This window comes from uncultured Pseudoflavonifractor sp. (genome assembly GCF_944387275.1).
In the GTDB taxonomy this organism is placed as follows: Bacteria; Bacillota; Clostridia; order Oscillospirales; family Oscillospiraceae; genus Pseudoflavonifractor; species Pseudoflavonifractor intestinihominis.
Window position 1 is genome coordinate 55,491 of sequence record NZ_CALXEG010000001.1, and the last position, 57,191, is coordinate 112,681.

General features: G+C 63.6%; 52 protein-coding genes and 1 other RNA gene (2 of these 53 cut by a window edge). 26 read left to right on the top strand and 27 right to left on the bottom strand.

The genetic code is table 11. The features are described 5' to 3' along the window. Together Q0K23_RS00290 and ssrA are read left to right on the top strand one after the other, a co-directional pair. On the top strand, positions 1-191 hold the final stretch of the coding sequence (locus tag Q0K23_RS00290) for a peptidylprolyl isomerase (RefSeq protein ID WP_294516474.1). Its footprint begins 334 nt before the window's first position; only the last 191 of its 525 coding nucleotides appear in the window; its start codon lies beyond the left edge, outside the window; it ends in the stop codon at positions 189-191. A 261-nt stretch (positions 192-452) separates the two neighbouring features. Then, positions 453-798, top strand: a transfer-messenger RNA (tmRNA) gene (gene ssrA / locus Q0K23_RS00295). Between the two features lie 178 nt (positions 799-976). Here ssrA and Q0K23_RS00300 read toward each other — a convergent pair. Beyond that, on the bottom strand, positions 977-1,483 hold the full coding sequence (locus Q0K23_RS00300; RefSeq protein ID WP_294516476.1) for a phage holin family protein: 507 nt from the start codon (positions 1,481-1,483) through the stop codon (positions 977-979). A gap of 7 nt (positions 1,484-1,490) precedes the next feature. Further along, on the bottom strand, positions 1,491-2,300 hold the full coding sequence (locus tag Q0K23_RS00305; protein ID WP_294516479.1) for a hypothetical protein: 810 nt from the start codon (positions 2,298-2,300) through the stop codon (positions 1,491-1,493). A 403-nt stretch (positions 2,301-2,703) separates the two neighbouring features. On the opposite strand from Q0K23_RS00305, the gene Q0K23_RS00310 reads away from it, so the two are divergent. Continuing rightward, on the top strand, positions 2,704-3,534 hold the full coding sequence (locus Q0K23_RS00310) for an AraC family transcriptional regulator (protein WP_294516481.1): 831 nt from the start codon (positions 2,704-2,706) through the stop codon (positions 3,532-3,534). An 81-nt stretch (positions 3,535-3,615) separates the two neighbouring features. Here Q0K23_RS00310 and Q0K23_RS00315 read toward each other — a convergent pair whose 3' ends face one another. From Q0K23_RS00315 to Q0K23_RS00330, 4 genes are all read right to left on the bottom strand, one after another. After that, on the bottom strand, positions 3,616-6,420 hold the full coding sequence (locus tag Q0K23_RS00315) for a glycoside hydrolase family 3 protein (protein ID WP_294516483.1): 2,805 nt from the start codon (positions 6,418-6,420) through the stop codon (positions 3,616-3,618). Positions 6,421-6,579: 159 nt separating this feature from the next. After that, a complete protein-coding gene (locus tag Q0K23_RS00320; RefSeq protein WP_294516485.1) occupies positions 6,580-7,896 on the bottom strand; it encodes an ATP-binding protein in 1,317 nt (438 codons plus the stop codon). Next, on the bottom strand, positions 7,893-8,603 hold the full coding sequence (locus Q0K23_RS00325) for a LytTR family DNA-binding domain-containing protein (RefSeq protein WP_294516487.1): 711 nt from the start codon (positions 8,601-8,603) through the stop codon (positions 7,893-7,895). Before Q0K23_RS00325 ends, Q0K23_RS00320 begins: the two co-directional genes overlap by 4 nt. 68 nt (positions 8,604-8,671) lie before the next feature. Then, positions 8,672-9,532 carry a LysR family transcriptional regulator gene (locus tag Q0K23_RS00330; RefSeq protein ID WP_294516489.1) on the bottom strand — a complete coding sequence of 287 codons (861 nt, stop codon included), beginning with the start codon at positions 9,530-9,532 and terminating at the stop codon, positions 8,672-8,674. 123 nt (positions 9,533-9,655) lie between these two features. Between Q0K23_RS00330 and Q0K23_RS00335 the strand changes: the two genes are divergently transcribed. Both Q0K23_RS00335 and Q0K23_RS00340 read left to right on the top strand, forming a co-directional pair. After that, on the top strand, positions 9,656-10,687 hold the full coding sequence (locus Q0K23_RS00335) for a YeiH family protein (protein WP_294516491.1): 1,032 nt from the start codon (positions 9,656-9,658) through the stop codon (positions 10,685-10,687). A 57-nt stretch (positions 10,688-10,744) separates the two neighbouring features. Beyond that, on the top strand, positions 10,745-11,641 hold the full coding sequence (locus tag Q0K23_RS00340) for an NAD(P)/FAD-dependent oxidoreductase (RefSeq protein WP_294516494.1): 897 nt from the start codon (positions 10,745-10,747) through the stop codon (positions 11,639-11,641). A gap of 96 nt (positions 11,642-11,737) precedes the next feature. On the opposite strand, the gene Q0K23_RS00345 is transcribed toward Q0K23_RS00340, so the two are convergent. Continuing rightward, positions 11,738-11,932, bottom strand: coding sequence for a hypothetical protein (locus Q0K23_RS00345; protein ID WP_294516496.1), 195 nt, complete (start codon positions 11,930-11,932; stop codon positions 11,738-11,740). Between the two features lie 428 nt (positions 11,933-12,360). Here Q0K23_RS00345 and Q0K23_RS00350 point away from each other — a divergent pair, with 428 nt between their 5' ends. The 12 genes from Q0K23_RS00350 (at position 12,361) to Q0K23_RS00405 (ending at position 24,351) form a co-directional block, all read left to right on the top strand. Next, entirely contained in the window at positions 12,361-13,521 is a 1,161-nt protein-coding gene (locus tag Q0K23_RS00350) for a MalY/PatB family protein (RefSeq protein WP_294516498.1), read from the top strand. Positions 13,522-13,550: 29 nt separating this feature from the next. Then, positions 13,551-15,185: an ABC transporter substrate-binding protein gene (locus tag Q0K23_RS00355; RefSeq protein WP_294516500.1), complete on the top strand. Its 1,635-nt coding sequence runs from the start codon at positions 13,551-13,553 to the stop codon at positions 15,183-15,185. A gap of 93 nt (positions 15,186-15,278) precedes the next feature. Continuing rightward, on the top strand, positions 15,279-16,247 hold the full coding sequence (locus Q0K23_RS00360; RefSeq protein ID WP_294516503.1) for an ABC transporter permease: 969 nt from the start codon (positions 15,279-15,281) through the stop codon (positions 16,245-16,247). After that, positions 16,247-17,170: an ABC transporter permease gene (locus Q0K23_RS00365; protein WP_294516505.1), complete on the top strand. Its 924-nt coding sequence runs from the start codon at positions 16,247-16,249 to the stop codon at positions 17,168-17,170. The genes Q0K23_RS00360 and Q0K23_RS00365 overlap by 1 nt, the downstream gene beginning before the upstream one ends. Before the next feature lie 8 nt (positions 17,171-17,178). Next, positions 17,179-18,315 carry a M20 family metallopeptidase gene (locus tag Q0K23_RS00370; RefSeq protein WP_294516507.1) on the top strand — a complete coding sequence of 379 codons (1,137 nt, stop codon included), beginning with the start codon at positions 17,179-17,181 and terminating at the stop codon, positions 18,313-18,315. Next, a complete protein-coding gene (locus Q0K23_RS00375; protein ID WP_367179026.1) occupies positions 18,312-19,340 on the top strand; it encodes an ABC transporter ATP-binding protein in 1,029 nt (342 codons plus the stop codon). The genes Q0K23_RS00370 and Q0K23_RS00375 overlap by 4 nt, the downstream gene beginning before the upstream one ends. Continuing rightward, positions 19,334-20,296 carry an ABC transporter ATP-binding protein gene (locus Q0K23_RS00380; RefSeq protein ID WP_294516512.1) on the top strand — a complete coding sequence of 321 codons (963 nt, stop codon included), beginning with the start codon at positions 19,334-19,336 and terminating at the stop codon, positions 20,294-20,296. The genes Q0K23_RS00375 and Q0K23_RS00380 overlap by 7 nt, the downstream gene beginning before the upstream one ends. Positions 20,297-20,323: 27 nt before the next feature. Continuing rightward, on the top strand, positions 20,324-21,490 hold the full coding sequence (locus Q0K23_RS00385; RefSeq protein WP_294516514.1) for a double-cubane-cluster-containing anaerobic reductase: 1,167 nt from the start codon (positions 20,324-20,326) through the stop codon (positions 21,488-21,490). Then, entirely contained in the window at positions 21,487-22,257 is a 771-nt protein-coding gene (locus Q0K23_RS00390) for an acyl-CoA dehydratase activase (RefSeq protein ID WP_294516516.1), read from the top strand. Before Q0K23_RS00385 ends, Q0K23_RS00390 begins: the two co-directional genes overlap by 4 nt. A 49-nt stretch (positions 22,258-22,306) precedes the next feature. Further along, positions 22,307-22,930 carry a sulfurtransferase-like selenium metabolism protein YedF gene (gene yedF, locus Q0K23_RS00395; RefSeq protein WP_294516518.1) on the top strand — a complete coding sequence of 208 codons (624 nt, stop codon included), beginning with the start codon at positions 22,307-22,309 and terminating at the stop codon, positions 22,928-22,930. Between the two features lie 8 nt (positions 22,931-22,938). Beyond that, positions 22,939-23,181, top strand: a complete 243-nt coding sequence (locus Q0K23_RS00400) for a DUF3343 domain-containing protein (protein ID WP_294516520.1) — start codon at positions 22,939-22,941, stop codon at positions 23,179-23,181. A gap of 30 nt (positions 23,182-23,211) precedes the next feature. Beyond that, positions 23,212-24,351, top strand: a complete 1,140-nt coding sequence (locus Q0K23_RS00405) for an aminotransferase class V-fold PLP-dependent enzyme (RefSeq protein WP_294516524.1) — start codon at positions 23,212-23,214, stop codon at positions 24,349-24,351. 58 nt (positions 24,352-24,409) lie between these two features. On the opposite strand, the gene Q0K23_RS00410 is transcribed toward Q0K23_RS00405, so the two are convergent. Beyond that, a complete protein-coding gene (locus Q0K23_RS00410; RefSeq protein WP_294516526.1) occupies positions 24,410-24,961 on the bottom strand; it encodes a PadR family transcriptional regulator in 552 nt (183 codons plus the stop codon). A gap of 201 nt (positions 24,962-25,162) precedes the next feature. Between Q0K23_RS00410 and Q0K23_RS00415 the strand changes: the two genes are divergently transcribed. After that, complete coding sequence (locus tag Q0K23_RS00415) at positions 25,163-25,825, top strand: YitT family protein (RefSeq protein ID WP_294516529.1); 663 nt, start codon at positions 25,163-25,165, stop codon at positions 25,823-25,825. A gap of 45 nt (positions 25,826-25,870) precedes the next feature. Here the strand turns inward: Q0K23_RS00415 and Q0K23_RS00420 are convergent, their stop codons facing one another. The 4 genes from Q0K23_RS00420 to Q0K23_RS00435 form a co-directional block, all read right to left on the bottom strand. Beyond that, positions 25,871-27,139 (bottom strand): MFS transporter, encoded by a 1,269-nt coding sequence (locus Q0K23_RS00420; RefSeq protein ID WP_294516531.1) that lies wholly within the window; start codon positions 27,137-27,139, stop codon positions 25,871-25,873. Continuing rightward, positions 27,129-27,989: a zinc dependent phospholipase C family protein gene (locus Q0K23_RS00425; protein ID WP_294516533.1), complete on the bottom strand. Its 861-nt coding sequence runs from the start codon at positions 27,987-27,989 to the stop codon at positions 27,129-27,131. Before Q0K23_RS00425 ends, Q0K23_RS00420 begins: the two co-directional genes overlap by 11 nt. A 156-nt stretch (positions 27,990-28,145) precedes the next feature. Then, positions 28,146-28,829: a response regulator transcription factor gene (locus Q0K23_RS00430; RefSeq protein WP_294516536.1), complete on the bottom strand. Its 684-nt coding sequence runs from the start codon at positions 28,827-28,829 to the stop codon at positions 28,146-28,148. A 32-nt stretch (positions 28,830-28,861) separates the two neighbouring features. Further along, positions 28,862-29,317, bottom strand: a complete 456-nt coding sequence (locus Q0K23_RS00435) for a ComEA family DNA-binding protein (RefSeq protein WP_294516538.1) — start codon at positions 29,315-29,317, stop codon at positions 28,862-28,864. Positions 29,318-29,487: 170 nt separating this feature from the next. Between Q0K23_RS00435 and Q0K23_RS00440 the strand changes: the two genes are divergently transcribed. From Q0K23_RS00440 to Q0K23_RS00465, 6 genes are all read left to right on the top strand, one after another. Beyond that, positions 29,488-30,852 (top strand): D-alanyl-D-alanine carboxypeptidase family protein, encoded by a 1,365-nt coding sequence (locus tag Q0K23_RS00440; protein ID WP_294516540.1) that lies wholly within the window; start codon positions 29,488-29,490, stop codon positions 30,850-30,852. Between the two features lie 153 nt (positions 30,853-31,005). Further along, positions 31,006-31,368: a BlaI/MecI/CopY family transcriptional regulator gene (locus tag Q0K23_RS00445; protein ID WP_294516542.1), complete on the top strand. Its 363-nt coding sequence runs from the start codon at positions 31,006-31,008 to the stop codon at positions 31,366-31,368. After that, positions 31,361-35,425, top strand: coding sequence for a M56 family metallopeptidase (locus Q0K23_RS00450; RefSeq protein WP_294516544.1), 4,065 nt, complete (start codon positions 31,361-31,363; stop codon positions 35,423-35,425). The genes Q0K23_RS00445 and Q0K23_RS00450 overlap by 8 nt, the downstream gene beginning before the upstream one ends. Before the next feature lie 106 nt (positions 35,426-35,531). Continuing rightward, positions 35,532-36,038: an RNA polymerase sigma factor gene (locus tag Q0K23_RS00455; RefSeq protein ID WP_294516546.1), complete on the top strand. Its 507-nt coding sequence runs from the start codon at positions 35,532-35,534 to the stop codon at positions 36,036-36,038. Between the two features lie 15 nt (positions 36,039-36,053). Beyond that, entirely contained in the window at positions 36,054-36,854 is an 801-nt protein-coding gene (locus Q0K23_RS00460) for a hypothetical protein (protein WP_294516548.1), read from the top strand. Between the two features lie 189 nt (positions 36,855-37,043). Beyond that, positions 37,044-37,913, top strand: coding sequence for a DegV family protein (locus Q0K23_RS00465; protein ID WP_294516551.1), 870 nt, complete (start codon positions 37,044-37,046; stop codon positions 37,911-37,913). 247 nt (positions 37,914-38,160) lie between these two features. Here the strand turns inward: Q0K23_RS00465 and Q0K23_RS00470 are convergent, their stop codons facing one another. From Q0K23_RS00470 to Q0K23_RS00500, 7 genes are all read right to left on the bottom strand, one after another. Next, a complete protein-coding gene (locus tag Q0K23_RS00470) occupies positions 38,161-39,174 on the bottom strand; it encodes a GNAT family N-acetyltransferase (protein WP_294516554.1) in 1,014 nt (337 codons plus the stop codon). A 120-nt stretch (positions 39,175-39,294) separates the two neighbouring features. Next, the gene (locus Q0K23_RS00475; RefSeq protein ID WP_349231216.1) at positions 39,295-41,106 is read right to left on the bottom strand and encodes an ABC transporter ATP-binding protein; all 1,812 of its coding nucleotides are present in this window, start codon (positions 41,104-41,106) and stop codon (positions 39,295-39,297) included. Positions 41,107-41,147: 41 nt separating this feature from the next. Beyond that, entirely contained in the window at positions 41,148-43,295 is a 2,148-nt protein-coding gene (locus tag Q0K23_RS00480; protein ID WP_294516560.1) for an ABC transporter ATP-binding protein, read from the bottom strand. Further along, positions 43,289-43,753 carry a MarR family winged helix-turn-helix transcriptional regulator gene (locus Q0K23_RS00485; protein ID WP_294516562.1) on the bottom strand — a complete coding sequence of 155 codons (465 nt, stop codon included), beginning with the start codon at positions 43,751-43,753 and terminating at the stop codon, positions 43,289-43,291. Before Q0K23_RS00485 ends, Q0K23_RS00480 begins: the two co-directional genes overlap by 7 nt. 235 nt (positions 43,754-43,988) lie before the next feature. Further along, positions 43,989-45,398 carry a cysteine--tRNA ligase gene (gene cysS / locus Q0K23_RS00490; protein WP_294516564.1) on the bottom strand — a complete coding sequence of 470 codons (1,410 nt, stop codon included), beginning with the start codon at positions 45,396-45,398 and terminating at the stop codon, positions 43,989-43,991. A gap of 27 nt (positions 45,399-45,425) precedes the next feature. Continuing rightward, a complete protein-coding gene (epsC, locus tag Q0K23_RS00495; RefSeq protein WP_294516566.1) occupies positions 45,426-46,076 on the bottom strand; it encodes a serine O-acetyltransferase EpsC in 651 nt (216 codons plus the stop codon). A 344-nt stretch (positions 46,077-46,420) separates the two neighbouring features. Beyond that, positions 46,421-47,797, bottom strand: coding sequence for an NCS2 family permease (locus Q0K23_RS00500; RefSeq protein ID WP_294516568.1), 1,377 nt, complete (start codon positions 47,795-47,797; stop codon positions 46,421-46,423). 284 nt (positions 47,798-48,081) lie between these two features. Here Q0K23_RS00500 and Q0K23_RS00505 point away from each other — a divergent pair, with 284 nt between their 5' ends. Together Q0K23_RS00505 and Q0K23_RS00510 are read left to right on the top strand one after the other, a co-directional pair. Continuing rightward, a complete protein-coding gene (locus Q0K23_RS00505; RefSeq protein ID WP_294516571.1) occupies positions 48,082-48,690 on the top strand; it encodes a helix-turn-helix domain-containing protein in 609 nt (202 codons plus the stop codon). A gap of 137 nt (positions 48,691-48,827) precedes the next feature. Beyond that, the gene (locus tag Q0K23_RS00510; RefSeq protein WP_294516573.1) at positions 48,828-49,058 is read left to right on the top strand and encodes a hypothetical protein; all 231 of its coding nucleotides are present in this window, start codon (positions 48,828-48,830) and stop codon (positions 49,056-49,058) included. 61 nt (positions 49,059-49,119) lie between these two features. Here Q0K23_RS00510 and pgsA read toward each other — a convergent pair whose 3' ends face one another. The 8 genes from pgsA to Q0K23_RS00550 form a co-directional block, all read right to left on the bottom strand. Then, complete coding sequence (gene pgsA / locus Q0K23_RS00515) at positions 49,120-49,647, bottom strand: CDP-diacylglycerol--glycerol-3-phosphate 3-phosphatidyltransferase (RefSeq protein ID WP_294516575.1); 528 nt, start codon at positions 49,645-49,647, stop codon at positions 49,120-49,122. A 3-nt stretch (positions 49,648-49,650) separates the two neighbouring features. Then, on the bottom strand, positions 49,651-51,000 hold the full coding sequence (rimO, locus tag Q0K23_RS00520; protein ID WP_294516578.1) for a 30S ribosomal protein S12 methylthiotransferase RimO: 1,350 nt from the start codon (positions 50,998-51,000) through the stop codon (positions 49,651-49,653). 91 nt (positions 51,001-51,091) lie between these two features. Continuing rightward, complete coding sequence (locus Q0K23_RS00525) at positions 51,092-51,739, bottom strand: regulatory protein RecX (protein ID WP_294516580.1); 648 nt, start codon at positions 51,737-51,739, stop codon at positions 51,092-51,094. Further along, complete coding sequence (recA, locus tag Q0K23_RS00530) at positions 51,726-52,838, bottom strand: recombinase RecA (RefSeq protein WP_294516582.1); 1,113 nt, start codon at positions 52,836-52,838, stop codon at positions 51,726-51,728. Before recA ends, Q0K23_RS00525 begins: the two co-directional genes overlap by 14 nt. A gap of 45 nt (positions 52,839-52,883) precedes the next feature. Further along, a complete protein-coding gene (gene prmC, locus Q0K23_RS00535) occupies positions 52,884-53,747 on the bottom strand; it encodes a peptide chain release factor N(5)-glutamine methyltransferase (protein ID WP_294516585.1) in 864 nt (287 codons plus the stop codon). Positions 53,748-54,143: 396 nt separating this feature from the next. Further along, positions 54,144-55,124: a DUF1385 domain-containing protein gene (locus Q0K23_RS00540; RefSeq protein ID WP_294516589.1), complete on the bottom strand. Its 981-nt coding sequence runs from the start codon at positions 55,122-55,124 to the stop codon at positions 54,144-54,146. Between the two features lie 74 nt (positions 55,125-55,198). Beyond that, on the bottom strand, positions 55,199-56,629 hold the full coding sequence (locus Q0K23_RS00545) for a cell wall metabolism sensor histidine kinase WalK (RefSeq protein ID WP_294516592.1): 1,431 nt from the start codon (positions 56,627-56,629) through the stop codon (positions 55,199-55,201). A gap of 29 nt (positions 56,630-56,658) precedes the next feature. After that, positions 56,659-57,191, bottom strand: the 3' portion of a protein-coding gene (locus Q0K23_RS00550) for a response regulator transcription factor (protein ID WP_294516594.1). 154 nt of this gene lie beyond the right edge of the window; only the last 533 of its 687 coding nucleotides appear in the window; its start codon lies beyond the right edge, outside the window; the stop codon is at positions 56,659-56,661.

A 57,191-nucleotide genomic window follows, 5' to 3' on the forward strand; every position in this document is an offset into this window, starting at 1 on the left:
TGGAGAAGGCTCCCCACCTGGATGGGGACTACGCCGCCTTCGGCAAGGTCATCGAGGGCATGGACGTGGCCGACGCCATTGTCTACGCCGACCGTAACGTGCGTACCGACCGTCCCCGCAAGGACCAGCGGATGAAGTCCGTGACCGTGGAGACCTTCGGTGTGGACTATCCCGCCCCTGAGAAGATCTGATTTCCCATTGTTTTCACTCCGGCGGGGCACCCGCCCCGCCGGATGAAGTATTCTCTCCCCCCACCGGCGGGTGAGAAGATGTGAAGAGCAATTGTCGTTGTTTTTAGCTTTCTCCCTTTCCCCATAAGAGGATGATCGTACCGTTTTCCCAATCCGGACAAAGCCCAGCGAAACGGGTTCGTCCGGAGCGGAGGAGCAGCACAATGAGCGGGCTTTGCCGTATACGGCGAAGCGAGTGATAGGAGCTTGCTCCGACGACGCGGGGGCGTACTGGTTTCGACGGGGACGTAGAGGCGGGAATAGCGGGCGGTGGCGCCTGACCACCTTAAAACGGGCAACTTATAAATTAAAGAACGACGACAACGTAGTTCTCGCCGCGGCTTAACGCGGCCGTCCAACCTGGAAGGACCACGGTCCGGGATTGGGCGTCGACGAGTGGTGCACGTGAGTGTGCAAAGCTTTGAGCGCACCATGAACAATGAAGCTACCAAGCCCCTGAGTGTGACGGCTCACGCCTGGGTAAGGGAATGTAAATAACCGTCTGCGCCCGGAGAAGTTCCCGTTGAAGCGTTTTCGGACAGGGGTTCGACTCCCCTCGCCTCCACCAAACCGCTATCCATTGAGCAACAATGGATAGCGGTTTTTTCATTGGTCCCCAATGGATTGCGGTTTTTGTGATTTGCATTCATTGTCTAAATAATAAAGATTGTATTATCGTTTTGAACGCCGAATTTACACACGGATTACACACGGAGCCACTGCCTATCTGGCAGTGGCTCCGTACTTTATTCGTTCTTATTCTCTGTCTGGACGGTGTCGCCATCTTCCGGCACCACTTTATTGCCGGCCTCATCCACCGCCGTCTTAACGGCGGCCAGGCCCTTGAGCAGGATGTCCGGCACGTCCACACCCAGGGCCACCATGTTCTCCACGATGCTGGTCAGCTCGTTGATGATATAGATAGCCAGCACGAACCAGCCGATGAGCTGGAGGAAGGACAGGTCCAGACCCAGCACGGTGCCCACGTCGATGAACACGCAGGCGACGCCGAAAGCCAGGGCAATGAGCACCCAGTAGGACACCTTCTTGAGAATTCCCTTGGCCCCCTTGGCGCTGGACATGGTGTCCGTGGCCCTGGCCTTGAGGACGCCGTAGACGTAGTCCACCACGTTGAGCACAAAAAAGAACGCGAACAGGGGCCAGTGTGCCCCGAAGGCGTAGGAGAGGCCCGTCAGGACGGCGCCCCAGATAAGATTAGCCTTGTCCGCAAAGGCGGCGAAGATGTTTTCCATATGTACCTCACTTTCCGGCCTTGATGGCCTCGTAAAAGCGCCTGAACATCACCGCCACCTCCTGGCGGGTGATGTTGGCCGTGGGGCGGGTGCCGTCCAGCAGGCCCATAGCCTTGGCCCAGGCCCAGGCCTCCGCCGCCCAGTCGGCGGGCTGCTCCGCTGCGGGCTGCTGGGGCCCCTCCGGCTCCGTCTGGCCGTCCCCGCCCAGGGCCGCCTTGACGGCGGCGCGGAACTGGTCCATGGTCTTGCCGTGTCTGGGGAACCAGTGCTCCACGTCGGCGTGGTTGGAGGCGATGCCCGCCCGGTAGCCCTCGGCGTGGCAGAGGATATCCACCACCCGCTTGGCCTCGTCCCGCTCGCCCAGCTTCATGCAGGTCATCCAGTACCAGTCCACCGTGGCGGCCAGGCACAGGGGGTCGTGCTTGGCGATGAGGTGGCGGGCCTTTGTGTGGCACATCTTGGCGTGCTCATAGAGCCCTTCCAGATATGCGGCCACGCCCTGGTAGTACCACGCCTCCCAGTCCATGGGGTTGAGGGCGGAGGCGGTGGCCAGCTCGGAGATGGCCATCGTATAGTCGGACTGCCCCATCAGCTTGCGGCCCCGCCAGGTCCGGAGGGAGGCGTGGAAAGGTGCGTAGATCAGGCCTGTGGAGAAGCAGTGGAGCGCCATCTCGTTCTCCCCCTTCCAGGTGTGCTGCAGCCCCTTCTGATACCACAGCTCCGGATTGCAGGGGTCTGTCTTCAGCTTTTCGTTTACCTCCGCCAGGAGCTTCTCATCCGGGTCCAGCGGCTCATACTTCATGTTCTTCTCTGCCATCTCAATCTTCTCCTTAATCATAAATCATTTGATATGGGACAAGCCCTTGTTGAATATGGCGGAATTATAGTCTACACATTCTGTTTTTGTCAAGTTTCGATCGTTTTTTTATTCTATTTTTATGTATAAAAACTGCATTTTTCAGTGAGTATCATCAAATATTATTCATTTTTAGGACAAAACTTGCATTCAAAACTGTCAACAATTAAAAAGTGTTGCTTTCAGGGCGGGTATAGAAAAATTTCTTTGGCCAATTTTTGCAAATTGGACTTTTTCAGTCCGGCGGCGTATACTTGACAAAAAGCGCCGCCTGTCCCATATGTGGAACCGAGGGCTTCGCCGCCTCCTGTTTCTGCAGTTTCTCGGCCATAACAGGCAAATCTGAGCTTTGAGGTGGGGGAGTATGTTGCCGAAGCTAAAGCATGCGAATGTAAAGAGCGAGTTTTACAACATCTGGCGGGTAGAAAACCTGAACTACATCACACATATCCATGAAGAGCTGGAGATGGTGTACCTCTCTCAGGGCCAGCTGGAGGTAACGCTCGAGGACGAAGCGTATCTCCTGCGGGCCGGGGATGTCTGCTTTGCCGGCAGCCTGCAGGTCCATCAGTACCACAGCCTGGGCTACAGCAAATGCCTCATGATCGGAGCCTCGCCAAGTGTGGTGAACCTGTGCCAGGATGCGCGGAAGGATTTTCAGCTGGAGTGCCCCATCATCCGGAAGGGACAGTACAGCCCGGAGCTGGGCGCTTTGTTTGAGCTGCTGATCGAGTCCACCGACCTGATTCAAAATCCCGGGACCTGCATGGGGCTGATCAACGCCATCTTTGAATATCTGTGGGGTACGTCCCGTCAAGTTCCCAGGCCGGAGGTCCTCGCCCCGGTCAAAATGGTGCTCATGTACCTGCACCAGAACTGCTTCAAGCCCATTACGCTGCTGACAGCGGCCGAGGCGCTGGAGATGTCACAGTATCAGCTGTCCCGTCTGTGCAACCAGCAGATCGGAATGGGCTTTAACGCCTACCTGAAATTTCTCCGCGTCACGGCTGCAAAGCGGCTGCTCGTCAGCACGGACTGGCCCATGCCTGATATCTCCTCCCAGTGTGGATTTGAGAGTATCCGCACCTTTAACCGGGCGTTTAAAGAGCTGACAAACGGGCTCTCCCCCAGCGACTACCGGAACAGTCAGGCAGGCACATCCTTCTTCCAGATGAACACTGACGACAAACGCTAAACAAGAAAGCGCCGCCGCCGGATTCCCCTTCTTTGGGAATCCGGCGACGGCGCGGCCGTTATGGGCGATTGATTCTAATGGTTACTTGTTGGCGGTGTTGGCGGCCTTCCACGCCTTCATTTTCTGATGGCGGCGGACGAAGTAGGCCACACACAGGCCCAGCAGCACCACGTCCACCACACCGGCGGTGATGTACAGCCAGTAGGGCACATAGGGCTGGGCGATATCCTCGGCGGCGCTGTTCGCCGTCATATAGAGGATGTTGTGGGTGGCGCTGCACATGGCCTGGCGGCCGTCGGGGGTGCCGGTGGTCTCCTCGCCGGGGCTGCTCAGACCCATGAGGGCCAGCTGGAGGTCGCAGCCGGCGCGGACGCAGCGGTCGGCGTCCACATAGCTCAGCTGCATGATGCAGTCGGTGATAACGGTGCCCCGGAAGCCCCACTCGTTGCGCAGCACCTGGGTGAGCAGCTCAGGGCTCTCGGCGCAGTTGGTGGTGCCCAGCCGGTTGAAGGCGGCCATCATGCCCTGGGAGTGTCCCTCCTTGACGGCCAGCTCAAAGCCCTTCAGGTACACCTCACGCATGGCCTGCTCGTTGAGCCAGGTGCACAGGCCGCCCTGGTCCCGGTTGGTCTCCTGGTCGTTGACGGCAAAGTGCTTGGAGTAGCAGTACACGCCCTGGGACTGGATGCCCTGTATCTCGGCGGCAGCCATCTTGCCGGTATGGAGGCCGTCCTCGGAGAAATACTCATAGTTGCGGCCGGAGAAGGGAGAGCGGAAGATGTTCAGGCCGGGGGCGTAGAGGCCGGAGATGTTGTAGGCGATGGCCTCCTGGGCAAAGGTGGTGCCCATGCGGCCGGCCAGCTCCTGGTTCCAGGTGCAGCCCAGCACGGACTGGCCGGTGTACTGGGTGCCGGTGACGCCGGCCATGATGTTGTTGATGCCGTTGGGGCCGTCGGTCTCGGTGTAGTAGGCCTTGCCCACCGAGGGCACGGCCTGGGTGCACCAGCCGCCGTTGGCGATGAGGTTGGTCATCTCCTCCACGGAGATCTGCTCCAGCAGCTTGTCCCACTGGGGGTCGTCGTAGTCCAGGCCCTTCATGTCGGCCAGGGTGAGGCCGTTGTCGGCAAAGGTGATGTCTGCGGCCTCCGGGTCGGAGGGCACGGAGGTATCGGTGAGGGCGGAGACGATCTCAGCGGAGGCCTCCCGGCTCTGGGGGGCCCGCTGGGTGGGCATGGTGCCGGCCCAGTCGGCACGGGAGACATAGGTCACGTCCTCGCCCCAGGTCACATCGTCAAAGAGGTTGACGGCGGCCACGGCGTCGGTGGAGCGGGGGCCGTTGTTGGTGTCGTTGTAGATCATGTCCTGCTCCACGGTGACGGTGCGGCTGTCGATGACGTCGTGGGAGTTGTTCATCAGCTTGATCTCATACTCGCCCTGCTCCAGGACGTAGGCGCCGCCCTGGGCCTTGACGCCGGTATAGTCGTAGGAGGCCATGTCCTCGTAGGTAAAGGAGATGGTGACGGTCTCGCTCTCCCCGGGCTGGAGGATGCCGGTCTTGCCGAAGCCGGAGAGGACCACGTGGCTCTTCTCAATGCCGCCGGGGGTGTAGGGGGCGGTGTAGTAGACCTGGACCACGTCCTTGCCCGCCGCGTCGCCGGTGTTGGTGACGGTCACGTCCATGGCGACGGTGGTGCCGTCGTCCCGGAAGTCGGCGATTTCCTGGGTGAAGGTGGTGTAGCTCAGGCCGTAGCCGAAGGGGTACTGGACGGTCTCGTCGTAGTCGATGAAGCCGTCGGCAGCAGCGGTCTCATAGTACCGGTAGCCCACGTAGATACCCTCCACGTAGTCCACATAGTGGTAGGCGTCGGGCTCGGTGTTGGCGGAGATGGGGGAGGTATTGGTGTAGGTCACATTGGAGTAGTCGTAGTCGCCGAAGCTATAATAGCTGGGCGCGCTCTCCACGGCGTAGGCAAAGGTGCTGGTGGTGCGGCCGGAGGGGTTCACCTCGCCGGAGAGGATCTGTCCCAGGGCATTGCAGCCGGTGGAGCCCAGGCAGCCCAGCCACAGGGCGGCGTCCACGTCGTCCTCCTCCAGGAAGCCCAGCTCCATGGCATTGGCGGAGTTGACCAGCACCACCACGGTGCCGAAGTTCTCCTTGACCATGTTGAGCATGTCGATCTCCACCTGCTGGAGCTCCAGGTAGTGCTTGCCCGCGTCGCCGCCCTTGACGCCCACGGAGGTGGCGGCGCCGGAGGAGCCCACCTCGCTCTCGCTGGGGGTCATGTCCAGGGGCAGGTCGGCGCCCTCGCCGCCCAGTCGGGAGATGACCACCAGGGCCACGTCGGAGAAGGCCTTGGCGTTGGCCAGCAGCTGGTCGGAGTACTCGTTGACCGGGGGCTCGTTGATGTCGAAGTTGTTGCCGGTGTAGCCCACGCCGGTGCGCTCCACGAAGTGGTCGTCGTAGAAGTCCACCAGCTCCTGGTTGACCTCAAAGCCGGCATTGGTCAGGCCCTGGGCCATGGTCACGTTGTTGCTCTCGTCGCCGGAGCCCGAGCCGGAGCCGCCGTACACGGTGTCCCGGGAGCCGTAGCCGAAGAGGTTGACCTTGCTGCCCTGGGCCAGGGGCAGGGCGCCGTTTTTGTTGTCCAGCAGGATGATGCCCTCGGAGGCCACCTCCTCCGTCATGGCGGCGGATGCCTCCCCCGCCTCGGAGGTCTCCGCCTCGGAGGGGCCTTTGTTGAAGAAATTGTTGATCATGGTCACGTTGGGCGGGATAAGCACGGCGGCGGCGGCGTTGACGGCCAGCAGCAGGGCCAGCACCACGCACATGACCGCCATGGCCGCCTTCCGGGGACGCCGGACAGGGGCAGACGCTTTCTTTTCCATGGATACTCCTCCTTGTTCTCTGTGCCCGTGCACAGGCTTTGGCAGGAGTATAGCACCTTCTCCCTTCCCCGCCGGGGCGGCATACCCACTTTGCGCTTTTTCCGGCGTAACTCGCACAAAACAGCGGGATGGCCGGAGATTTTTCCGGCCGCCCCGCTGTCAGGACGCTTCCCTGGGGATGGTCACCCGCAGGAGAAAAATGCCGTCCTCCGCCTGGATGGTGAGGAAGCCGCCGTACTTCTCCGCGGTGGAGCGGATGCTCTTCAGGCCGAAGCCGTGGTAGCCCCTGTCCGCCTTGCGGGTGACGGGCAGCTCCCCGTCGAAATTCAGGGCGCCCTGATAGTAGTTCTCCATCTGGAAGAGCACCAGCCCCGCCCGGGAGAAGACCGACACGGCGATGGTCCGCTTCTCCGGGTCGTCCAGGGGTGTTACGCTCTCGATGGCGTTGTCCAGGGCGTTGCCGAAGATGGTGTAAATGTCCACCCCGTCCATAAAGTCCAGGCAGTCCCCGTCTGCCACGCAGGTGAGGGTGATGCCACGGCTCTCGCACAGCAGGCTCTTTTCGGTGAGGACAGTGTCCAGGATGTCGTTGCCCGTCTTGACCACGCTGTCGTAGATCATCACCGACTGCTCCAGGGCCTGGATGCTCTCCTCCCGCTCCCGCCGGTCGGAAATGCGCCGCAGGGCGGCGATCTGGTGCTTCAGGTCGTGGCACTTGCGGTTGATGAGGTCCACGTTCTCCGCTGAGAGCTGGTACTGCTCCCGGCTCTTGTGCCACAGCTGCTGCTGCACATCCAGCTCATGCTGGAGGGAGAGCCGCTTCTGCTGTCCCACCTGTCCCCACAGGACGTAGAAGCAGCAGAACATGGCGTAGAGCAGACACACCGGGTACAGCGGCCCGCCCGCCTCCTCCAGCTGCTGGGCCACGGCGGAGAGCACCAGGGCGATGGACAGGGCGCTGACCATGGTGCCCAGGGAATGGGTCACCTTGGTGTTGTACCGCCCCTCCCGGGCCAGCTGCCGGGCGAAGAGGAAGTATGCCCCGGCGTAGACCGCCACATACAGCAGCACTGCCAGCAGGGTGTGCTCTCTGGGCTGGGTGATCTCCCACTCCAGGTGAAAGAGCCGGTAGAGGCAGTAGGTGAAGTGCTGGGTCAGATAGGCGCAGGTGGCGCAGTATACCGCCTCCCATGGCGAGATGTCGCAGCACAGCAGCGCGAAGGCCACCGCCAGGCCAAAGGAGAGGAAGGAGTAGACCAGCACAAGGGGCAGAGTTGTCTCCTGCAGGCTGGGGAAGAGTCTGCCCATAAGGTACATCAGCGGCCAGAAGCACAGCAGGCAGAGCACAATTCCGGCCGCCGCCCGGAAGGGGAACCACCTGCGCCGCCGCAGGGGCAGGCAGAACAGCACCGCTGCGGCCAGCAGCTCCATGGGCAGGTCGGCGGCCATCAGCACCTGGACCAGCACTTCTCTCACCGCAGCCCACCTCCCAGGTAGTCGCTCAGCCGCTGGAGGAACTCCTTGCGCCGGGGGCGGCTCACCGAAATGGTGTGGCCGTGGACCTGGACGGTCTCCTTGCCCACGCCGGTGACGTTTTTCAGGTTGACCATGTAGCTGTGGCTGCACCGGACAAAGGACAGCCCGGCCAGCTTCGTCTCCATCTCCTGGAGGGACCCGGGCATCACGAATTCCTCCTCCATGGTGTGGATGTGGAGCCGGTGGTTGACCACCTCGATGAAGAGGATCTCGTCGGTGGACACCCGCTTCTCCCCCTCTCCGGCGGGGAGCATCAGGTAGCGCCGCTCCCGGCTGGCCACAATGGTCATGGCCTTTTTCAGCTTCAGGGCCAGCTGGCCGTAGGTCACCGGTTTGAGGACAAAGTCCAGGGCGTCCACCTCATAGCCCTTGATGGCGTAGCGGGCCATGTTGGTGATGAACATGATGACAGCCGCCGGGTCCACGGCCCGGATGCGCCGGGCGGCGCTCATGCCGTCCAGGTGGGGCATCTCAATGTCCATGAGGATGATGTCCCACACCGGCCGGTAGTCCTCGGCGATGTCCATGCCGTCGGGAAAGACCACGATCTCCCCATCCAGCCCGTTCTCTTTCAGGTACCGCCGGACGCACTCCTCCAGCTGCCGGGCACAGGCCCGGTCGTCCTCCACAATCGCCACTCTTGTCACGAAAATCCCCCTTCTCCCACTGTCTGTGCCCGCTCCAGGCGCCGCTTTTCCTTCGGCCTGCGCTCCCCTCACTCCAGCCAGTCGGCCCAGGTCCGGGCGAACAGGTTGTCCTTGAGGCAGGCGAAGTAGAAGGCGCCGCTCATGGGCGTGTCGGCCAGGTCGAACCGGGCCAGGGTGCCCTGGGCCAGCTCCCGCTCCACCACCGGCGCGTACAGGAAGGACACGCCCAGTCCGTCCACAACCAGGGCCTTGATTGTGGAAAAATCGCTGATGGCGGACACCTTGGGGAAGCTGCGCAGGGTACGGTTGTGGCGGCGGAGGGCGTCCTCAAAGATGGCCCGGGTGCCGGAGCCCACCTCCCGGATGAGGATCCGCTCGTCCTCCAGCTCCTCCATGGTGGCCGCCCGCCCTGCCAGCCTGTGTCCCGGCGGGCAGACGCCGAAAAATTCCTCCTGCCGGTACAGCCTGGTCTCATACCGGTTCCGCTCGAAAAAGCCCTCCACCAGTACAAAGTCCAGCCGCCCTGCCTCCAGAGCCCGGAGCAGGACCTGGGTGTTGTCCACCATCAGGGAGAAGGAGGCCTCCGGGTGCTCCCGCAAAAAGCGCTCCACCTTGGGGGCGATGACGAACTCGCCGATGGTCTTGGAGGCCCCCACCCGCAGGGACACGGGCGCGGGTGCCGCCATGGCCTCCTCCACCTTCTGGCTGTTGTAGGCCAGGGAGCGGGTGTACTCCCGGAGCCTCAGCCCGGCCTCCGTCAGCCGGAGCACCTTTCCCTCGTAGGTGAAGAGGCGGCAGCCGTAGTGGTCCTCCAGGTGGTGGATGTGGTGGGTCACCGCCGGCTGGGTCAGGCAGAGCCGCTCGGCCGCCCGGGTATAGTTCATGGTCTCGCACAGGACAAGGAAGGTATTCCAGCGTGGGTCCAGCATGGCGCATCACCTATAACTCCAATTTATGGTGGCATTATGAATCTTCATTTTATTTTATCGCTCTCTTGGGCTATAATCAAGGGCGCCGAACGGAATACATAAAAAGAGAGAGAGAACACATCCATGAATTCTGTCAAACGAATCGGGCCCGGTCTGGTGCTCTGCCTGCTCCTGTCCATCCCCAGCGTTCTGCTGGGCCGCCTGTTCCCCGTGGTGGGCGGGCCGGTGTTCGCCATTCTGGCGGGCATGCTGGTGTCCCTGGTCCTGAAGGACCGGACCCGCTACCAGGCGGGCATCGCCTTCACCTCCAAGAAGATCCTCCAGTACGCGGTCATCCTGCTGGGCTTCGGCCTGAACCTGTCGGAGATCGCCAAGGTGGGCGCCAAGTCCCTCCCCATCATCTGCACCACGGTCTCCATGTCCCTCATCATCGCCTTTCTCATCCGGAAGTGGCTGAAGATGCCCAACAACATCTCCGTGCTGGTGGGCGTGGGCTCCTCCATCTGCGGTGGCTCGGCCATCGCCGCCACCGCCCCCGTCATCGGCGCGGACGACGAGGAAATCGTCCAGTCCATCTCGGTCATCTTCCTGTTCAACATTCTGGCGGCCCTGCTCTTCCCCACCCTGGGCGGAATGATGGGCATGAGCAACGAGGGCTTCGGCCTCTTTGCCGGCACCGCCATCAACGACACCTCCTCCGTGACCGCCGCCGCCTCCACCTGGGACACCCTCCACAACACCAACGGCGCGGTGCTGGAGTACGCCACCATCGTCAAGCTGACCCGCACCCTGGCCATCATCCCCATCACCCTGGCCCTGGCCTTCTGGCGGACCTGGCAGGTCAAGCGGGGCGGCGCCGTCTCCAACGGCTCCTTTGACCTGAAGAAGATCTTCCCCTTCTTTATCCTGTTCTTTGTGCTGGCCTCCATCATCACCACGGTCTCCACCATGGCGGGGGTGAACCCGGCTCTGTTCCAGCCCTTCAAGACCCTGTCCAAGTACTTCATCATTCTGGCCATGGCGGCCATCGGCCTGAACACCGACCTGGTCAAGCTGGTCAAGACCGGCGGCAAGCCCATCTTCATGGGGGTCTGCTGCTGGGTTGGCATCACCTGCGCCAGTCTCATCATGCAGCACGTCCAGGGCCTGCTGTAAGGCTTTCATTGAACATCCATTCACTTTTGCGGTATTTTGAAAGGGAGTAAGACAGCTATGTACGATATCATCATCATCGGCGCCGGCCCTGCCGGCATCAGCGCGGGCATCTATGCGGTCAGCCGGGGCAAGAAGACCCTGGTGCTGGAGAAGGCCCAGGTGGGCGGCATCATCGGCAAGGTGTCCACCGTCACCCACTACACCGCCCTGGAGGCCAGGGAGACCGGCGCCACTTTTGCCGGGCGTATGAAGGAGCAGGCCCTGGCCGCCGGGGTGGAGATCGCCTATGAGACGGTCACCGGCGTGACCCTGACCGGACCGGTCAAGACGGTGCGCACCGACAAGGGCAGCTATCAGGCCGGCCGGGTCATCCTGGCCAACGGCGGCACCCCCCGCAAGCTGGGCATCCCCGGCGAGGCGGAGCTGGCGGGCCACGGCATCGGCCTGAATGCGGCCAAGGACGGCGCGGACTACGCCGGCCGGAACATCTACGTGGTGGGCGGCGCGGACGGCGCGGTGAAGGAGGCCCTGTATCTGGCCTCTCTGGCCAAGAAGCTGACCATTATCCACTTTGAGGACCAGCTGGGCTGCATCCCGGAGTTCCGGGCGAAGGTGGCCGCTGCGGGCAACATCGAACTGCGTCTGGGCTCCCGGCTCCACGCCGTCTCCGGCGACGTCCGGGTGGATCGGCTGGAGATTGCCAGCGAGAAGGACGGCTCCATTGAGACGGTGGAGGACCCGGGCTGCGGCGTCTTTGTGTACGCCGGTGTGACCCCCAACACGGAGCTGTACACCGAGCTTGCCCTGGAGGGCGGCTATATCCCCACCAACGAGAAGATGGAGACCGCCATTCCCGGCGTGTACGCCGCCGGCGACATCCGGGTCAAGCAGGTCCGCCAGGTGGCCACCGCCGTGTCGGACGGCGCCATTGCCGCCATCAACGCCGCCATGTGAGGGCGTAACCCCCTGTTTCCCTGAAAAACAGCAAACCTCCCAGGTCCGGACAGCCGTCCGGGCCTGGGAGGTTTTTATTTGTACCTTTTCAGCGCCTCACCACATGGGATACCGGGCGGTGTCGGCCCGCAGCTGGCGGGCGATGGTGCCGCACAGCTCCCGGTAGAATCGCAGGTAGGTAGTCTTCTGGGCCCGCTGGACCTGCTGGCGCTGTTGGTATTCCCGCCAGCGCCGGCACTGCTTGTGGCAGCCCGTCTGATAGTCGGGGCAGCTGTCTTGACAGGGAAGCATGGCGCAGACCTCCTCATCGCCGAATGGGGCCCGAGGGGCAGGCATACCGCGGCTGCCGCCGCCGGAGTCAGGCCCTTTCGATGTTGTCTCTATTATACCTTCCGGCTCTGCGCGCCGCCTCCAGCCCAGAGTAAACATACTGTGAATTCTCTGTAAGTTCCCTCCATTTCCCTGGATTCATCTCGGTTTTAGTGTGATTTTTTTTGCGTTTCTTGCACGTCTCTGTTTTATTTGCTCTCGTTTTCGACTCCTTTCTTATTAATTTTTTTGATAATTCGATAGGATGTTTCAATGTTATAATGATAGACCTGTAATCGTTGACATAAGCCGTTTTACCGTGCTACCGTTTATGACAGAAGATTTCCGCGCCGGGGCGGGGCGTCTTTTCCCCTGGGCTCCGGATGCGGCAGGAAAACGAGGCGTGCAGAGTGGATAATCAGTTTGATGAAATGATACCCCGCCGGGGCACCAGCTCCCTCAAGTGGGACGGCGCGGACCGCATTTTCGGCGGGAAGGATCTGCTCCCCATGTGGATTGCAGACATGGACTTCCCCGTGGCCCCCGCCATTCAGGAGGCCCTCCACCGTCGGGTGGACCAGCGTGTATTTGGCTATGGCATGCTCTCCCCCGCGTACTACGAGGCCGTGTCCGGCTGGATGTCCCGCCGGCACGGCTGTTCCGTGCCCCGGGAGTGGATCGTGTTCACCGCCGGGGTGGTCACGGCCCTGAACTTCGCTGTTCAGGCGGCGACCGAGCCGGGGGATGAGATCCTCATCCCCAGCCCGGTGTACGGCCCCTTCTTCCACGCGGCGGAGGACTGGAACCGTGTGGCGGTCCGGTGTCCCCTGAAGGAGGAGGACCTGTTCTACACCTTTGACTTTGACGACATGGAGCGCCGCCTCACCCCCCGCACCAAAGCCCTGATGCTCTGCTCCCCCCACAACCCGGTGGGCCGGGTGTGGACCCGGGCGGAGCTGGAGGCCCTGGCGGACTTCTGCCTGCGGCACGACCTGATCGTCATCGCCGACGAGATCCACCACGACCTGGTGTTCCGGCCCCACACCCTGTTCCTCAATGTCTCCCCGGAGATCGCCCAGCGCACCATTCTGTGCACGGCCCCCAGCAAAACCTTCAACATCGCGGGCATCCAGGCCTCCAATATCATCATCCCCAACGAGGAGCTGCGCAACAAGTACCGGGCGGTGGTGGCCCATCACCACGCCTTTTCGGCCAATGCCTTTGCAGAGGCCGCCGTGGTGGCGGCCTACCGGGATTCGGAGGGCTGGCTGGACGCCCTGATCCCCTATCTGGAGGGCAACATGGCGCTGTTCTGCGGCACCCTGGCGGCGGAGCTGCCCAAGCTGAGGGTGCGCCGTCCGGAGGGCACCTACATGGTCTGGGTGGACTGCACCGGCCTGGGCCGCGACCCCAAGGACCTGAAACGCTTCTTTGCGGAGGAGTGCGGACTGGCCTTCAACGACGGCGCCAGCTTCGGGCCGGGCGGCGAGGGCTTCGTGCGGGTCAACCTGGCCTGTCCCCGCGCCTATGTGGAAGAGTGTCTGCGCCGGCTGCGCGCACACTGCCAATAAACACCATTCAGGAAGGAAGAGAGTACACAATGAACTGGAAAAAGCGACTCCTGACCCTCACCCTCACCCTGGGCCTGCTGGGCACGGCCCTGGCCGGCTGCACCCAGCCCGCCAGCGATCCCTCCGGCTCTCCCTCCGCCTCCGGCACACCGGAGGCCTCCCCCTCTGCCTCTGCTCCCGAGGCGAGCGCCACCGGTGAAAAGGTGGATGGCGGCACCCTCATCATGTGCGAGCCCACCGACATCTCCAGCCTGAACATCCTCTACGAGACCGGCGACGAGGGCATGACCATGCTCAAGCCGGTGTACGACCCCCTGTATGTGGTCTCCAAGGACGGCGTGCGGTACTACCTGGCCGAGAGCCATGAGGTCAGCGAGGACGGCCTGACCATCACCGTCAAGCTCCGGGAGAACCTGAAGTGGCACGACGGCGTGCCCATCACCACAGAGGATGTGCTGTGGTACTTTGAGATGAAGTCCAACCCGGACAACAACGCCTCCAGCGGCACCAAGGTCAACGGCGAGCCGGTCCAGGTGGCCGCGGTGGACGATTACACCTTCACCGTCACCCTGCCCTCTGTCTCCGCCTCCTATGAGGCCACCCTGGGCAACCTGAAGCTGCTGCCCAAGCACGTGTATGAGGACACCCCCGTGCTGGTGGGCGCGGAGATCAACTCCACCAGCGGCGTGGGCTCCGGCCCCTTCAAGGTGAAGGAGTGGAACAAGGGCGAGAGCCTGGTGCTGGAGCGGTTTGACGACTACTACCGGGGCCCCGCCAGCCTGGAGTCCGTGGTGTTCAAGATCATTCCCAACGCCAGCACCGAGGAGATCGCCTTCCAGAACGGCGAGCTGTCCGTGCTCCGCCTGACCACCCAGGACATGCTGGAGAAGTACTCCAACGACCCCAACTACTCGGTCTACACCCTGACCGAGGGCCGCATCAACTACATGGGCTTCAACTCCAACAGCCCCCTCACCAGCGATCCCAGGGTCCGTGAGGCCATCTGCCTGGCCCTGAACGTGGACGAGATCATCGCCGGCGCCTACGGCTCCACCGATCTGGCCCCCGCGGCCAAGACCGTGTTCTGTCCCTCCAACCTGTACTACAGCGACGTGGAGGGCTACAGCCAGGACCTGGAGCGGGCCAAGGAGCTCATCGCCGAGGCCGGCGTGGAGGGGGAGACCTTCCGCCTGGTGTACAACTCCAGCCGCGAGAACATGGAGAACTGCGCGCTGATGATCCAGCAGCAGCTCAAGGCCGTAAATCTGAACGTGGAGATCCAGGGCTATGAGACCCAGGGCTTCTTTGAGGTGTTCTTCTACACCGACGCCGGCGACTGGGAGCTGGGCCTGAATGGCTACTCCACCAACGGCGACAACCAGGGCGACGAGTACATGTTCAGCCTGGAGGGCTTCCTGTCCAAGAACATCTGCTCCACCGACGAGATCGCCGCCCTGTGGAACGAGGGCGACGCCACCACCGACCCCGAGGAGCGGGCCGCCATCTACAAGGAGATTCAGGAGCAGATCCGGGACGTGTACACCATGTTCCCCCTCACCTCCCCCAACTTCGTGGTGGCCACCGACAAGCGCCTGAAGGGCGTGGACGCCATCGACATGGTGCCTCTCTTTGAGGACTATCTCAATCTCTACATGACCAACTGATTCCGGCCGCCCGGCCGTCCGGAAGCAGAACGGCCGTCCGCCGGGCGGCCGTTCTGTGCATTTCCGCCTACCCTGTCTGAGAGGAGTGCTCCCATGGCCAAACACATCGCCAAGCGGCTGCTCCAGCTGATCCCGGTGCTGCTGCTGGTGTCCATCTTTTCCTTTCTCATCATCCACTTCGCCCCTGGCGACCCCCTGAACATGTACATCCGTCCCGACATGACCCAGGAGGAGATGGACACCCTGCGGGCCAATCTGGGCCTGGACGGCACCATTGTGGACCAGTATCTGGGCTGGCTGAACAACGTGCTCCACGGCAACCTGGGCAATTCCCTCACCAACAGCGGCCAGCCTGTGGCCGGCCGCATTCTGGAGGTGCTGCCCAACACCATTTTGCTGATGGGCACCTCTCTGGTGCTGTCCTTCCTCATCGCCATTCCCCTGGGCCTCATCGCGGGGCTGAAGAAGAATCAGTGGCCCGACCAGGTCATCAGCTTCTTCTCCTACATCGGCATCTCCATTCCCTCCTTCTGGTTCGGCCTGATTCTCATTATTGTGTTCTCCCTGGTGCTGAAGGTGCTGCCCAGCAGCGGCATCCACACCATCGGGGATGACAGTCTGCTGGATCTGATCCGCCACCTCATCATGCCCAGCCTGGTGCTGAGCGTGGGCAATGTGGCCACCTTCACCCGCTACATCCGCTCCGCCACCATCTCCCAGCTGGAGGAGGAGTATGTGCTCACCGCCAAGGCCAAGGGCGTATCCCAGCGGGGCATTCTCTTCAGCCACGTGCTGAAAAACTGCCTGCTGCCGCTGATCACCCTGGCGGGCATGCGCTTTTCCAGCCTGGTGACCGGCTCCTTTATTGTGGAGTCGGTGTTCGGCTGGCCCGGCATGGGCACCCTGGGCATGTCGGCCATCAACAGTCTCAACTACCCCATGATCATGGGCTTCACCATGCTCTCCTGCCTGCTTCTGGTCGTGGGAAATCTCATTGCCGATCTGCTCTACTATGTGGCGGACCCCCGCATCAGGAGCGGCTTTCAGGAGGTGCAGGGCTGATGGAACGTACCCTCAATTCCCCCATTGCCCCCGGACGGTTCCGGCGGGTGAGCCATCCCCCGGTTCAGACTGAGGTGTCCTACGACCGCAGCGCTCTGAGCCGGGTGTGGGCGGCTCTGCGGGCCAACCGGCTGGCCATGGTCTGCCTGGTGCTGATGATCATCATCATCGCCGCCTCCATTCTGGCCCCCCTGTCCCCCTACGATCCGGACCTGTACGACCTGATGAACAAGCTGGCCCTGCCCAGCCTGGCCCACCCCTTCGGCACCGACGACCTGGGCCGGGACTACTTCACCCGGTCCCTGTACGGCGGTCGGGTGTCCCTGACCGTGGGCTTTTTCTCCATGCTGGTGTCGGTGGCCCTGGGCACCGTGGTGGGCACCGTCAGCGGCTACGTGGGCGGCGCGCTGGATATGGTGCTTATGCGCCTGCTGGACATCATCATGTCGGTGCCCACCTTCCTGCTCATCATCATCATCAACGCCTACATAAAGCCCGGCCTGCCCACCATGATCTTCATCATCGCCATCTTCTCCTGGATGGGGGTGGCCCGGATCGTGCGGGCCGAGACCATGAGCCTGAAGGAGCGGGACTTTGTGCTGGCGGCCAAGAACCTGGGCACCAGCGACTTTGTCATCATCTTCCGCCACATCATCCCCAACATGAGCTCCTCCATCATCGTGGCGGCCAGCCTGTCCATCGCCCGGGCCATCCTCACCGAGTCCTCCCTCAGCTTTCTGGGCTTCGGTGTGCGCCTGCCCAACGCCTCCTGGGGCTCCATGCTCCAGAACGCCCAGAGCGAGATTCTCTATAACCCGCTGCTGGCCGTGTTCCCCGGGCTTTTGATCCTGATCACGGTGCTCAGCTTCAACGTGCTGGGAGATGTGCTCCGCAGCGCCCTGGAGCCGAGGATCATCAAGTGAGGTGCGGCATGGAAGAACAGATGCTCAGAGATTATGTGGTGGGCCTGCGCCGGGCCTTCCACCAGGAGCCCGAGCTGGGGCTCAAGGAGTTTGAGACCAGCCGCCGGGTGCAGGAAGAGCTGTCCGCCCGGTCCATCCCCTTCCATATGGTGGGGGAAACCGGCGTGGTGGCCGAGATTTCCGGCGGCCGCCCCGGCCCCACTGTGCTGCTGCGGGCGGACATGGATGCCCTGCCCATCCAGGAGGCCACCGGCCTGCCCTTCGCCTCCCGGGTCCCCGGGGTGATGCACGCCTGCGGCCACGACGCCCACACCGCCATGCTGCTGGGGGCCGCCGCCCTGCTGTGGGAGGAGCGGGAGGCCCTGCCCGGCCGGGTGCGGCTGGTGTTTGAGCCGGCGGAGGAGTTCGCCGGGGCGGGCCGTGCCCTGCTGGAGGCCGGGATACTGGACGGCGTGGACACAGTCTTTGCCGTCCACGTGGCCCCTAACCTGCCCTGCGGCGCGGTCAGCGTGCAGCCCGGGGTGCGCATGAGCGGCTGCGGCTTCTTCTCCCTGACCGTCAGGGGCAAGAGCGGCCACGGCTCCGCTCCCCACGAGGGGATCGACGTCATCCCGGCGGCCTGCGCCATGGTATCCGCCCTCCAGACGGTGGTCAGCCGGGAGGTGAGCCCCCGGGACTTTGTGGTCATCACGGTGGGCACCTTCCACGCCGGTACCGCCGCCAATATCCTGGCCGGCGAGGCCAAGCTGACCGGCACCATCCGGTACCAGAACCCGGCGCTGAAGGAGATGCTCCCCGCCGCGTTGGAGCGGGTGCTCCGGGGCACGGCGGAGGCCTTCCGGGTGACCATAGACCTGAAGTGCGGTATGGGCCTGTCCCCCGTGGTCAACGACGCCGCCTGTTCCGCCGTGGCGGAGCGGGCCGCCGCCGGACTGCTGGAGGCGGCGGAGCTGCCCATGGGCACCGGATCGGACGATTTTTCCTACTACACCCAGCGTGTCCCCGGGGTGTACGCCTTTCTGGGCACCGGCGGGGACCACCCTATCCACCACGAGTGCTTCACTCTGGACGAGGACGCCCTGGCGCCGGGCAGCCGGCTGTACGCCCGCTATGCGGAGGAATATCTGAGAGGAGGATGCCTGTGAGTCAGCCGCTTTTGGAGGTCAAGGACCTGCGGGTGTCCTACCGCACCTACGCCGGCGAGGTCCAGGCGGTGCGGGGCCTGTCCTTCTCCATGGGGCGGGGCGAGACCCTGGCCGTGGTGGGCGAGTCGGGCTGCGGCAAGTCGGTGAGCGCCAAGGCCCTGATGGGGCTGATCAACTGCCCCCCCGGCGAGGTCAAGCCGGGCAGCCAGGTGCTCTTTGAGGGGAAGAACGTGCTGGACTTCACCCCCGCGGAGTGGTCCGCCTTCCGTGGCAGAGAGTGCGCCATGATCTTTCAGGACGCCCTGGCCGCCCTCAACCCCACGGTGACGGTGGGGCGGCAGATCGCGGAGAACCTGACGGTCCACCATATGGCGGGCCGCGCCCAGGCCATGGCCCGCGCGGTGGAGATGCTCTCCCTGGTGGGCATCTCCCAGCCCCAGGAGCGGGCCAGGCAGTACCCCCATGAGTTCTCCGGCGGCATGCGCCAGCGGGCCATGATCGCCATGGCCCTGGCCTGCGGCCCCAAGCTGCTCATCGCCGACGAGCCCACCACCGCCCTGGATGTGACCATCCAGGCCCAGATCATCAGGCTCATCAAGGAGATGCAGCAGAAATTCCAGATGTCCGTGCTGCTCATCACCCACGACCTGGGGGTGGTGGCGGACATCGCCCAGAACATCGCGGTGGTGTACGCCGGGCGCATCGTGGAGTACGGCGCCCGGGACGACATCTTCTACGACCAGCGCCACCCCTACACCTGGTCCCTGCTCCGGTCCATCCCCCGGCTGGACCTGGACGGGAAGAAGCAGCTGGTGTCCATCGAGGGCATGCCCCCCGATCTGATCTCTCCCCCGGCGGGCTGTCCCTTTGCCCCCCGGTGCCCCTGGTGCATGGAGATCTGCGCGGAGGAGGCGCCCCCTCAGGTGTCCTTCTCCGGCGGCCACACCTGCAGCTGCTGGCTCCATCACCCAGACGCGCCCAAGAGCGATCTTCCATTTCAGGCAGGGGACGGTGTACTATGCTAGAAACGAATGAGACAGCCCTTGAGGTCAAGGGGCTGAAGAAATACTTCCGCACCGGCGGCGGACTGCTGAAGGCGGTGGACGGCGTCAGCTTCACCATCCGCCGGGGGGAGACCCTGGGTCTGGTTGGCGAGTCGGGCTGCGGCAAGACCACCTGCGGCCGCACCTGCGTGGGGCTCTACAGCAAGACCGGCGGACAGGTGCTCTACCGGGGCAAGGATGTCCACAGCCTCCGGGGCAAGGAGCGCAAGGCCTTCACCAAGCAGGTGCAGACCATCTTTCAGGACCCCTACGCCTCCCTGGACCCCCGCCTGCGGGTGGAGGAAATTGTGGCCGAGGGCATGCGCAACCACGGCATCTGCCCCTCCGCCAAAGAGCGGCGGGAGCGGGTGTACCAGCTGCTGGAGCTGGTGGGCCTGAGCAAGGAGCACGCCGGGCGGTACATCCACGAGTTTTCCGGCGGCCAGCGCCAGCGCATCGGCATCGCCCGGGCCCTGGCGGTGGACCCGGAGTTCGTCCTCTGCGACGAGCCCATCTCCGCTCTGGACGTGTCCATCCAGGCCCAGATCGTCAACCTGCTGGTGCGCCTCCAGGAGGAGCGGGGCCTGACCTATCTGTTCATTGCCCACGACCTGTCCATGGTCAAGCATATCTCCGACCGGGTGGCGGTCATGTACCTGGGCACCATCGTGGAGATCACCACCTCCTCCGAGCTGTACGCCCACCCGGCCCACCCCTATACCAGGGCCCTCCTGTCCGCCATTCCCATCCCCAACCCCCGGGTGGAGGAGCAGCGGGTGCGCACCGTGCTGGAGGGCGAGGTGCCCAGCCCCATCGACCCGCCGCCGGGCTGCCGGTTCCACAGCCGGTGCCCCTACGCCACCGACCGCTGCGCCCAGGAGGCGCCGGTCCTCCGAGAGATTGCCCCCGGCCACTCCGTGGCCTGCCATATTGTCTGATTATTTTAAAAAAGGGAGATGTCCGAGATGGAACAGACCAACATCAAGCTGCCCGCCGACTTTGAGACCTACGGAGAGGCCCGAAAGGCGGGCTTCCTGCGCATGAAGCAGCTGAAGGACCAGGGCGCCCGTGTGGTGGGCATGTTCTGCTCCTTTGTGCCCACCGAGCTGGTGTACGCGGCGGGGGCCCTGCCCGTGGGGCTGTGCGCCTTCACCGAGGAGCCCATCCCCGCCGCCGAGGCCAACCTGCCCCGGAACCTGTGCCCCCTCATCAAGGCCAGCTACGGCTTTGCCCTCACCGACACCTGCCCCTACTTCTACTTCTCCGACTTTGTGGTGGGCGAGACCACCTGCGACGGCAAGAAGAAGATGTTTGAACTCCTCAATGAGATCAAGGACACCTATGTCATGCAGCTGCCCCACAGCCGGGACGAGGCCGCGCTGGCCTTCTGGCGGGACCAGATCATCGCCTTCAAGCGCAAGCTGGAGGACTTTTACGGCGTCACCATCACCGAGGACGACATCCGCCAGGCCATCAAACGGAAGAACCGGGAGCGGGACGTGATGCTCCGCTACCTGGAGCTGGGCAAGCTGAACCCGGCCCCCATGAGCGGCTATGAGATGGGCACCCGTGTGGACGCGGGCAGCTTCTCCTTTGACCTGGACCAGCGGTGCAACATCATCGAGGCCCGGACGGCGGAGGTGCTGGAGCAGTGGAAGGCTAACAAGGACTCCCTGCCCACCGACCGGCCCCGCCTGCTGGTCACCGGCTGTCCCAACGCGGGCGTGCGGGAGAAGATCATCAAGGCCGTGGAGGAGCTGGGGGCCGACGTGGTGGCCTTCGACACCTGCAACGGCATCCGGGAAAAGGTGGAGAAGGTGGACGAGTCCGACCCCGACGTGTACCACGCCCTGGCTGTGAAGTATCTCAACATTAACTGCTCGGTCATGAGCCCCAACGACAGCCGCCGGAACTACATCGGCGAGATGATCGACTCCTACGCGGTGGACGGGGTGATTGAAATTGTGCTCCAATCCTGTCATACTTACGATGTGGAGGCTTTCTTCATCAAGCGCTTTGTCACCCAGGAGAAGGGCCTGCCCTACCTGAACATTGAGACCGACTACTCTCAGGCGGACAAGGGTCAGATCAACACCCGCCTTGCCGCCTTCCTGGAGACGATTGAGAAATGAAGTACTTTGCCGGAATCGACATCGGCTCCACCGCCTCCAAGGTGGTGGTGCTGGACGGGACGGACATGGTGGACCACTTTGTCCTGCCCACGGGCTGGAGCAGCAAGGAGACCTCCGGCGAGATCGCCCGCCGGCTGGAGGCGGACGGCCATCCCATCGGGGAGGACATGAAGATCATCGCCACCGGTTACGGCCGGGTGGCGGTGGACTACGCGGCCAAGACGGTGACGGAGATCACCTGCCACGGCCGGGGCGGCTGGTACCTGCTGGGCCGGGACTGCACCATCGTGGACATCGGCGGCCAGGACACCAAGGTCATCACCGTGGAAAACGGCATGCCCACCAGCTTTCTCATGAACGACAAGTGCTCGGCGGGCACGGGCAAGTTCCTGGAGATCATGGCCAACCGTCTTGGGGTGGACCTGACCGAGCTGTTCACCCTGGCGGAGGCGGGGACCCCTCTGGCCATCAGCTCCATGTGCACCGTGTTTGCCGAGAGCGAGGTCATCAGCCACATCGGCGCCGGGGAGAAGCGGGAGGACATCGCCGCCGGCGTGGTGGACTCGGTGGTGAGCAAGGTAGCGGGCCTGTGCGCCCGGCACACCCTGAAGGAGGACCTGTTTCTCACCGGCGGCCTGTGCGACAGCGCCTACCTGGTGGACCGGCTGTCCCACAAGCTCAAGCGGCCCGTCCTCACCCACCCCCTGGGCCGGTATGCCGGCGCCCTGGGCGCGGCTCTCATTGCCCGGGGCAAGCCGTCCAAGTAACAAAACACATGGAAACCCATCCACATACAGAACAGGAGGACTGATTGATATGCTGAAAAAAGTAAACGCCATGGGCGACCCCTGCCCCATCCCTGTCATCAAGACCAAGAACGCCATCAAGGAGCTTACCGGCCCCGGCACGGTGGAGGTCCTGGTGGACAACGAGACCGCGGTACAGAACCTGACCCGTCTGGCCAACAACAACGGCTATGCCGTCAAGTCTGAGAAGCTGGGCGACAAGGAGTTCCGGGTGGTGATGGAGGTCACCGGCGCCCCCGCGGCCCAGGCCCAGGAGGACGACAGCGAGACCTGCCTGGTGCCCGCCGGCACCGGCCGGAGCAGCACCGTGGTGGTCATCTCCTCCCCCTGCATGGGCACCGGCAGCGACGAGCTGGGTGCCACGCTGATGAAGAGCTTCATCTTCGCCCTCACCCAGCAGGACACCCTGCCCAAGACCATCCTCTTCTACAACGGCGGCGCCAAGCTGACCACCGAGGGCTCCGCCTCTCTGGACGACCTGAAGAGCCTGGAGGCCCAGGGCGTGGAGATCCTCACCTGCGGCACCTGTCTGAACTTCTTCGGCCTGACCGACAAGCTGAAGGTGGGCGGCGTCACCAACATGTACGACATTGTGGAGAAGATGAGCTCCGCCGGCCGGGTCGTCCGGCCCTGAGGCGCGCCATGCGGGAGAAAAAGCCTGCCCTTATCATCACCTTTTCCACCACCACCGACGCCATGGGCATGGAGCAGTTCTGCGGCAAAAACGGCCTGCCGGGCCGACTGATCCCGGTGCCCCGTGAGATCAGCGCGGGCTGCGGCCTGGCCTGGAAGGCCCCCGTGGAGGCCCAGGAGCAGCTGCTGTCCGCCATGACGGACGCGGGCATGCACTGGCAGGAGACCCGGGTGCTGGAGCTGTGGGTTTGACCCCGAAAAAGCCATAGGAGATGAGTTCCCTTGATCTATCTGGACAACGCGGCCACCACCCGGCAGAAGCCGCCCCAGGTCATCGACGCGGTGGTGAACGCCATGACCACCATGGGCAACGCCTCCCGGGGCGCCCACGGCAGCGCCCTACAGGCCTCCCGGGCGGTGTATGACGCCCGGTGCAAGCTGGCAAAGCTGTTGGGCTGCCCCCGGGCGGACCATGTGGTCTTCACCTGCAACTCCACCGAGGCCCTGAACATCGCCATCAACGGCACATTATCCCCCGGGGACCATGTGATCTCCACCGACCTGGAGCACAACTCCGTCCTCCGTCCCCTGTACCGGCTGGAGGCGGAGCGAAACGTGGCCCTCAGCTTTGTGCCCGCCGACAAGCAGGGCCGCCCGGACATGTCCGCCTTTGAGACCCTCATCCGGCCCGAGACAAAGGCCATCGTGTGCACCCACGCCTCCAATCTGACGGGCAACATGATCGACATCGCCCGGGTGGGGGCCATTGCCAAGGCCCACGGCCTGCTCTTCATCGTGGACGCCTCCCAGACCGCGGGGGCCGCTCCCATCGACATGGAGGCCATGGGCATCGACATCCTCTGCTTCACCGGCCACAAGGGCCTGATGGGCCCCCAGGGCACCGGCGGGCTGTGCGTCCGCCCCGGTGTGGAGATCCGCCCCTGGAAGGTGGGCGGCTCGGGGGTGCAGTCTTACAGTAAAACCCAGCCGGAGGAATACCCCACCCGGCTGGAGGCGGGCACTCTGAACAGCCACGGCATCATGGGCCTCTCCGCCGCCCTGGACTTTATCGAGGCCACCGGCGTGGACACCATCGCCCGCCGGGAGGAGGCCCTGATGCGGCGGTTCTACGACGGGGTCGCAGGCCTGAAGGGGGTCACGGTGTACGGGGACTTCACCCAGGCCCACCGGGCCGCCATCGTGGCGCTGAACATCGGGAACATGGACTCCAGCGAGGTGTCCGACATCCTCAGCACCGACTACGACATTGCCACCCGCCCCGGCGCCCACTGTGCGCCCCGGATGCACCAGGCCCTGGGCACCACGGAGCAGGGCGCGGTGCGGTTCAGCTTCTCCTGGTACAACACCGAGGAGGAGGTGGACGCCGCCGTCCGTGCGGTGGCCGACCTGGCAGAAGGCTGATTGCATACAAAAAGAACGGGTGTGTTTCACCGGAACTCCGGCGGAACACACCCGTTTTTCAGTTCTCTCCCAGCCGCTGGCGGCACAGCTGGATGCACCGCTCCAGCCAGGCGCAGCAGCCCTCTTCCCGCATGACGCCCCCCAGCAGCACCAGGTAGTCGCTGAACTCCTCCTCCCCCTCCGGGGGCACCCGGCTGAACTTGGCCATATTCTCCCGCAGGTGGTCCAACAGGGCCTTGTGCTGCTCCAGCTGGGGCTCCAGCAGGGCGATACGCCGACGGGGCGGGATGCAGTCGGAGAAGTAGAGCTGGAGCCGGAACTCGTCCTTGGGCACGGACCTTATCTTCAGCTGCCCCTCCGCCCACGCCCGCAGGGCGGCCCGGCCGCTGCCGGTGATGGAGTACACCTTTTTCTCCAGCACGGTGCCGGAGATCTCGATCTGGTACGCAATCAGGCCCTCGTCCGCCAGGGCCTTCAGCTCCGGGTAGATCTGGCTGTGCTTGGCGCCCCAGAACTCGGCCAGGGTGGTCTCAAACTCCTTGGCCAGGTCGTAGCCCGACATATCCCGCCGGTTCAGCAGCCCCAGGATGGCATAGCGCAGGGTTCCCATGGTCTCTCCTCCTCTGTCAGGGTCATGGTGGTATTATACCATACTCCCGGCTTCATTTCCTCCAAAACGGCAAATGATTTGTTCCCTATATTTTAAACATGTAATAATTGACATGTTCATTTTTCCATGCTACCATAAAATATAACAACACTCCGCCTCCTGGAGACGGAACGATATTTTGGAAGGAGTTTTGGTTCGGAAATGGAAAAGTTGAAGCGCTACGTGGTATTTTTGATTGGACTGTTCGTCAACTCCCTTGGGGTGGCTCTGATCACCAAGGCCGATCTGGGCACCTCCCCCATCTCCTCGATCCCCTATGTGCTCAGCTTGAATTTTCCCCTCACCCTGGGACAGTTCACCGTGCTGTTCAGCCTGCTGCTCATTGTGCTCCAGCTGGTGATCCTGCGGAAAAACTTCCGCCCCGAGCACATTCTTCAGATCCCGGTGTCCTTTCTCTTCGGGTACTTCATCGACCTGTGCATGGCCCTGCTCTCCTTTGTCCAGCCCCAGGCGTACGGCATGAAGGTGCTCTATCTGCTGATCGGCTGCGTGGTCCTGGGCGTGGGCGTGTACATGGAGATGCTGGCCGACGTGGTCATGCTGCCCGGCGAGTCCTTTGTGCGCTCTGTGGTGTTCCGCTGGGCCACCGAGTTCGGCATGACCAAGGTGGCCTTTGACGTGACCATGACGGTGGTGGCGGCGGTGCTCTCCTTTGTCTTTGCCGGCATGCTCTCCGGCGTGCGGGAGGGGACCATTGTGGCCGCCCTGCTGGTGGGCTTCATCGCCCGGCTCATCAACCGCCGGCTGGAGTTCATGCCTCAGGCCCTGTTCGGCGGGACGCCCGCGCCCGAGTGTTCCGAATAAGCAAAAAATCAGCAGCCCTTGACGGGCTGCTGATTTTTTTATTGCTCAGTGGACCGGGACGGCCTCTTTTCTTCCGTCGGGCGCCTCCTGCCGCACTGTCTGGACAAAGAAGATGGCGCCTACGGCGAACATAAAGGCCAGGGCGCCCACGCCCAGGTTGACGCTGCCGGTAAGCTGGCTCACGGCGGAGACGGTGATGGTGCCCAGGAAGGAGGCGCCTTTGCCGCAGATGTCGTACAGGCCGAAGTACTCGCCGGACTTCTCCGGCGGGATGAGGCGGGCGAAGTAGGCCCGGGACATGGACTGGATGGCCCCCTGGAAGATGCCCACGCACACGGCCAGCACCCAGAACTGGTACTGCTCCTTCATCCACATGCCGTAGAGGGTGATGAGGAAGTAGGCGCCGATGCACACCAGGATCAGGCTGGCGGAGGAGAAGCGCTCGGTGAGGCGGCCGAAGAGGAGGGCGGCGGGGAATGCCACGATCTGGGTCACCAGCAGCGCCAGCAGCAGCCCGGTGGTGTCCAGACCCAGGGCGGTGCCGTAGGCGGTGGCCATGTCGATGATGGTGTACACGCCGTCGATGTAGAAGAAGAAGGCGATGAGGAAGAAGAGGGCCTTCCGGTTGTGGGCGAGCTCGGAGAACACCCGTCCCAGGCGGCGGAAGCTCTCGCCCAGGCGGCTGCCCCGGGCGGGGACGGCGTGCCGCTGTTCATAGGACCGCCACAGGGGCACGGACAGCAGCAGCCACCAGGCGGCAATGAGCAGGAAGGCCAGGGCCATGGCCACGTTGACCGGCATGCCCAGGGGCTCGTAGCACAGCACCAGCACCAGGGAGAGGACAAAGGGGATGCAGCTGCCGATATAGCCCCAAGCGTAGCCGTTAGCGGAGACCTTGTCCATCCGCTCAGGCTCGGTGATGTCGGTGAGCATGGAGTCATAGATGACCAGGCTTACCGAGTAGGCCGATTTGGCCAGGACAAAGAGCACCAGGAACCACAGCCAGGAGGACATGATGCCCAGGCCCACACAGCCCAGGGCGCCCACCAGCACGGAGAGGGAGAAGAGCTTCTTTTTCCAGCCGGGGAAGTCGGAGATGGTGCCCAGCACCGGGCCGCACAGGGCCACCACCAGGGTGGCGATGGAGGTGGCGTAGCCCCAGTAGGCCAGGTAGCTCACCTCGGAGAGGCCCGACCCACCGGCCAGGCTGTTGAAGTAGATGGGCATAATGGTGGATACCAGCAGGGTAAAGGCGGAATTGCCCACATCGTAGAGCACCCAATTGCGCTCCAGGGGCCGCAGTTTAAACTTCATAGACAAGCTCCTTTTCCAGACTCAGCACGGGGATCTTCTGCCAGTTGGCCCCGGCGCCAAAGGTGAGCTCCAGCCCGGCGGGCAGGGGCCGCTCCTCCTCCAGGCAGGGAAGATAGCCCTCCATCAGGGTGAGACACCGCTCCTCCGCCCGGTCCATCAGCTTTTTGAGGCGGACGCAGCTGTCCGCGCAGCGGGGATCGGGCTGGGGGTTGATGAGCAGGCCGTGCATCTCGGTGTAATTGCCCGACAGCTTGAGCACAGCCTTCACCAGATTCCGTCTCCAGGCGCTGGGCGCCACCAGCAGGCGGTTGTAGAAGATCATGCTCCGCAGGGATTTTTCCACTTCCTCCGGCGTGACGGTGGAAAAGAAGGGGGCGATGACCCTGCTGTTTTCCGCCGTGGGGCGGATGTGACCGGTCAGGTCCTGGCGCACCGGGTCAAGCCCCTGTTCGGCCATGAGGCAGCGGTCAAACTCCCCCTCGATCTCCGTGTGGGTGACGCCGCTGACGTGGATCTTCTGCTCGATATACCCGTGACAGGCGCTGTCCAGAGCGAAGTGGCAGAGGAAGCCCATGAGGTAGGCCCGGCCGGGTCCCCTCTCCCCGGCGGGCATGGCCCGCACCAGGGCGGCGGCCGGACCGAAGAAATCGGCGGCCGGCTTCTCGTGCTGTTCAAAGCCCACGGTGTTGACCCGGTTGACCGTAAGGGCCTTGTAGTAAAACAGGATGTCCGGCCCGTGGAGGCCGATGGCGAACAGCTCCTTTTGCGCGGGCGTCAGCCCCTTCAGGGCAGGCGGATCCCGGCGGAGAATCCGGTCCCCAAAATACTTGTGGGCGTAGGTGGATGGCATGGAGAATCTCCTTTTGCTCGATTTTCTGTTCCGGCAGCTATTGTACCATCCTCCCTTCGGCCCTTCCCCGCAGTTTTTGTAAAATGGAGACAAACTGTTTGTAAAATAAAGGCCGCCGGGAGAAAATTTCTCCCGGCGGCCTTGCCGTGTTCTGATTCAGCTGTTCTTGAAGTAGTAGCCCACGCCCCACTTGGTGAGGATGTACTCGGGGCGGGCGGGGTCCAGCTCCAGCTTCTCCCGCAGACGGCGGACGTGGACGTCCACGGTGCGGTAGTCCCCGGCGTACTCATAGCCCCACACCACGTTGAGCAGGTTCTCCCGGCTGTACACCCGGCCCGGATTGCGCATGAGCAGCTCGATGAGGTCGAACTCCTTGGCGGTCAGGTCCACCGGGGTCTCCCCCTTCCAGGCGGAGCGCTCGTCGGCGTCGATCACGATGTGTCCGGCGGTGAGGCGGGATTTCTTGTCCTTCTGTGCGGCCATGCCCGCCCGGCGGAGCAGGGCCCGCACCCGGGCCTTCAGCTCCAGGATGTTGAAGGGCTTGGTGATATAGTCGTCGGCGCCGCACTCAAACCCGATGATCTTGTCGGTGTCCTCACTGCGGGCGGTGAGCATGATGATAGGCACGTTGGAGAACTCCCGGATGCGCATGCAGGCCTGGAGGCCGTCGATCTTGGGCATCATCAGGTCCAGGATGATGAGGTCGAAGCCGCCGCTGCGGGCCAGCTCCACCGCCTCTTCCCCGTCATAGCCGGTCTCCACCTGGTAGCCCTCGCTCTCCAGGTTGAATTTGATGCCCTTGACCAGCACCTTCTCGTCGTCCACAACCAGAATTTTCATTGTTTGATTCCTCCACAGGGCGCTCGCCCTCACTAAACGGTAATATAGTCGATGATCTGGGACAAAATCCCCTCGCCGATGCCGCTGACATTGGTGATGTCCTCCACCATGCGGAAGGGGCCGTTCTCCTCCCGGTATGCGATGATGGCCGCCGCCCGCTTCTCGCCGATGCTGGGCAGGGTCTGGAGCTCCTCGCTGCCGGCGGTGTTGATGTTGATCAGGCCGGTCTGCCCCTCTGTCTCCTCAGGCGCGGGCGACGGCGTCTGAGATGTGATTGCCGCAGGTTCTGTCTCCGCCGGAGGGTCGGAGGTTGTCGGCAGGAGCTGGGAGACCGACGGTGCGGTGCTGAGCTCCGGCTCCAGGCTGTACTGGGCGGTGATCTGCACGGTTCCGGCGGAATTCTCCCCTCCCAGGAACCACCCGGCAAAGAAGGCAAGGCAGGCGGTGGTCAGCATAAGCAGCACAAATTCCAGCCTGGAAATCTTCATCAAATTGTAACCACCTTTCCCGTTGCGCGGCCCGTCCTTCTTTGCTATAATGAATTATGTAACCGAGTCTGTCCAGACGCATTCTTTGCCGCAGAGGTGGCCCTTCCGGCCGTTTTTGCGGCAAAGGGGCGTTATGGGATATATTATAACATAGTGTGCGGGAGTTTCCTATGAAAAAAAATCGTCTTTTTTCTCTTCTTCTGACCCTGTCGCTGGTCTGCGCCATGCTGGCCCCCTTTTCCACCGCTTCGGCCAATTCTGTGGACGACTACGTGGTGAACGCCAAGTCCGCCATTCTGGTGGACACCACCTACGGCGAGATCCTCTACGAGCACAACGCCCATGAGCGGACCTACCCCGCCAGCATCACCAAGGTCATGACCGGTCTGCTGACCATCGAGGCTATCGAGCGGGGCGAACTGTCCCTGGACCAGCAGATCACCGTCAGCGAGCACGTAAACGACGGCATGATGTCCGGCGCCTCCACCCAGAACCTGAAGCCGGGCGAGATCCTCAGCCTGAAGGACGTGCTGGCCTGTGCCCTGATCCCCTCGGCCAACGAGGCGTGCAACGTGCTGGCCGAGACGGTGGCCGGCTCCATCTCCGCCTTTGTGGACCTGATGAACCAGCGGGCCGCCGAGCTGGGCTGTGAGGACACCCATTTCATGAACCCCCACGGCCTCCACGATGAGAACCACTACACCACGGCCTACGACATCTACCTGTTCTGCAACGAGGCCATGAAGCACGATATCTTCCGCGAGCTGGTCACCTCCATGAACTACACGGTCCCCGCCACCAATATGAGCGAGGAGCGCACCTTCTGGGACACCAACGCCCTCATCACCAGCTGGAAGTACAAGGGGTATACATACGAGTATGCCACCGGCATCAAGACCGGCTACACCCCCGAGGCGGGCTACTGCCTGGCCTCCTCCGCCACCAAGGGCGAGCGCTCCCTCATCGCCGTGGTCACCGGCTGTGAGCGGGCCGAGGGCGCCACCGGCAGCGACGGGTACACCCAGTTCTCCGAGAGCAAGAAGCTGCTGGAGTGGGGCTTCTCCAACTTCTCCTACCAGTCCATCATGAGCAGCAGCAAGCCCCAGCTGTCCATCCCCGTGACCCTCTCCGAGACCGACCACGTGGTGGCCGAGCCCAACGGCACCCTCTCCGCCGTGCTGCCCAACGACGTGTCCGCCGAGGACTTCAAGCAGAACGTGGAGCAGTATTACGACACCCTGGAGGCCCCGGTGGAGAAGGGCACGGTGCTGGGCAAGGTGACCCTCACCTACAACGGCGAGGAGTACGGCTCCCTGGACCTGGTGGCTGTGGACACGGTGGAGCGCTCCGAGCTGCTCTACAACCTGGACCGGATCGAGAAGTTCTTCAGCCAGCTGTGGGTGAAGATCCTCCTGCTGGTGCTGGTGGTGCTGATTCTGGTGCTGGTGCTCCGGCTCACCCTGTTCGGCCGGCGCGGTCGGCGGAGCTACGGCGGCCGGAGCCGCGGCAGCTACCATGGACGCCGCCGCCGCTGATCTTCTCTTCTTCAAATCATCGCCCCACGGATCATTCCGTGGGGCGATTTTTTGCGTTTTTCCGTCTTTCTCTTGACAGAACAGGTTTGTCGCGATAAACTAGTTTTGCAAGGAGATTTGTTCTAACAAACCTCGCAGGGAAAGGAGCCCGCTATGGACGACTATAAGCTGTTTGACGCCGAATACCGGCTGATGGATCTGGTGTGGACGGAGGAGCCGGTGAACTCCACCGCCCTGTCCCGCATGTGCCTGGAGCGCTTCGGCTGGAAGAAGCCCACCACCTACAATCTCATCCGCAAACTGTGCCAGCGGGGCTTCCTGCAAAATGAGGACGCCACTGTCACCGCCCTGGTGCCCCGGGAGCAGGTGGAGCAGTACGAGAGCGAGTCAGTGGTGGAGAAGTCCTTCGGCGGCTCCCTGCCCGCCTTTGTGGCCGCCTTCCTGCGGGGGAAAAAGCTCTCCCAGGCGGAGGCGGAAGAGCTGCGGCGCATGATCGAGGAGGCGGGCGATGAGTAACCTGTTTTCCGCCGTGCTGCCCGCCCTGTTCCAGGCAGTGCTGGCCATGAGCCTGACCGCCGCCGCGGCGGCCCTGGCGGTGCTGCTCATCCGGGCTGTCATGCGGATACTGGAAGTCCCCAGGGCCATTGTGTTCCTGTTGTGGGCGGTGGTGCTGTTCCGCATGGTGTGCCCGGTGTCCTTCTCCAGCAATTGGAGCCTGCTCTCCCTCTTCCCTGCGGCAGAGGAACAGGTGGCCGGCTTCTCCGACGGCGATATGAGCGGCAACCAGGTCATCTGGGACAGCCCCCAGAACCACGATCGTTATCAGGCCGGCGTGGCCGCCGGAGGGACCGTCATCTCCCCCGCCCCGGAGGATGGCGGCGGTTCCTATGTGGTCACCGGGCCGGACGGCGCCTCTCCCCCCGCCACCGTGGAGACCGACGTGCTGCCTGTGCTGTCCGTCATTTGGGCCCTGGGCGTGCTGGCGCTGTGGCTGTGGAGCCTGCTGTCCTGGCTGCGCCTGCGTCTGAAGCTGTCCGCCGCCGTCCGCACCCCGGACGGCGCCTGGGAGAGCGACCGGGTGGACTCCCCCTTTGTGCTGGGCTTCTTTCCGCCCAAAATCTATCTTCCCCTGGGCCTGACCGGGGACACCCGGCGGTATGTCCTGCTCCATGAGCGCTCCCACATCCGCCGGGGGGACCATATTGTCAAGGTGCTGGCCTTTCTTGCCCTGGCCGTCCACTGGTTCAACCCCCTGCTGTGGGTCAGCTGGTTCCTCTCCTGCCGGGACATGGAGTCCGCCTGTGACGAGGCCGTCCTCCGCCGCAGCCCGGAGGATATTCGTAAAAACTATTCTGCCGCCCTGCTCTCCCTGGCCGTCGCCCACCCTCTGCGGGTGCCCCTGGCCTTTGGGGAGAACGACGTAAAGGTCCGGGTGAAGGGCGCCCTCCGGTGGAAGCGGCCCGCCGCCGCCCTGGTGGTGGTGGCTCTGGCGGCGCTGCTGGCCTCCTGCTACATGCTGGCCGCCAACCCGGCCCAGGTGCCCGACACCGCCCCTGATCTGACCGTCACGGTTGAAGGTTCTTCCACCACCCTCGCCCCTGAAACCGGCGTCCTGGACTGGGACAGCGTCCCCCTCTTTACCGGCGCGGTGGCCGCTTCGGTGGAGCTGTCCTTCCCCGACAGCCCGCCCGACACGCTGGAGGCGGAGGACCTGCTCCTCTCCGCCCAGGACGCCCCCTCTCAGTCCCTGGATGTCTCGCTGGATGCGGACGGCTCGGCCGCCTTTGCCCTCCGGTCCCATGAGGCCTCCACCGGCACAGGCACCGAGCTGCGGGGGATTCGCCTCATTGCCCGCTGGGGCAGCGGTGCCCGGGCCCTCACCGTCCGGTACACCTTCCGGGTGCGCCTGCCCTCCACTCAGACCGGCGTGGACCGGGCCGAGCCCGCCGTGGTGGCGGGCGGTCAGGAGCTGTCCCTGCGGAGCAGCTCTCCTTTCTCCACGCTACAGGAGACCCAGCCCCTGGTCCTTACCGATGCGGATGCCCTCATCTCCCTGTCCAACCCCACCGACGCTGTGGGGTATACGGTGGAGCTCTACGCCCTGAATGCGAGCACCTATACGGAGGCAGGCGACCCCCTGAGCCGGATGGGCGCCCAGTCCACGGACGGCGATGCCAGCCTGTCCTCCGGCGTGGCCTTCTACCTGCCCGAGGACGCCCCCGGCGGCCTGCTGGGCCTGCGGCTGACCTACCAGTATCCCAGCGGCGCCACCAAGAGCTGGATTGGCCTGCTGGAGCTGAAGGGGGGCGCACAACCGCCCCAGTGTGTCTTTGGGGACGACGGCCTGCCCTACCTCCGCTACCCCGGTGCAGAGGACCTCACTCCCCTGCTGTCCCTCCTGCCCGCTCCGACCGAATGGGCCGGGCAGGACCTGGGCGGCCGCAATGAGATGGAGACCCTGTCGGACCTGGAGGCCGCCACGGTTCAGATGGGCTTCACCACGGCCAGCGAGGGCTGGGCGGTGGTGGGCGTCGGCGCCGGTACGGGCAGTGCGGACACCTATTTTTACCGCACCCACGACGGCGGCTACACTTGGACAGAGTACAGCCACCCGGACACCCAGTGGTACATCGAGCGCGCCGCCTTCTCCGACCCGGACCACGGCGTCCTCTGTGAGGGGCTCTTCAACCGCGCGCCCATCTATGTCACCTGGGACGGCGGCCAGACCTGGCGGGAGCTGGACATCTCTTTGATTTACGACCAGGCCTACCCGGAGGACATCCCCGCCGACGCCCTCTATACGGTGGACTCTCTTCAGCTCTGCGGCAGCTGGGGCGTGCTCACCCTGAGCGGCGAGGGTCTGCCGCCCCTGTGCGTCTGGACCTCGGACAACTGGGACACCTTCTCCCTCCTCCGGGGCGGGGTGCTGCCCGTCGGGGATGAGGCGGCCTACGAGGCCCACTCCCTGGAGCTGGACGAGTATGCCTGCCCCGTCCTGTCCCTGTATCTGCTGGACAGCGGAGGCAACTCCACCGAGACCGCCACCCTCCGGTGGGACGGCTCCTGGACCCGGGGTGTGGACATCGGCGACCCGTCAGCCTTGACCGCCGCCGACCTGCCCGACCCGGACAGCCTGTATATCAACGGCGTGAAGCGTTCCTTTGACGACCCCCAGGTATGGGAGACCTCCCCCATCCGCATTCTGGGCGACCTGCCCAAGATGGACATCACCCTCTACGGGCTCAACGAGACCGTCACCGGCCAGAGCGGCATGCTCCTGCGCCATAGGGACCGGGTGGCCTACTTCCCCGACCTCACCTACAACGCCGGTCCCCAGATCCTCCCCGCCACTCTGGCCACGGCCGACTACGACGGGGACGGCGCCCATGAGCTGGCCGCCGTGGTATCCGCCGGGACCGGCACAGGGGTCAGCACCTGGAATCTACACATCTTCCAGCTCCAGGACAGCAACTTCGGCCAGGTCTCCAGCCTCTCCTGGCAGGACCTGGGCCAGGCGGTGAACGCCCAGCTGGACAGCTCCGCCCGCCGGGAGGGCGACACAGCCCTTCTCGCCATTACCTGGCCCAAGGGTCAGGTGGAGTGCGACATTACCAGCCTGACCGACCCGTCGGAAGACCTGTCGGGAATGAAAGCAGCCGCCGGCGACATCAACGCCTTTGACCTGTCCGCCGTTCCCATCCGGGCCACCTGTGAGTTGATGGTCCGGAACACCCTGGGCTATGTAGCCACCTATACCGCCCAGCTGTCCTTTGACGGCTCCGTCTTCCATCTGGACCCGGGCTCCAGCGCCCTGACCCTCTATCCGGATACACTGCCTGACGTGCCGGTATACACCTGGGCGGAGGACACCGGCAGCTATGCCGTCGAGAACACCCCCACCCGCTCGGAGATTCTGGCTGAGTATGGATTTACCTGGGATGATATGTATTATGTCTACTACACCCCGCTGGATGATACCCTGCAGCTTCAGCTCTGGTTTGACCCTGAGACGGGCAGGGGCTGCGGCTTCCGATATGTATGGGAGAGCGGAGACAATCCTCTGGCCATTCCCTATATCTATGCCTTCGGGTTCCATAGCACCACCGCCCCCGCAGCGTCGGACGACCCCTATGAATGCGGTCTGTTGGGCAACGCCGGGGCCTACTCGGTCCTGACCCCCTGGGGCACCGACGGGACGGAACTGGAGCTGGTATCCGGTTTCCGCTCCGACTGGTCCTTCCAGCCCGACGGCAGGCCGGAGGAATTCCGCACCACCGGGGTGGATGCGTCAGGCAATGAGGTGGACGTGCTGAACGTGACCTTCTCCTATTGGGACGACGGTTCCCTTCTGGGCAAGTCCTATTACCTCAACCAGGAGCTCTTCGGTACCACCTACTTCAGCACACAGATGTACTACACCTCCTACAAGCGGCTGGCCTATGCCCGCACCTACATCACCCACGGCAGCCTGCAGTTCTTCTATCTCTACGACGGGGAAAACACCTCTCCCAGCTACTGCCTCATGCTGGACGACAACGCCGGGCTCTGTTTCCCCACCCTGTTCACCTACTGACCCCTTCCGGCCCGCCGCGCTCCCCGGCGGGCCGGAAATTTTCTGTTTTGTGCGAATAAAACCGGGCCTCTTTTCGTCATAAAAGGTAGAGAGAGGAGGGCGGCCCATGACGGAACATCAGCTCAACAGCTTATTCTCCGCGCTGCGGCGTGGGGATCGTGAGGCCTTCCACACCCTCTATGAGGCCCTGTCCCCGCCGGTCTACACCGTGCTGCTCCGGCTGGTGGGAGACCGGCAGAGCACCGAGGATTTGCTCCAGGAGACCTTTCTCAGGCTCTACCGGTCGCCGCCCGGCCCGGAGGTGTCCCACCCCAGGGCGTGGGTGTTTCAGGTGGCCCGCAACCTGGCGGTGGACCACCTCCGCGCCCGCAGGGCCTCCCTTCCTCTAGAGGACAGCGGCCTGACCGTTCCCCAGCCCGACCTGGACCTGGGGCTGGACGTGGAGGCCGCCCTGGCCCGGCTCTCCCCGGAGGACCGCCTGTTGGTGAGCCTGCACCTCAACGGCGGGCTCCGCTTTCGGGAGTGCGCCCGGCTTCTGGGCATTCCCCTGGGCACGGCCCTGCGGCGCTACCACACCGCCATGGGGCGGGTGCGGGATTATCTGAACGGATGACGATTGGAGGTACTTATGAAACTGCGCGCTGTTTTTCTCGTCATACTTCTTCTGGCGGCACTGTTCCTGCCCGCTTCCAGGGCGGAGGCAAAGGCGGACATCCCGGCCTCCGCCCTGGCGCTGCTGGAGCGCTGGGAGGATGAGGGCTACCCGGACATGGTGGGCGGCACCTGGGTGAACGAGGCTGCCAACTCTGTGGTCGTGGCGGTGGTGGACGGGGACCAGTCCGCCATAGACTCCATCATTGCCCAGGCGGGCAGCGCCGACGGCCTGTCCTTTGCCTCCTGCCGCTGGTCCCGGGCTCAGCTGCTGGAGGTCCATGCCGCCCTCTCCCAGCTGGTGGGCGCGGAGGGCAGCCCGGTCCTCGTCGTAGGGCTGGGCAACCGGGGCAATGATTTCAGCACAAATGGCCAGCCCTGCGTCCATGTTGACATCACCACTCTGGACGGCCGGGAGGCGGCCGACGCCTATGCCGCCCGCATTGAGGAGGAGTACGGCGACATGGTGGAGGTGTCGGTGGGGCCCTATCAAATTACCACTACCGTGGGTGTGGAGGCGCCCGCCCTGCCCCAGCCCTTTCTCCCCGCCCGGCAGACCCAGCCCGACCTGACCTGGTGCCTTATCCCCCTCCTGTTCCTGCTGGTGCTGTTCCTGGTCTTTCCCCTCCGCCGGATGCTGCTCCAGCCCGCCGGGCGGCCTCCGGTGACAGGCGAACGCCCCATGACCCGCCGCCGTGCCGCCCGGGCGGTGCGGGACAGCGGCGCCCTGCCCAGCCAAACGGTCTGGGCCTCCATCCGGCGGGAGCTGTCGCTTTGAGGCCCGTTTTTCAATCCGATTCGTACTTTTATTTATTCATATAACATTTTGTATTCTATTTTCCTTTGCTTCCTCATATTTTTCCGTCTCTGGACTTCCGTCCTTGCGGCCTGGGAATTCAGACTGTATAATAGTGACGGAATTGTATTTGTGCGGCGGCTGCCGCACGGGAAATAAAGGAGTGTTATCATGAGCGGTTATCAGATCATCACCGACGCCACCACAGACCTGACCGAGGCCTGGGCCAACCAGATCGGTGTGGAGATCATCCCCATGGAGTGCCAGCTGGGCGGTGTGCCCTACACCTTCGGCCCTGGCGGCAATATCACCAGCGAGGCCTTCTTTGCCGGCATGCGTGAGGGCAAGATGGGTTCCACCTCCCAGATCAACCCCACGGTCTATGAGGAGCACTTTACCCGCTGCCTGGAGCAGGGGCTGGACGTGCTGTACATCTGCTTCTCCTCCGGCCTGTCGGGCACCATCCAGGCGGCCAAGATCTGCATGGAGGATCTGCGGGAGAAGTACCCGGACCGGAAGCTGATCTGTGTGGACTCCCTGGCCGCCTCCGCCGGCGAGGGTATGCTGGTGACCGGCGCTGCCGCCCAGCGGGACGCCGGATTGAGTGTGGAGGAGCTGGCCGCCTGGGTGGAGGACCACAGGCAGAACGTGGCCCACTGGTTCACGGTGGAGGATCTGAACCACCTGCGCCGGGGCGGGCGCATCTCCGCCGCCACTGCCGTGGTGGGCTCCGCCCTCCAGATCAAGCCGGTGATGCACTGCGACAGCGAGGGCCATCTGACCAACACCGCCAAGGCCCGGGGCAGGAAGAACTCCATGCTGGCCCTCATCGACCACATGGACAAGGACTGGACGCCGGAGGTCAACCGCCAGGTGTTCCTCTGCCACGGCGACTGTCTGGCGGACGCCGAGTTCATGAAGGCCACCATTCTGGAGCGGCACCCTGACGCGGACATCACCATCTTCCACATGGGCCCCATCATCGGCGCCCACACCGGTCCCGGCGTCATCGCCCTGTTCTACTGGGGCACGGGCCGGTAACCGGGAGAGCAAACACAGCGGATAAAAAGCGGCAAATCCCAATGGGATTTGCCGCTTTTCTCTGTTATGTATTGTTTACCTGCCGGGCATTCGGATAAAAGCGCATTGGCTCATATCGGCAGCCGCCGTGAAGGCGCAGGGGCGATATGGGTGGCATATCTCCTGATTTCTATCGCGTCCTCCAAAATCCAATCATTCTGATTCGATTTTGGTATTGCCCGGTCCCATCGCTCCATCTCCATACCGGTCAGTCTCCGCTTGCCGGATATGCGTAGGTCCTTCCCAGCGGGATCTGGAACCCGAGGGCTTGATACATCTGCTCATCGCAGGGCGCGCAGGTGACGCTCAGGCTGGCCACACCCTCTTCCCTGCACCACTTCTGCGCCGCCTCCGCCAGCATCCGGGCAATGCCCTTTCCGCGAAAGACCGGCTCAATATAGAAGTCCTCAAAGGTTCCTGTATCCCCGCAGGCGAAGGTGGAAAAGGCAGTCGCCACGCTGCACATCCCCACGGCGCGATAGCCCCGCTTTGCAAGGAAGTATGTGATTTTCCCGTGGGAGACCGCCTGTTCCAGGCGGCGTTTCTTCTCTTCCGAGAGCATTTCCTCCCCGATTTCACAGAGGAATCCGTTCTCCAGCTTTTTCAGCTGCCAGTCTCCGCCGTCGGTCAGACGTTCAATACGGATCGGCAGCGCCTCTTCCGGCGGCAGCAGCATCAACGGCATGCCCCACTCGTCCGCTCCGTTCCTCCGGAAGCCCAGCCGTCCCCAGAAGCGCTGGCGCTGGGGGGTGTCACAGTTCAGCTCCACGTAGGCAGCCCCCATGGACCTGGCCCAGGCCAAAAAACGCTCTCCGCATTTTGTCCCGGTGCCGTTTCCCCGAAATTCCGGGAATACGCAGAACTCGCACAGAAAGCACTTGCCGTCCTCCGTGTGATACAGCACCGGCAGCGCCAGGCCGATGTCCTCTCCGTTCCGGCGCAGCAGCAGGTAATAGCAGCGGTCCTGCTGCCGCTCATGGAGAGCGTCCATATGAGCGCGGTATTGGTCGTCCAGGAAATGGGCCCGCGCTCCGCTGTCCGGGCCGGGAAAGATGTCCCGGCTGAAATAGGCCCGGAGCTGGCCCCAAAAGAATGCGATCTCCTGTTCTGTAACGGCTTCTCGGATGGTGATTTCGTTTTTCATCTGTTCTCCTCCAAATGTCGATTGGAGGGTTAGGAAGCGTGAACCCTCCATACACGATTCATCTTCATAAACGACCATCCTTTCCCTGTTATGATTTGCACGGCTGTGCGTAACAAATACAGTTTACCATCCCCACAGGAGCAATGCAACCCGCGAAAAAAGGCGGTACCCGACATCAAACCGGGTACCGCCTTTTGTTTACCCCACGTCCTCGAACTGGGAGTTGTAGAGGTCGGCGTAGAAGCCGCCCTTGGCCAGCAGCTGCTGGTGGTTGCCCTGCTCCACGATGTCGCCGTCCTTCATCACCAGGATGAGGTCGGCGTTCTTGATGGTGGAGAGCCGGTGGGCGATGACAAAGCTGGTGCGGCCCTTCATCAGGTTGGCCATGGCGTCCTGGATCAGGTGCTCGGTGCGGGTGTCCACCGAGGAGGTGGCCTCGTCCAGGATCATGATCTTGTTGTCGGCCAGGATGGCCCGGGCGATGGTCAGAAGCTGCTTCTGGCCCTGGGAGATGTTGGTGGCGTCCTCGTTGAGCTCCATCTGGTAGGCACCGGGGAGGGTCTGGATGAAGTGGTGGACGTGGGCGGCCTTGGCGGCGGCGATGACCTCCTCATCGCTGGCGTCCAGGCGGCCGTAGCGGATGTTCTCCATGATGGTGCCCTTGAACAGCCAGGTATCCTGGAGCACCATGCCGAAGGTCTCCCGCAGGTCGGCCCGGCGGAAGTCCCGCACGTCGTGGCCGTCCACCCGAATGGCGCCGGAGTTGACGTCATAGAACCGCATGAGCAGCTTGACCATGGTGGTCTTGCCCGCGCCGGTGGGGCCCACGATGGCCACCATCTGACCGGGCTCCACGTGGGCGGAGAAGTCGTTGATGATGATCTTGTCGGGGTTGTAGCCGAAGTGGACGTGGTCGAAGTCCACGCCGCCCTTCACGTCGGCCAGAGAGGCGGGCTGGGCGGGGTCGGGGGTCTCCTCCTCCTCGTCCAGGAACTCAAAGACCCGCTCGGCGGCGGCGGCCATGGACTGGAGCATATTGGAGACCTGGGCGATCTGGGTGATGGGCTGGGTGAAGTTCTTCACGTACTGGATGAAGGCCTGGATATCGCCCACCTTGATGACCCCGGCCACGGCCAGCATGCTGCCCGACACGGCCACGGCCACATAGCCCAGGTTGCCCACAAAGTTCATGATGGGCTGCATCATGCCCGAGAAGAATTGGCTCTTCCAGGCGGACTGGAACAGGATGCGGTTGGTCTCGTCAAATCTGGCCTTGACGGTCTCCTCCTGGTTGAAAGCCCGGATGACGTTGTGGCCGGAGTAGCACTCCTCCACCTGGCCGTTGATGTGGCCCAGGTACTCCTGCTGGGCCTTGAAGTACTTCTGGGAGTGCTTGATCACAATGCTGATGAGGAGCATGGAGATGGGCAGGATGACCACGGCGATGAGGGTCATCAGGGGGCTGATGGTGAGCATCATGATGAACACGCCGATGATCATGGTCACCGAGGTGATGAGCTGGGTGATGCTCTGGTTCAGGCTCTGGCCCATGGTGTCCACGTCGTTGGTGATGCGGGAGAGGACCTCGCCCACGGTGCGGGACTCAAAGTACTTCATGGGCATGCGGTTGATCTTCTCCGAGATATCCCGGCGCATGCGGTAGGCCATCTTCTGGGCGATGCCGCTCATGATCCAGCCCTGGATGGAGCCGAAGAGGGCGGCCAGCAGGTACATGCCCAGGAGGAAGAGGAGAATCTGGGCGATGCGGCCGAAGTCGATGCCGCCGGTGCCGCTGATCTTGGCCACCAGGCCGTTGAAGAGCTCGGTGGTGGCGTTGCCCAGGATCTTGGGCCCGAAGATATTGAACACGGTGGAGCCCGCCGCGAAGAGCAGCACAAAGCACAGTCCGATCTTATAGCTGCCCATGTAGGAGAGCAGCTTGCCGATGGTGCCCTTGAAGTCCTTGGCCTTCTCGCCGGGCCGCATGCCGCCGTGGCCCATACCGCCCATGGGTCCCCGGCGGGGCTGGGTGTGGGTCTGTTTTGTCTCGCTCATGCTCCCTCACCTCCCAATTCCGCTGCGGAGAGCTGGCTTCTTGCAATTTCCTGATAAGTGGGGCAGGTCTTCATCAGCTCCTCGTGGGTGCCGATGCCTGCGATCCTGCCCTCGTCCAGCACCACGATCTGGTCAGCGTGGAGGATGGTGGAGATCCGCTGGGCCACGATGATGACGGTGGCGTCCTTTACCTTCTCGTTGAGGGCCCGGCGGAGGACCACGTCGGTCTTGTAGTCCAGGGCGGAGAAGGAGTCGTCAAAGAGGAACACTCTGGGGTTCTTGGCGATGGCCCGGGCGATAGACAGCCGCTGTCTCTGGCCGCCGGACACGTTGGTGCCGCCCTGGGCGATGGGGGTGTGGTAGCCGTCGGGCTTGGAGTCGATGAACTCCTTGGCCTGGGCGATCTCCGCCGCCTCCTCCATGGCCTGGTCGGTGATGTTCGCGCCGCCGAACTTCAGGTTGGACTCAATGTCGCCGGAGAAGAGCACGCCCTTTTGGGGCACATATCCCAGCAGCTCGTGGAGCTTGTGCTGGGACAGGTCCCGGATGTCCACGCCGTCCATGGTGATGCGGCCGTAGCTCACGTCGAAGAACCGGGGGATCAGGTTCAGCAGGGTGGACTTGCCCGAGCCGGTGGAGCCGATGATGGCGGTGGTCTGGCCGGGCTGAGCGGTGAAGGTGATGTGCTCCAGCACGTCGGCCCCGGCGTCGGGGTAGCGGAAGGACACGTCCTCAAAGGCCACCACGCCCTTCCACTGCTCCTTGGTATTGTCCTTCACCTTCCGCTTGTCCCGGATGATGGGCTTGGTCTGGAGCACCTCGTCGATACGCTCGGCGGCCACGCTGGCCCGGGGTAGGAAGATGGCGATCATGGCGATCATGAGGAAGGACATGACAATCTGCATGGTGTAGGTGATGAAGGCGATCATATCGCCCACCTGCATGGTGCCCGCGTCGATGCCGTGGCCGCCGTTCCACACGATGAGGATGGACACGCCGTTCATCAGCAGCATCATCATGGGCATCATGAAGGTCATGACCCGGTTGGTGAACAGCTGGGTCTTCTTCAGGTCCAGGTTGGCCAGGTCGAAGCGCTTCTCCTCGTGCTTCTCCCGGCTGAAGGCCCGGATGACGGGCAGGCCGGTGAGGATCTCCCGGGAGACCAGGTTCATCTTGTCCACCAGGGTCTGCATCCGCTTGAATTTGGGCAGGGCCAGGCCCATGAGCAGGGCCACCAGCACCAGGGCGGTGCCCACGGCCACGGCGATGATCCACTCCATGCCGGTGTGGGTGGTGGCCACCTTGACAATGCCGCCGATGCCCAGGATGGGTGCATAGATGACGATGCGCAGCATGAGCACCACCACCATCTGCACCTGCTGGATGTCGTTGGTGGAGCGGGTGATGAGGGACGCGGTGGAGAACTTGTCGATCTCCGCGTTGGAGAAGGACATGACGGCCTTGAACACGTCGCCGCGGAGGCTCATGCCCAGCTGGGCGGCGGTGCGGGAGGCCAGCAGACCCACCAGGATGGCGGCAGCGGCCATCAGCAGGGAGATGCCCAGCATCTTGCCGCCGGTAGAGAGCAGGTAGTTCATCTGGATCTGGTCCAGGTCCAGGCCCATGGCGGCATACTCCTCTTTGACAAAGAGGAGAGCCTTCTGCTCCACGATCATGTCGGACTGGGTGCCGAACTGCTCCAGAGCCTGGTCCGCCATGGCCTGGAGCTGTTCCAGGGTCATCTGGCCGGAGGCGAGCATGGCCTGGAGGGTAGCGGCGTCCATGCCCTGCTCCTCCATGGCGGAGAGCATGAGCATGGGCATGCCGAACACATCGTCCAGCTCCTCCAGGGCGCTCTCACTCACCTTGTTCCGGTACCAGATGCCGTCGTCATTCAGCGTATAGGCGGCCTCCACCTTGCTCCAGCTGTCCTCGTCCATGAAGAGCTTCAGGTCCTCCATGGTCTCGTCCCGGATCTGGTCGGGGGCGGCGTGCTCGATGCCCCCCTGCTGGATGCCCACATCCACAATGTCCGATGTGTACTGCGGCAGGCTCAGGTCGCACCAGGCCTGCACCACCAGCAGGAGCATAATGGCCAGGATGGGCCATTTCACCTGCTTGAGATAGCGTATCAATTTCAGCACTGCTCTGTCTCCTTTGCTCGTTCGTCTTCCAGAATGGCGGAGAACTGGTTCCACAGGTCAATCATGGCCTGGACATTCTCCTGGCCCATCCGCTCCACCACCCGGTCCAGGAACCGGGACAGCCGCTCCGCCGTCCTGCACCTGGCCGCCTCACCCTGGTCGGTGAGGACGATGTAGGTATTGCGCCGGTCGGACTTGTCGATCCGCCGTTCGATGAGGTTCCGCTCCTCCATGTCCCGCAGCATCCGGGACACTCTGGGGGCTGAGACCCGGGCGCACTGGGCCAGCTCCCGGACGTGCATCCCCTCCGGGTGCTCCTTCAGGTGCTCCCGCAGCATGGAGAGCCCGAAGAACTCCCCCTGGGTCAGGCCTTCCGTCTCAATGAGCTGCCCGGTATTCAGCTTTCCGAACCGGTGCAGGGCCTGGAAGATCTCCCGCTGTATCTCTCTGTGCTCCACGCTTTCACCTTCTTTCCTTGCTAATTGTTAATGCAGTTATCTTTTAATCACGTTATGATATCATACGCGCCCGACCCCTGTCCTGTCAACCGCATTGTGCACAAAAAAATCCGCGCTCAGACCACTCTCCTTTGTTCCGTGTCATGGGTATCCCTGTATTCATTTATGTCAACCGAAAGCACAAAAAGCCCCCGGGGCTGTGGAGCCCCGGGGGCAGAGACGCTCTATTCTGTTATTATATCCGCTTCCACTCCACGCCATTGGGGGTGTCCTTGATCTCCACGCCCATGGCCTTGAGCTGATCCCGGATGGCGTCGGCCTGGGCCCAGTTCTTCTCCTTCTTGGCCTGGGCGCGCTGGGCGATGAGGGCCTCGATCTCCTCGGCGCCCTCCGCGGGGACGGCCTCCTTCTCCTTCAGGGCGGCGGCCCGGCCCAGCAGGTCCAGACCCAGCACCTTGTCAAAGTCGGCGATGATGGCCCGCTTGGTGGCGTCGTTCACGTCGGCCTTGAGGGCGTCGTACACGGCGGTGACGCCCAGAGAGGTGTTCAGGTCGTTGCCCACAGCCTCGATGAAGGCGGCTCTGGCGGCGTCCACGGCGGCCTGGTCCACGTCGCCCTCCTCGCCCAGGGCGGCCACGCGGCTCACCAGCTTGTCGTAGGCGGCCTTGGCGTTGTCCAGGTTTTCCCAGGTGAACACCAGGCCCTTGCGGTAGTGGGACTGAAGGCAGAACAGCCGGTAGACCAGGGGGTCGTAGCCCTTCTCCTCCAGCAGGGAGACGGTGAGGAACTCGCCCTTGGACTTGCTCATCTTGCCGGTGCTGGTGTTCAGGTGGTGGACGTGCATCCAGTATTTGCACCAGGGGTGGCCCAGGTAGGCCTCGGACTGGGCGATCTCGTTGGTGTGGTGGGGGAAGGCGTTGTCAATGCCGCCGCAGTGGATGTCCAGGTACTCCCCCAGGTACTTCATGGAGATGCAGGAGCACTCGATGTGCCAGCCGGGGTAGCCCACGCCCCAGGGGGAGTCCCACTTGAGGGCCTGGTCCTCGAACTTGCTCTTGGTAAACCACAGGACGAAATCGGCCTTGTTGCGCTTGTTCTGGTCCTCCTCCACGCTGTCCCGGACGCCCACAGCCAGGTTCTCCTCGTCGTGGTCGTTGAACACGTAGTAGCGCTTGAGCTTGGAGGTATCGAAGTACACGTTGCCCCCGGCCAGGTAGGCGTAGCCGGTGTCCAGCAGCTTGGTGATGACCTTGATATAGCTGTCGATCATGCCGGTGGCGGGCTGGACCACGTCGGGGTACTTGATGTTCAACTTCTTGCAGTCGGCGAAGAAGGCGTCGGTGTAGAACTTGGCGATCTCCATGACGGTCTTGTGCTCCCGCTGGGCGCCCTTGACCATCTTGTCCTCGCCGGTGTCGGCGTCGGAGGCCAGGTGGCCCACGTCGGTGATGTTCATGACCCGCTTCACGTCGTAGCCGTCATAGCGGAGGAACTTCTCCAGCACATCCTCCATGATATAGGAGCGCAGATTGCCGATGTGGGCGAAGTGGTACACCGTGGGGCCGCAGGTGTACATGGACACCTTGCCGGGCACGTGGGGGACGAATTCCTCCTTGGTGTGGGAGAGGGAATTGTAGAGCTTCATATTCTGATATCTCCTTGTTTTTATAGATTAAAGGTTTCCGTTTTTGGCCTGCTGGTCGATGAACTGCTCCAGCCACTCCAGCCGGGAGGACAGGGCCTGGAGCTCCTTCTGCACCGGGTCGGTGATGTGGATCTGGTCCACCTTGGAGGCGTAGTCCACCCGCTCGCCGGCAATGCGCACCACCCGGGCGGGCACGCCCACGGCGGTGGCGTCGGGTGGGATCTCGGTGAGCACCACGGCGTTGGCCGCGATGCGGGAGTTGTCCCCCACCTTGAAGGGGCCCAGCACCTTGGCCCCGGCCGACACCATCACATTGTTGCCCAGGGTGGGGTGGCGCTTGCCGTGGTCCTTGCCGGTGCCGCCCAGGGTGACGCCGTGGTAGATGAGGCAGTCGTCCCCGATCTCGGCGGTCTCGCCGATGACGATGCCCATGCCGTGGTCAATGACCAGCCTGCGGCCGATCTTGGCTCCGGGGTGGATCTCGATGCCGGTCCAGCACCGGCTCCACTGGGACACGCACCGGGCCAGGAAGAAGAGCCTGTGCCGGTAGAACCAGTGGGCGATGCGGTGGTAGATGACGGCGTGCACGCCGGGGTAGAGCAGAAAGATCTCCAGGCGGCTGCGGGCCGCCGGGTCACGGGCCTGATAGGCCCGCAGGGTCTCGCCAAGTCTGGTCATGGAATGCCTCCTGTCCGTCCGCCTGCGGGGCGGGTGATAAAAGAAAAACGCCTCCTGTGCCCAAAGGCACAAGAGGCGATCAAAAACCGCGGTTCCACTCTCGTTTCTCACTCAAAGGCCGGTGACGGGGCCAGCCGGAGGGCATCTGCATCCCTCTCGCTCCCGGACGCACTTCGCGCGGGGTTCCCGCGGGACCGCTCTCAGCCGGTGACGGTCCCTCTCTGGCCGGTAAGGCCTGCGCTACTCTTTCCGTTCCTCGCGATATTCATTTGGGCGGATACTCCGCCGGTACAGTTCATTATACTATCACGGGGCCTTCGGTGTGTCAAGGGCGGCGTGTCCCCTTAAATCAGGATGTATTTGAGCACAAAGAGGGCGGCCAGCACGTACATGGCGGGGCTGATCCGGCGGCGGTCCTTCCGGCCGGCGGCAGCGTGGATGACCACATAGGAGATGACGCCCAGGGCGATGCCCTCGGAGATGGAGTACAGGAAGGGGATGGCCAGGAAACAGAGGAATGCGGGGATGGCGTCGGCCAGGTCGGTGAAGTCCACCTTGAGGAGGGAGCCCACCATCATGAAGCCCACCACGATGAGGGCGGGGGCGGTGGCGAAGGAGGGCACCGCCAGGAACAGGGGGGACAGGAACAGGGCCACCCCGAACAGTCCGCCGGTGACCAGGGCGGTCAGGCCGGTGCGGCCGCCCTCGGCCACGCCCGCGGCGCTCTCGGCGAAGGTGGTGACGGTGGAGGTGCCCAGCACAGCGCCGGCAGTGGTGCCGATGGCGTCGGCCAGCAGGGCGCCCCGCAGCCGGGGCAGGCGGCCGTTCTCGTCCAGCATGTCCGCCTTGGAGGCGATGCCGATGAGGCCGCCCATGGTGTCGAACACGTCCACAAAGAGCAGGGCGAACACCACCACCGCAAACTCAGGGGTCAGCAGGGCGCTGAAGTCCATCTGTCCCAGGGTGGGCATGACGCTGGGCACGGCGATGCCGCCGGAGAAGTCGGGCAGCACGCTGCCCAGCACCGACGGGTCGTACAGCCCGGTGAGCTGGCACAGGATGCCCAGCACCCAGGTGGCCAGGATACCCCACAGGATGTTGCCCTTCACGCCCCGGACCACCAGGATGCCGGTGATGAGCACCCCCACCATGGCCAGCACCACAGTGATGCCCACGGTGGAGAACTCCGCCCGGTTATCGGCGAAGCTGTACATCTCCACCAGGGTGGAGCTGTCCACCACCAGCTTGCAGTTCTGCATGCCGATGAAGGCGATAAACAGCCCGATGCCCGCCGACACGGCGTGCTTGAGTGACATTGGGATGGCGTTGAACACCGCCTCCCGCACCCGGGTCAGGGAGAGGACGATAAAGATCACGCCCTCCACGAATACGGCGGCCAGGGCCATCTGCCAGCTGTACCCTATCTTGAGCACCACGGTGTAGGCGAAGTAGGCGTTAAGGCCCATGCCCGCCGACAGGGCGAAGGGGTAGTTGGACAGAAAGGCCATGCAGATGGTGGCCACCATGGAGGCCAGACAGGTGGCGGTGAATACCGCGCCCTTGTCCATGCCCGCGTCCCCCAGAATCAGGGGATTGACGGCCAGAATGTAGGCCATGGTCACAAAGGTGGTCAGGCCTGCCACCACCTCAGTCTTTACGCTGGTGTTCTGTTCCCGGAGATGGAATATCCGCTCCAAAGCGCCTCCCTGTGTCTGCTGCATCTCCCTCTTCTCCTCTCTGCTTTCAAACGGTTCTTTTGTCAACCGGCGGCCCATGGGCCGCAATTGATATTAGTATAACAGCTTGGAAATGGTTGTAAAGCCATCCATTCCGCCCCGTTTTTTTGCCCTTCAGATCCCCTCCGCCCCGTTGTCAACCTGGAGTTGACAGATTTCCAGCTTGTATCGCTTGAGGAACCCCCCTCTTTTTGGTACACTGAAATCGGAAAGAAGGCCGCCGCCCCTGGCATGAGGGACGGCGGATGCGATATTGGAGGAGGTTCGCTATGGAACTGAACGAACGGATCGCCGCGGCTCGGCGGGCGGCAGGTATGTCCCAGGAGCAGCTGGGGGAGGCCCTTGGGGTATCCCGCCAGGCGGTGAGCAAGTGGGAGAGCGGCCAGACCAAACCCGATCTGGACACCGTGAGCAAAATGTGCGAGCTCTTTCATCTGTCCGCCGACTATCTGCTGCTGGGCAAGGCGGAGAATAAACCCGACGGCTCCGCACCACAGGCCCAATCCCAGCCTCAGGCGCCGTCGGGCGGCTACTCCCTGATCCTGCTGGACACCAACCCCAGCCCCTGGGAGACCCGCCGTATCCTGCGCAACAGCGGCATGTCGGAGGAGGACGTGGACCGGATGGTACCCCTTCTGCCCGTGGCGCTGGCCTCCGGCCTGACGCTGGAGGAGGCCTACCGCTGGGCCAAGGACTTTGAGACCTGCGGCCTGGTGAAGGTCATCCGGGACGAGAGCGCCCAGAGCCAGGAGGCCATGCTCCGTGCGGACCCTATCGAGGCCCCGGAGGAGAAGCGGGGCGGACTGGGGTTCGGCGGCACGGTGCTGGCCGTCATGCTGGGTGTCATTCTGGCCCTGCTGCTCATGATGATTTTCTGAGGACCAACGCCCTCCCCTTTGCCATCATCGTTCTCACAGCCGCCCTCTACTGGCTCAGCCGCCTGGCCCTCACCGGCCTGCCCGGGGCAGAGGGGCGCTTCTTCGCCTGGTACTTCCATGATATCCTGGCCGGGGGCATGATCCTCGCCCTGGTGAACCTGCTGCTGTCCGCCGGACGGCTGCCGCCTCTCACCAGAGTACTGCCCGCCGCCGCCTTTCTGCTCTTGTGCGGCCTGTTCTGGGAGTACGTCTCTCCCCTTCTGATTTCCGGTTCCGTGTCCGACCCCCTGGACCTGCTGGCCTATCTGGCGGGCGGACTGGCCGTTTTGCCTCTTCTCCGCCTGACCAAGGCGCAGCGCCGCCCCTGACTCCGTCCTGTTGCAGAAAGCCCCCGGCCGCTCAGATTGAGCGGCCGGGGGCTTTGGTGCATCACATGTTCTTCCAGTCCATAACGTCCCGGTTCTTGATAAAGTACTCCACGCCGGAGTAGAGGGTGGTGAGGACAATGATGGCCATGACCACCGTATCCACCACCACGTTGGGGAACACGAACATGACGCAGATGCCCACCATGGTGGAGGCGGTCTTGATCTTGCCGGACCAGGCGGCGGCGATCACCCGGCCCCGCTCCACGGCGATGAGCCGCAGGGCGGTGACGGCGAACTCCCGGGCGATGACGATCAGCAGGGCCCAGGCGGGGAAACGGCCGGTCTCCACGAACCACAGCATGGCGGCCATGACCAGCAGCTTGTCGGCCAGGGGGTCCATGAATTTGCCGAAATCGGTGACCTGGTTGTAGTGGCGGGCAATGTACCCGTCCACGAAGTCGGTGATGCTGGCCAGGATAAAGATGGCCAGGGCCACATACCGGCTGTACGGGAAGCCCAGATAGAGCACCACCAGGAACAGCGGGATCATGACCACCCGGCTGAGGGTGAGCTTGTTGGCCGTATTCATCCCTTACGCCTCCTCAATCTCGCCCATCAGGTCGCCGTCCTCGGTGCCGGTGATGCGCACGTTGACAAAGGTGCCGGCGGGCACCAGCCCGGCAGCGGTGAAGAACACCTTGCCGTCCACGTCGGGGGAATCGGCGTAGGAACGGCCGGCGTAGCAGCCCATGTCCGGGTCAAAGCCCTCACAGAGCACCTCCAGGGTCTCGCCCAGGCGGCTCTCGTTGAAGTCGTCCATCACCTGGGACTGGAGGTCCACCAGCAGCTCCACCCGGCGGGCGGCGGTGTCCGGGTCCACCTGGTTGGGCATGACGGCGGCAGGGGTGCCCTCCTCCGGGGAGAACTGGAAAATGCCCGCCCGCTCAATGCGGGCCTCCCGCAGGAAGTCGCACAGCTCCTCGAACTCGGCCTCGCCCTCGCCGGGCAGGCCGGCGATGAGGGAGGTGCGCAGCACCAGGCCGGGGATGCGCTGCCGCAGCTTGTCCAGCAGGGCCAGGATCTCCGCCTTGGTGCCCCGGCGGTTCATGGCCCGGAGCAGCTTGTCGTTGATGTGCTGGAGGGGGATGTCGATGTACTTGAGGATCTTGGGCTCGCTGGCGATGACCTCAATCAGGTCGTCATCCAGCTCGTCGGGGTACAGGTAGTGCAGCCGCACCCAGTGGAAGGGCAGCTTGCACAGCTCCCTGAGCAGCTCGCCCAGCATCCGCTTCTTGTACAGGTCGGTGCCGTAGCGGGTGATGTCCTGGGCGATGACGATGAGCTCCTTCACACCCCGGTCGGCCAGCCCCTTGGCCTCGGCGAGCAGGGACTCCATGGTCCGGCTGCGGTAGCGGCCCCGGAGGTAGGGGATGATGCAGTAGGAGCAGCGGTTGTCGCAGCCCTCTGCGATCTTCAGGTAGGCGGTGTAGGCGGGGGTGGACACCATCCGGGCGCCGTCCTCGATGGTGTGATCGATGTCGCCGAAGAAGGTGGGCTGGTCCCCCTCCATGACGGACTCCACGGCGGGGACGATGTCGGTGTAGCTGCCGGTACCCAGCACGCCGTCCACCTCGGGCATCTCCTCCATCAGCTCGTCCTTGTACCGCTGGGACAGGCAGCCCGTCACCAGCAGCTTGCCCAGGGTCCCCTTGCTCTTGAGCTGGGAGAGCTCCAGGATGTTGTCAATGGCCTCGCTCTTGGCCGAGTCGATAAATCCGCAGGTGTTGAGGACGGCCACGTCGGCCCCCTCGGGGTTGGCCACCACCTCATAGCCCGCGTCCCGGCACAGAGCCATCATCTGCTCGGTATTCACCAGATTCTTGGCGCAGCCAAGGGAAACAAACGCAACTTTATACTGATTCACAGCGTGTAACTCCTTCATCTGAACGTGAAGTACAGGATATCACGAAACGTACAAAATGAAAAGGGGAAAATGCCCCATTTCCGGTTTTCCCTTGAAATTCTCTCTGTTCTCAGATACTCTCGTCCTCGAAGGTCTCACCGTACCGGCTCAGGGCGGCGCGGATGTCCTCCCAGCGGTAGCCCCGGCGGGCCAGGGCGGCGGACAGCTTGCCCAGCGTCTCCTTGTCGGCGGTGCGGCCCATGAGCTTGCGGCGGATAAAGGCGTCCATGCCGTCCGTGGGGTCCTGGACCTCCTCCAGGGCCTGGTCCCAGTACTCCCGGGGCACCCCCCGCTTCCACAGCTCGTCCCGCAGCTTCCGCTCCCCGTAGCCCTTGGCGGCGTAGTGCCGGGCCACGGTGCGGGCGTACTCGGCGTCGTTGAGGTAGCCCAGCTCCTCCAGCCGGTCAGCGGCCTCCTCGGCCAGCTCCTCAGGGATGGGCTCCTTCTCCTTGTCCCGTGGGCGGGCGGTGAGCTTGTCCACCAGCTCCTTCCGGGACATGGGCCGCCCGGACAGGAGCCGCAGGGCCTTTTCCTTCACCTCGCCCCGGCGGACGGCCTCCTCCAGCCGCCCCCGCAGTTCTTGGGTCAGCTCCATGCCGGAGTACAGCCCGAAGCAGGCCACCTCGTTCTCGGTCACCCGCAGGATGGTCCCGTCCTCTAAGTGGCACAGCCATCGGCCCTGGATACGCTGTGAGGGCAGGAGCTTAGCTATCCGCATCCTCAAAATCCTCGGCGGACACGTCCACGGCCCGGCCGGCGGCGCGGGCGGCGGCCTTGGCCTGACTGGGCATCAGCTTGTAGGAGTCCCGGCGGATGTCGGCCTCCAGCTTGTCGGCCACCTCCGGGTTGTCCCGCAGGAACTGCTTGGCCGCGTCCCGGCCCTGGCCCAGGCGCATGTCGCCCATGGCGAACCAGGAGCCGCTCTTCTGCACCAGGTCCAGCTTGACGCCCAGGTCGATGAGCTCGCCCACCTTGGAGATGCCCTCGCCGTACATGATGTCGAACTCGGCCTCCCGGAAGGGGGGCGCCACCTTGTTCTTCACCACCTTGGCCCGGGTGCGGTTGCCGATGACCTCGGAGCCGCTCTTGAGGGCCTCGGTGCGGCGCACGTCGATGCGCACGGAGGAGTAGAACTTCAGGGCGCGGCCGCCGGTGGTGACCTCCGGGTTGCCGTACACCACGCCCACCTTCTCGCGCAGCTGGTTGATGAAGATGACGATGCAGTTGGTCTTGGCGATGGAGCCGGCCAGCTTGCGCAGGGCCTGGCTCATGAGGCGGGCCAGCAGGCCCACATGGGAGTCGCCCATGTCGCCCTCGATCTCGGCCCGGGGGGTCAGTGCGGCCACCGAGTCCACCACCACCACGTCGATGGCGCCGGAGCGGACCAGGGCCTCGCAGATCTCTAGGCCCTGCTCGCCGGTGTCGGGCTGAGAGATGAGCATGGAGTCGATATCCACCCCCAGGGCGCGGGCATAGGTGGGGTCCAGGGCGTGCTCGGCGTCGATGAAGGCCACCTCGCCGCCCCGCTTCTGGGCCTCGGCGGCCACGTGGAGGGCAAGGGTGGTCTTACCGGAGGACTCCGGCCCGTAGATCTCAATGATGCGGCCCTTGGGCAGGCCGCCGATGCCCAGGGCCAGGTCCAGGGACAGGGAGCCGGTGGGGATGGCCTCCACCACGATGCTGGCATTGTCCCCCAGGCGCATGATGGAGCCCTTGCCGTAGGCCCGCTCGATCTGGGCCATGGCGGTCTCCAGTGCTTTTTTCTTATCGGCGGCAGGCGCCGCGCTCTCCACAGCGGATTTCTTCTTATCTGCCATGTTGCGTATCATCCTTTCAGCGGGCGGCCCTCCGCCCTGGTGTTGTTATTGATTGGCCGTCCCCTTCACCACGCGCCAGATGCCGCCGGTGTCCTGGAAGGTCTCGATGTCCTCATAGCCGCAGCGGGCCAGGATCTGCTCCACGTCGGAGGCCTGGCCGATGCCCACCTCAAAGAGGAGCACTCCCCCCAGCCGGAGGGCCGTGCGCCACTTCTCCGCAATGTCCCGGTAGAAGTCCAGGCCGTCGTCGCCGCCGTCCAGGGCCAGGTGGGGCTCGTAGTCCCGGACGGAGGTGTCCAGGCCGTCAATGTCCCCGGTGGGGATGTAGGGCGGGTTGCAGGCGATGACATCAAAATCCCACAGCATGGCGGGGGGCACCTGCCGCGCGTCGGTCTGGACGCAGGTCACCCGGGCGTTGAGGTCGTTGCGCCGGATGTTCTGGCGGCAGATCTTCAGCGCCTCTTCCGACACATCGGCCAGTACCACCCGGCACAGTGGGGCGTTGGCGGCCACCGCCAGGCCCACGCAGCCGCTGCCGGCACACAGATCCAGCACTCTGGCCCCCTCCCCCGCGGCACGGGCGGCCAGGATGGCCTGCTCGGCCAGCACCTCGGTGTCCGCCCGGGGGATGAGCACGTCCCGGGAGATGTCCAGGGGCAGGCCGTAGAACTCCCACTCACCGATGAGATAGGCCACCGGCTCCCCCGCCAGGCGGCGGGCCATCAGGTCGGCCACCTTTGCCTCCACCTCGTCGGAGGCGTAGAGGGACATGTCCCGGAAAAACTGCTCCCTGTTCTTGCCCGCCGCGAAGCAGACCAGCTCCCTGGCCTCCAGCTGGGCGGCCTCCACACCGGCCGCCTTCAGCTTCTGCCGGGCGTCCAGATAGAGATTGTTATAGGTCGTCGCCACACACACTCACACACCTGTCTGCTTTTTCTCTCTTTCTTTGCGCCGCTTCGAAGGCCTTCCCCCTCTGGGTGAAGGTGCCCCAGTGCGCCCACTGGGGCGGATGAGGGGACGGCTCAGCGCTTCTTGTCACGCCTCGCCTGTTCGCGACGGGCGGCTTCCCTGCGTCTCGGACTTGAAACAGGCCCGCTTCGCTGCCCTTCGGTTTCGCGCCCTCGCTCCGGTCCATCCGCCCTGCTCACGACGACTCAGCGCTTCTCCCTGTCACGCTTCCCACCCTCCGCGACGGCGCATAAGCCGTACGACTGCGGCAAAACCCATCCGGGGCTGTGCCCCTCCTTGGTCTTTTGCCTCCGCTCCCGTCTTATCCGCCTGCTCCCGGGTGCTCAGCGCTTCCTTTTACCAAGCATCCTTCCCCTTCTCGCTGGGCAGCACCAGGGTCAGGGAACGGATGCCCACCTCGATCATGGAGTCGTCCGGCTCAAAGGTGGTGAAGTTCTGCATCCACAGCCCCGGGGCCCGGACGGCCCGGCAGAGGATATTGTCGTGGGCGCCCACAAAGCGGTTGATCTCATAGGTAATGCCCACCACGATGGGCAGCATCAGCAGGTGCAGGCCCATGCGGGCAAAGGTGTTGGTCACCTCGATGAAGGAGAACACCACGCTGGACACCAGGATCGCCACCACGATGACCACAAAGAGGAAGCTGGTACCGCAGCGGGGATGGTGGCGGGGCTGGGCCCGCACGTTCTCCACCGTCAGGGGCAGTCCCTTCTCGTAGCAGAAGATGGTCTTGTGCTCGGCGCCGTGGTAGGAGAACACCCGGCGGATGTCCTTCATGCGGGAGCAGAGGATCAGGTAGCCCACAAAGATGACCACCCGGACCACGCCCTCCAGCAGGTTGCGCAGCCACATGGGCATGCCGCCGGCCAGGGCGGCGCCGGCGCCCACCAGGGCGGTGGGCAGCAGGATGAACAGGCCCACGGAGAAGGCCATGCCCAGGATGACCGCCAGGGTGACAAAGAAGCTGGCGGCCTTCTCGCTGCCCAGGTGCTTTTCCAGCCACAGCTCGAACTTGGAGGGCTCCTCCGGCTCCTCCTCGTCCTCGGGGAAGAAGGAGGCGGAGTACATGAGGGCCTTCACGCCGTTGGCCATGGAGGAGCCGAAGCTGAAAATGCCCCGGATAAAGGGCAGGCCCAGAATGGGGTACTTGTCCTTGATGAGGACCCGGTCGTCCACCTTCTCCTCCAGCCCGCCGTCGGGCTTGCGCACCACGACGGCCTTTTTCTCCGGGCCCATCATCATGATGCCCTCGATGAGCGCCTGCCCGCCGATCATGGTCTTGAAGGGGGTGGCGCAGGATTTCTCTCTGTTTGACATGAGGTCGTGTTTCTCCTTTTGTTGCCTTTTGTATTTTATCAGACCTGCGGCCCGATTGCAAGAAAAATTAGAACTTATGTTCCAATCGGCAGATGGATGGTGACGATACAGCCGCCGCCCTCGGCGTTGCCGATGTCCAGGGTACCGTTGTGGCGGGTGATGATCTCGTCGCACACCGCCAGGCCGATGCCGCTGCCTCTGGCCTTGGAGGAGCCCTTGTAGAACTTGTACTTCACGTGGGGCAGCTCCTCCTCCGGGATACCGGGGCCGTAGTCCCGGATGGTGATGACGACCTGGTCCTCCTCCCGGTGGATGGCGGTGTCGATGCGCTTGCCGCTGCCGCCGTGCTTGGCGGCGTTGTCGAAGAGGTTGGAGAACACCTGCCGCAGCCGCTCCGGGTCGGCCTCGATGGTGGGGAACTCCTCCTCGGTGTCCTCGTAGTTGAGGATGATCCCCTCCTTGCGGAAGAACTCCTTGTAGGTGTACACCGCGTCCTCCAGCTCGGCCTTGATGTCCACCGGCTCGATGGACAGGGTGAACCGGCCGTCCTCAATGCGGGAGAACTCCAGCAGCTCCTCCACCATGTTGGTGAGCCTGCGGGCCTCGGAGACGATGATGCTCATGCCCTTGCGCACGTCCTCGGCGTCCCGCACCTCGCCGTTCTGGATGGTCTCGGCCCAGCCGTTGATGGCGGTAAGGGGGGTGCGCAGCTCGTGGGAGACCGAGGCGATGAACTCGCTCTTGAGCTTCTCCGACTGCTTGATCTTCAGGGACATATCGTTGATGGTGTCGGTCAGGTCGCCGATCTCGTCGTCGAACTTCTTCTCGATCTGGATGCCGTAGCTGCCGGCGGCGATTCGCTTGGCGGTCTCGGTGATGCTGGCCACCGGCTCCACGATGGAGCGGACAAAGTACAGGTTGGAGAAGTAGACCAGGGCCAGGATCAGGGCGCCGATGAGCAGGGCGATGATGACGATCATGGTCATCTGGCGGTCCACCAGCCGCAGGGACGTGACCATCCGGGCCACGGCCACCACCGACCCGTTGATGACCAGGGGACTGGACACGGCCATGATATGCTCGCCGGTCTGGGGGTCGTTGCCGGTCCAGGAGACGGTGTCCACGGTCTCAATGGCGCCGGAGATGTCGGGGGTGTCCGGCTTGGTGCCGGCGGTGAGGCCGTACCGGTCGTCGTTGCCGTAGCTGGAGACCTGGACGGTGCCGTTGGCGGCGTCGATGAACTGGACCTGGATGCCGTCCTGGTCGGAGAAGCGGTTGGACACATAGTCCTGGGCGTACTGGAGGTACTCGGTCTCCGTGCGGGCGGTGCTCTGGCTGACGGCGCTCTCCGCCTTGCCCTTGAGCTCGGAGCTCATGCTGGAGTAGTAGTAGCCCGCCAGGGCCACCGAGAAGGCGGTCACTGCCAGCAGGACGATAAGCAGCACCACGCTGATGGAGTTGACCATCCACCGCTTGCGGATGCCTTTGAATTTGTTGGATTTCATGTGTGGCTGTTCCCCCCGGATGTTCTCTCTCAGAAGCCCCATTTATATCCGTAGCCCCACACGGTGGTGATGTAGGTGGGGTTCTGGGGGTTGTCCTCGATCTTGATGCGCAGGCGGCGGATATTCACGTCCACGATCTTCAGTTCGCCGAAGTAGTCCCTGCCCCAGACGGTGTCCAGGATCTCTTCCCGGGAGAGGGCCTGGCCGGGCTTCTCCATGAAGAGCTTGATGATGGAGTACTCCACCGGGGTCAGCTTGACCCGCTGGCCGTTTTTCTCCAGGGTCTGGTTGCGGGTGTTGAGCAGGAAGGGGGGCTGGGAGATCTCCCCGCTGCTCTCCTTTTCGCCGCCGCCGGTGCGGCGGTAGAGGGCGTCGATGCGGGCGGTCAGCTCCGCCGGGGAGAAGGGCTTGGTCACATAGTCGTCGGCGCCGGTCATCAGGCCGGTTACCTTGTCCATCTCCTGGGTGCGGGCGGTGAGCATGATGATGCCGATCTGGCTGTCGCTGGCCCGGATACGGCGGCAGACCTCAAAGCCGTCCATGTCGGGCAGCATGATGTCCA

Coding starts and splice junctions, on each gene's coding strand:
- Q0K23_RS00470 (WP_294516554.1), bottom strand. CDS start 39,174: ATGGTCGTTTATGAAGATGAATCGTGTATGGAGGGTTCACGCTTCCTA.
- Q0K23_RS00440 (WP_294516540.1), top strand. CDS start 29,488: ATGAAAAAAAATCGTCTTTTTTCTCTTCTTCTGACCCTGTCGCTGGTC.
- Q0K23_RS00505 (WP_294516571.1), top strand. CDS start 48,082: ATGGAACTGAACGAACGGATCGCCGCGGCTCGGCGGGCGGCAGGTATG.
- Q0K23_RS00430 (WP_294516536.1), bottom strand. CDS start 28,829: ATGAAAATTCTGGTTGTGGACGACGAGAAGGTGCTGGTCAAGGGCATC.
- Q0K23_RS00360 (WP_294516503.1), top strand. CDS start 15,279: ATGGCCAAACACATCGCCAAGCGGCTGCTCCAGCTGATCCCGGTGCTG.
- Q0K23_RS00415 (WP_294516529.1), top strand. CDS start 25,163: ATGGAAAAGTTGAAGCGCTACGTGGTATTTTTGATTGGACTGTTCGTC.
- Q0K23_RS00510 (WP_294516573.1), top strand. CDS start 48,828: ATGATCCTCGCCCTGGTGAACCTGCTGCTGTCCGCCGGACGGCTGCCG.
- Q0K23_RS00390 (WP_294516516.1), top strand. CDS start 21,487: ATGAAGTACTTTGCCGGAATCGACATCGGCTCCACCGCCTCCAAGGTG.
- Q0K23_RS00300 (WP_294516476.1), bottom strand. CDS start 1,483: ATGGAAAACATCTTCGCCGCCTTTGCGGACAAGGCTAATCTTATCTGG.
- Q0K23_RS00330 (WP_294516489.1), bottom strand. CDS start 9,532: ATGCTGGACCCACGCTGGAATACCTTCCTTGTCCTGTGCGAGACCATG.
- epsC (WP_294516566.1), bottom strand. CDS start 46,076: ATGACCAGACTTGGCGAGACCCTGCGGGCCTATCAGGCCCGTGACCCG.
- Q0K23_RS00500 (WP_294516568.1), bottom strand. CDS start 47,797: ATGCAGCAGACACAGGGAGGCGCTTTGGAGCGGATATTCCATCTCCGG.
- Q0K23_RS00305 (WP_294516479.1), bottom strand. CDS start 2,300: ATGGCAGAGAAGAACATGAAGTATGAGCCGCTGGACCCGGATGAGAAG.
- Q0K23_RS00340 (WP_294516494.1), top strand. CDS start 10,745: ATGTACGATATCATCATCATCGGCGCCGGCCCTGCCGGCATCAGCGCG.
- Q0K23_RS00400 (WP_294516520.1), top strand. CDS start 22,939: ATGCGGGAGAAAAAGCCTGCCCTTATCATCACCTTTTCCACCACCACC.
- cysS (WP_294516564.1), bottom strand. CDS start 45,398: ATGAAGCTCTACAATTCCCTCTCCCACACCAAGGAGGAATTCGTCCCC.
- Q0K23_RS00315 (WP_294516483.1), bottom strand. CDS start 6,420: ATGGAAAAGAAAGCGTCTGCCCCTGTCCGGCGTCCCCGGAAGGCGGCC.
- Q0K23_RS00385 (WP_294516514.1), top strand. CDS start 20,324: ATGGAACAGACCAACATCAAGCTGCCCGCCGACTTTGAGACCTACGGA.
- Q0K23_RS00450 (WP_294516544.1), top strand. CDS start 31,361: ATGAGTAACCTGTTTTCCGCCGTGCTGCCCGCCCTGTTCCAGGCAGTG.
- rimO (WP_294516578.1), bottom strand. CDS start 51,000: ATGAAGGAGTTACACGCTGTGAATCAGTATAAAGTTGCGTTTGTTTCC.
- Q0K23_RS00370 (WP_294516507.1), top strand. CDS start 17,179: ATGGAAGAACAGATGCTCAGAGATTATGTGGTGGGCCTGCGCCGGGCC.
- Q0K23_RS00460 (WP_294516548.1), top strand. CDS start 36,054: ATGAAACTGCGCGCTGTTTTTCTCGTCATACTTCTTCTGGCGGCACTG.
- Q0K23_RS00525 (WP_294516580.1), bottom strand. CDS start 51,739: ATGCGGATAGCTAAGCTCCTGCCCTCACAGCGTATCCAGGGCCGATGG.
- Q0K23_RS00425 (WP_294516533.1), bottom strand. CDS start 27,989: ATGCCATCCACCTACGCCCACAAGTATTTTGGGGACCGGATTCTCCGC.
- pgsA (WP_294516575.1), bottom strand. CDS start 49,647: ATGAATACGGCCAACAAGCTCACCCTCAGCCGGGTGGTCATGATCCCG.
- Q0K23_RS00355 (WP_294516500.1), top strand. CDS start 13,551: ATGAACTGGAAAAAGCGACTCCTGACCCTCACCCTCACCCTGGGCCTG.
- Q0K23_RS00465 (WP_294516551.1), top strand. CDS start 37,044: ATGAGCGGTTATCAGATCATCACCGACGCCACCACAGACCTGACCGAG.
- Q0K23_RS00310 (WP_294516481.1), top strand. CDS start 2,704: ATGTTGCCGAAGCTAAAGCATGCGAATGTAAAGAGCGAGTTTTACAAC.
- Q0K23_RS00540 (WP_294516589.1), bottom strand. CDS start 55,124: ATGTCAAACAGAGAGAAATCCTGCGCCACCCCCTTCAAGACCATGATC.
- recA (WP_294516582.1), bottom strand. CDS start 52,838: ATGGCAGATAAGAAGAAATCCGCTGTGGAGAGCGCGGCGCCTGCCGCC.
- Q0K23_RS00435 (WP_294516538.1), bottom strand. CDS start 29,317: ATGAAGATTTCCAGGCTGGAATTTGTGCTGCTTATGCTGACCACCGCC.
- Q0K23_RS00335 (WP_294516491.1), top strand. CDS start 9,656: ATGAATTCTGTCAAACGAATCGGGCCCGGTCTGGTGCTCTGCCTGCTC.
- Q0K23_RS00345 (WP_294516496.1), bottom strand. CDS start 11,932: ATGCTTCCCTGTCAAGACAGCTGCCCCGACTATCAGACGGGCTGCCAC.
- Q0K23_RS00410 (WP_294516526.1), bottom strand. CDS start 24,961: ATGGGAACCCTGCGCTATGCCATCCTGGGGCTGCTGAACCGGCGGGAT.
- Q0K23_RS00380 (WP_294516512.1), top strand. CDS start 19,334: ATGCTAGAAACGAATGAGACAGCCCTTGAGGTCAAGGGGCTGAAGAAA.
- Q0K23_RS00445 (WP_294516542.1), top strand. CDS start 31,006: ATGGACGACTATAAGCTGTTTGACGCCGAATACCGGCTGATGGATCTG.
- Q0K23_RS00455 (WP_294516546.1), top strand. CDS start 35,532: ATGACGGAACATCAGCTCAACAGCTTATTCTCCGCGCTGCGGCGTGGG.
- Q0K23_RS00365 (WP_294516505.1), top strand. CDS start 16,247: ATGGAACGTACCCTCAATTCCCCCATTGCCCCCGGACGGTTCCGGCGG.
- Q0K23_RS00420 (WP_294516531.1), bottom strand. CDS start 27,139: ATGAAGTTTAAACTGCGGCCCCTGGAGCGCAATTGGGTGCTCTACGAT.
- Q0K23_RS00545 (WP_294516592.1), bottom strand. CDS start 56,629: ATGAAATCCAACAAATTCAAAGGCATCCGCAAGCGGTGGATGGTCAAC.
- Q0K23_RS00475 (WP_349231216.1), bottom strand. CDS start 41,106: ATGGGCGGTATGGGCCACGGCGGCATGCGGCCCGGCGAGAAGGCCAAG.
- yedF (WP_294516518.1), top strand. CDS start 22,307: ATGCTGAAAAAAGTAAACGCCATGGGCGACCCCTGCCCCATCCCTGTC.